This window comes from Cupriavidus sp. UBA2010, assembly GCF_002335265.1.
GTDB lineage: Bacteria > Pseudomonadota > Gammaproteobacteria > Burkholderiales > Burkholderiaceae > Cupriavidus > Cupriavidus metallidurans.
Window position 1 is genome coordinate 1 of sequence record NZ_DDCI01000035.1, and the last position, 56,995, is coordinate 56,995.

General features: G+C 63.9%; 52 protein-coding genes. 29 read left to right on the forward strand and 23 right to left on the reverse strand.

Annotated features, from left to right (window positions below; genetic code table 11):
- Together B2246_RS26825 and bamE are read left to right on the forward strand one after the other, a co-directional pair.
- Nucleotides 1-1,263 (forward strand): YadA family autotransporter adhesin (locus B2246_RS26825; protein ID WP_286882697.1); only part of this gene is annotated, 1,263 nt, incomplete at its 5' end.
- Nucleotides 1,264-1,344: 81 nt separating this feature from the next.
- The gene (gene bamE / locus B2246_RS26830) at nt 1,345-2,199 is read left to right on the forward strand and encodes an outer membrane protein assembly factor BamE domain-containing protein (protein ID WP_035882829.1); all 855 of its coding nucleotides are present in this window, start codon (nt 1,345-1,347) and stop codon (nt 2,197-2,199) included.
- A gap of 162 nt (nt 2,200-2,361) precedes the next feature.
- On the opposite strand, the gene B2246_RS26835 is transcribed toward bamE, so the two are convergent.
- The 3 genes from B2246_RS26835 to aqpZ form a co-directional block, all read right to left on the reverse strand.
- Nucleotides 2,362-3,075, reverse strand: coding sequence for a response regulator transcription factor (locus tag B2246_RS26835; RefSeq protein WP_035882828.1), 714 nt, complete (start codon nt 3,073-3,075; stop codon nt 2,362-2,364).
- Nucleotides 3,076-3,473: 398 nt separating this feature from the next.
- Nucleotides 3,474-3,854 (reverse strand): hypothetical protein, encoded by a 381-nt coding sequence (locus tag B2246_RS26840; RefSeq protein WP_035882827.1) that lies wholly within the window; start codon nt 3,852-3,854, stop codon nt 3,474-3,476.
- 16 nt (nt 3,855-3,870) lie between these two features.
- Nucleotides 3,871-4,575, reverse strand: coding sequence for an aquaporin Z (aqpZ, locus tag B2246_RS26845; protein WP_035882826.1), 705 nt, complete (start codon nt 4,573-4,575; stop codon nt 3,871-3,873).
- An 821-nt stretch (nt 4,576-5,396) separates the two neighbouring features.
- Here aqpZ and B2246_RS26850 point away from each other — a divergent pair.
- From B2246_RS26850 to B2246_RS26870, 5 genes are all read left to right on the forward strand, one after another.
- Complete coding sequence (locus B2246_RS26850; RefSeq protein WP_035882825.1) at nt 5,397-6,173, forward strand: response regulator transcription factor; 777 nt, start codon at nt 5,397-5,399, stop codon at nt 6,171-6,173.
- A 141-nt stretch (nt 6,174-6,314) separates the two neighbouring features.
- Nucleotides 6,315-7,469, forward strand: coding sequence for a hypothetical protein (locus B2246_RS26855; RefSeq protein ID WP_286882693.1), 1,155 nt, complete (start codon nt 6,315-6,317; stop codon nt 7,467-7,469).
- The gene (locus tag B2246_RS26860; protein WP_186426132.1) at nt 7,460-8,533 is read left to right on the forward strand and encodes a hypothetical protein; all 1,074 of its coding nucleotides are present in this window, start codon (nt 7,460-7,462) and stop codon (nt 8,531-8,533) included. Before B2246_RS26855 ends, B2246_RS26860 begins: the two co-directional genes overlap by 10 nt.
- A gap of 73 nt (nt 8,534-8,606) precedes the next feature.
- Entirely contained in the window at nt 8,607-9,287 is a 681-nt protein-coding gene (locus tag B2246_RS26865; protein WP_035882821.1) for a hypothetical protein, read from the forward strand.
- Between the two features lie 21 nt (nt 9,288-9,308).
- Nucleotides 9,309-10,652, forward strand: a complete 1,344-nt coding sequence (locus tag B2246_RS26870) for a CsgG/HfaB family protein (protein ID WP_035882820.1) — start codon at nt 9,309-9,311, stop codon at nt 10,650-10,652.
- A gap of 121 nt (nt 10,653-10,773) precedes the next feature.
- On the opposite strand, the gene B2246_RS26875 is transcribed toward B2246_RS26870, so the two are convergent.
- Entirely contained in the window at nt 10,774-10,992 is a 219-nt protein-coding gene (locus B2246_RS26875) for a hypothetical protein (protein WP_035882818.1), read from the reverse strand.
- Between the two features lie 887 nt (nt 10,993-11,879).
- On the opposite strand from B2246_RS26875, the gene B2246_RS26880 reads away from it, so the two are divergent.
- Nucleotides 11,880-12,188 carry a DUF4148 domain-containing protein gene (locus B2246_RS26880; protein WP_008643995.1) on the forward strand — a complete coding sequence of 103 codons (309 nt, stop codon included), beginning with the start codon at nt 11,880-11,882 and terminating at the stop codon, nt 12,186-12,188.
- Nucleotides 12,189-12,293: 105 nt separating this feature from the next.
- Here B2246_RS26880 and B2246_RS26885 read toward each other — a convergent pair whose 3' ends face one another.
- Together B2246_RS26885 and B2246_RS26890 are read right to left on the reverse strand one after the other, a co-directional pair.
- On the reverse strand, nt 12,294-12,713 hold the full coding sequence (locus B2246_RS26885; RefSeq protein ID WP_286882691.1) for a DUF302 domain-containing protein: 420 nt from the start codon (nt 12,711-12,713) through the stop codon (nt 12,294-12,296).
- A 51-nt stretch (nt 12,714-12,764) separates the two neighbouring features.
- Nucleotides 12,765-13,640 (reverse strand): metal-dependent hydrolase, encoded by an 876-nt coding sequence (locus B2246_RS26890; protein ID WP_035882816.1) that lies wholly within the window; start codon nt 13,638-13,640, stop codon nt 12,765-12,767.
- Nucleotides 13,641-13,964: 324 nt separating this feature from the next.
- Between B2246_RS26890 and B2246_RS26895 the strand changes: the two genes are divergently transcribed.
- Nucleotides 13,965-14,324: a hypothetical protein gene (locus B2246_RS26895; RefSeq protein WP_029310240.1), complete on the forward strand. Its 360-nt coding sequence runs from the start codon at nt 13,965-13,967 to the stop codon at nt 14,322-14,324.
- 60 nt (nt 14,325-14,384) lie between these two features.
- Here the strand turns inward: B2246_RS26895 and B2246_RS26900 are convergent, their stop codons facing one another.
- Both B2246_RS26900 and B2246_RS26905 read right to left on the reverse strand, forming a co-directional pair.
- The gene (locus tag B2246_RS26900) at nt 14,385-15,023 is read right to left on the reverse strand and encodes a DUF5074 domain-containing protein (protein ID WP_008644003.1); all 639 of its coding nucleotides are present in this window, start codon (nt 15,021-15,023) and stop codon (nt 14,385-14,387) included.
- 29 nt (nt 15,024-15,052) lie between these two features.
- Nucleotides 15,053-16,273 (reverse strand): helix-turn-helix domain-containing protein, encoded by a 1,221-nt coding sequence (locus B2246_RS26905; protein WP_286882690.1) that lies wholly within the window; start codon nt 16,271-16,273, stop codon nt 15,053-15,055.
- 89 nt (nt 16,274-16,362) lie between these two features.
- Between B2246_RS26905 and B2246_RS26910 the strand changes: the two genes are divergently transcribed.
- The gene (locus tag B2246_RS26910; RefSeq protein WP_008644007.1) at nt 16,363-17,136 is read left to right on the forward strand and encodes a DUF899 domain-containing protein; all 774 of its coding nucleotides are present in this window, start codon (nt 16,363-16,365) and stop codon (nt 17,134-17,136) included.
- 138 nt (nt 17,137-17,274) lie between these two features.
- Here the strand turns inward: B2246_RS26910 and B2246_RS26915 are convergent, their stop codons facing one another.
- The 7 genes from B2246_RS26915 to B2246_RS26945 form a co-directional block, all read right to left on the reverse strand.
- Nucleotides 17,275-18,468: a DUF4382 domain-containing protein gene (locus tag B2246_RS26915; protein WP_008644009.1), complete on the reverse strand. Its 1,194-nt coding sequence runs from the start codon at nt 18,466-18,468 to the stop codon at nt 17,275-17,277.
- Between the two features lie 105 nt (nt 18,469-18,573).
- Nucleotides 18,574-21,906 carry a pilus assembly protein gene (locus B2246_RS26920; protein WP_186426125.1) on the reverse strand — a complete coding sequence of 1,111 codons (3,333 nt, stop codon included), beginning with the start codon at nt 21,904-21,906 and terminating at the stop codon, nt 18,574-18,576.
- 45 nt (nt 21,907-21,951) lie between these two features.
- On the reverse strand, nt 21,952-22,491 hold the full coding sequence (locus tag B2246_RS26925; protein WP_051705390.1) for a pilus assembly PilX family protein: 540 nt from the start codon (nt 22,489-22,491) through the stop codon (nt 21,952-21,954).
- Nucleotides 22,492-22,493: 2 nt separating this feature from the next.
- Entirely contained in the window at nt 22,494-23,537 is a 1,044-nt protein-coding gene (locus tag B2246_RS26930; protein WP_286882689.1) for a PilW family protein, read from the reverse strand.
- Nucleotides 23,534-24,145, reverse strand: a complete 612-nt coding sequence (pilV, locus tag B2246_RS26935; RefSeq protein ID WP_008644015.1) for a type IV pilus modification protein PilV — start codon at nt 24,143-24,145, stop codon at nt 23,534-23,536. The genes B2246_RS26930 and pilV overlap by 4 nt, the downstream gene beginning before the upstream one ends.
- A complete protein-coding gene (locus B2246_RS26940; RefSeq protein ID WP_008644016.1) occupies nt 24,142-24,636 on the reverse strand; it encodes a pilus assembly FimT family protein in 495 nt (164 codons plus the stop codon). The genes pilV and B2246_RS26940 overlap by 4 nt, the downstream gene beginning before the upstream one ends.
- Nucleotides 24,637-24,639: 3 nt before the next feature.
- Complete coding sequence (locus B2246_RS26945; RefSeq protein ID WP_286882688.1) at nt 24,640-25,143, reverse strand: type IV pilin protein; 504 nt, start codon at nt 25,141-25,143, stop codon at nt 24,640-24,642.
- Nucleotides 25,144-25,439: 296 nt separating this feature from the next.
- Here B2246_RS26945 and B2246_RS26950 point away from each other — a divergent pair, with 296 nt between their 5' ends.
- From B2246_RS26950 to B2246_RS26980, 7 genes are all read left to right on the forward strand, one after another.
- Nucleotides 25,440-25,889: a hypothetical protein gene (locus tag B2246_RS26950; RefSeq protein WP_008644019.1), complete on the forward strand. Its 450-nt coding sequence runs from the start codon at nt 25,440-25,442 to the stop codon at nt 25,887-25,889.
- A gap of 87 nt (nt 25,890-25,976) precedes the next feature.
- Nucleotides 25,977-27,077, forward strand: a complete 1,101-nt coding sequence (locus B2246_RS26955) for an efflux RND transporter periplasmic adaptor subunit (protein WP_286882687.1) — start codon at nt 25,977-25,979, stop codon at nt 27,075-27,077.
- Nucleotides 27,077-30,184, forward strand: coding sequence for an efflux RND transporter permease subunit (locus B2246_RS26960; RefSeq protein WP_008644024.1), 3,108 nt, complete (start codon nt 27,077-27,079; stop codon nt 30,182-30,184). The genes B2246_RS26955 and B2246_RS26960 overlap by 1 nt, the downstream gene beginning before the upstream one ends.
- On the forward strand, nt 30,181-31,440 hold the full coding sequence (locus B2246_RS26965; protein ID WP_035882802.1) for a TolC family protein: 1,260 nt from the start codon (nt 30,181-30,183) through the stop codon (nt 31,438-31,440). The genes B2246_RS26960 and B2246_RS26965 overlap by 4 nt, the downstream gene beginning before the upstream one ends.
- A gap of 138 nt (nt 31,441-31,578) precedes the next feature.
- Entirely contained in the window at nt 31,579-31,899 is a 321-nt protein-coding gene (locus B2246_RS26970; RefSeq protein WP_008647678.1) for an ArsR/SmtB family transcription factor, read from the forward strand.
- A 12-nt stretch (nt 31,900-31,911) separates the two neighbouring features.
- The gene (locus B2246_RS26975) at nt 31,912-32,346 is read left to right on the forward strand and encodes a YeeE/YedE family protein (protein WP_286882702.1); all 435 of its coding nucleotides are present in this window, start codon (nt 31,912-31,914) and stop codon (nt 32,344-32,346) included.
- 1 nt (nt 32,347) lies between these two features.
- Complete coding sequence (locus tag B2246_RS26980; protein WP_286882686.1) at nt 32,348-32,779, forward strand: DUF6691 family protein; 432 nt, start codon at nt 32,348-32,350, stop codon at nt 32,777-32,779.
- On the opposite strand, the gene B2246_RS26985 is transcribed toward B2246_RS26980, so the two are convergent.
- Together B2246_RS26985 and B2246_RS26990 are read right to left on the reverse strand one after the other, a co-directional pair.
- Nucleotides 32,780-34,168: a heavy metal sensor histidine kinase gene (locus B2246_RS26985; RefSeq protein ID WP_286882685.1), complete on the reverse strand. Its 1,389-nt coding sequence runs from the start codon at nt 34,166-34,168 to the stop codon at nt 32,780-32,782.
- Nucleotides 34,168-34,854 carry a heavy metal response regulator transcription factor gene (locus B2246_RS26990; RefSeq protein ID WP_008647673.1) on the reverse strand — a complete coding sequence of 229 codons (687 nt, stop codon included), beginning with the start codon at nt 34,852-34,854 and terminating at the stop codon, nt 34,168-34,170. The genes B2246_RS26985 and B2246_RS26990 overlap by 1 nt, the downstream gene beginning before the upstream one ends.
- Before the next feature lie 195 nt (nt 34,855-35,049).
- Here B2246_RS26990 and B2246_RS26995 point away from each other — a divergent pair, with 195 nt between their 5' ends.
- Genes B2246_RS26995 through copD form a run of 4 tightly spaced genes read left to right on the forward strand, consistent with a single transcriptional unit; the run spans nt 35,050 to nt 39,259 of the window.
- Complete coding sequence (locus B2246_RS26995; RefSeq protein WP_286882684.1) at nt 35,050-36,882, forward strand: copper resistance system multicopper oxidase; 1,833 nt, start codon at nt 35,050-35,052, stop codon at nt 36,880-36,882.
- Nucleotides 36,879-37,916 carry a copper resistance protein B gene (locus B2246_RS27000; RefSeq protein WP_286882683.1) on the forward strand — a complete coding sequence of 346 codons (1,038 nt, stop codon included), beginning with the start codon at nt 36,879-36,881 and terminating at the stop codon, nt 37,914-37,916. The genes B2246_RS26995 and B2246_RS27000 overlap by 4 nt, the downstream gene beginning before the upstream one ends.
- Nucleotides 37,917-37,954: 38 nt before the next feature.
- On the forward strand, nt 37,955-38,341 hold the full coding sequence (gene copC / locus B2246_RS27005; protein ID WP_286882682.1) for a copper homeostasis periplasmic binding protein CopC: 387 nt from the start codon (nt 37,955-37,957) through the stop codon (nt 38,339-38,341).
- An 18-nt stretch (nt 38,342-38,359) separates the two neighbouring features.
- Nucleotides 38,360-39,259 carry a copper homeostasis membrane protein CopD gene (copD, locus tag B2246_RS27010; protein WP_286882681.1) on the forward strand — a complete coding sequence of 300 codons (900 nt, stop codon included), beginning with the start codon at nt 38,360-38,362 and terminating at the stop codon, nt 39,257-39,259.
- Nucleotides 39,260-39,286: 27 nt separating this feature from the next.
- Here the strand turns inward: copD and B2246_RS27015 are convergent, their stop codons facing one another.
- Together B2246_RS27015 and B2246_RS27020 are read right to left on the reverse strand one after the other, a co-directional pair.
- Nucleotides 39,287-39,667: an SHOCT domain-containing protein gene (locus tag B2246_RS27015; protein WP_008647667.1), complete on the reverse strand. Its 381-nt coding sequence runs from the start codon at nt 39,665-39,667 to the stop codon at nt 39,287-39,289.
- Nucleotides 39,668-39,928: 261 nt separating this feature from the next.
- The gene (locus B2246_RS27020) at nt 39,929-40,840 is read right to left on the reverse strand and encodes a LysR family transcriptional regulator (RefSeq protein WP_286882680.1); all 912 of its coding nucleotides are present in this window, start codon (nt 40,838-40,840) and stop codon (nt 39,929-39,931) included.
- Nucleotides 40,841-40,965: 125 nt separating this feature from the next.
- On the opposite strand from B2246_RS27020, the gene B2246_RS27025 reads away from it, so the two are divergent.
- The 3 genes from B2246_RS27025 (at nt 40,966) to pstS (ending at nt 43,845) form a co-directional block, all read left to right on the forward strand.
- Nucleotides 40,966-41,940: an NAD-dependent epimerase/dehydratase family protein gene (locus tag B2246_RS27025; RefSeq protein ID WP_286882679.1), complete on the forward strand. Its 975-nt coding sequence runs from the start codon at nt 40,966-40,968 to the stop codon at nt 41,938-41,940.
- Nucleotides 41,941-42,108: 168 nt separating this feature from the next.
- Nucleotides 42,109-42,591, forward strand: a complete 483-nt coding sequence (locus B2246_RS27030; RefSeq protein ID WP_286882678.1) for a DUF3761 domain-containing protein — start codon at nt 42,109-42,111, stop codon at nt 42,589-42,591.
- Nucleotides 42,592-42,777: 186 nt separating this feature from the next.
- On the forward strand, nt 42,778-43,845 hold the full coding sequence (gene pstS / locus B2246_RS27035) for a phosphate ABC transporter substrate-binding protein PstS (RefSeq protein WP_286882677.1): 1,068 nt from the start codon (nt 42,778-42,780) through the stop codon (nt 43,843-43,845).
- Nucleotides 43,846-43,894: 49 nt separating this feature from the next.
- Here pstS and B2246_RS27040 read toward each other — a convergent pair whose 3' ends face one another.
- Nucleotides 43,895-44,236 (reverse strand): DHCW motif cupin fold protein, encoded by a 342-nt coding sequence (locus B2246_RS27040; protein WP_008641490.1) that lies wholly within the window; start codon nt 44,234-44,236, stop codon nt 43,895-43,897.
- 72 nt (nt 44,237-44,308) lie between these two features.
- Here B2246_RS27040 and B2246_RS27045 point away from each other — a divergent pair, with 72 nt between their 5' ends.
- The 5 genes from B2246_RS27045 to B2246_RS27065 all read left to right on the forward strand — a co-directional run bounded on the left by B2246_RS27045 (nt 44,309) and on the right by B2246_RS27065 (nt 51,007).
- Nucleotides 44,309-44,674 (forward strand): hypothetical protein, encoded by a 366-nt coding sequence (locus tag B2246_RS27045; protein WP_008641491.1) that lies wholly within the window; start codon nt 44,309-44,311, stop codon nt 44,672-44,674.
- A 173-nt stretch (nt 44,675-44,847) separates the two neighbouring features.
- Entirely contained in the window at nt 44,848-47,367 is a 2,520-nt protein-coding gene (locus tag B2246_RS27050) for an EAL domain-containing protein (protein WP_286882676.1), read from the forward strand.
- A 170-nt stretch (nt 47,368-47,537) separates the two neighbouring features.
- Nucleotides 47,538-48,071 carry a cysteine hydrolase family protein gene (locus tag B2246_RS27055; protein WP_035882791.1) on the forward strand — a complete coding sequence of 178 codons (534 nt, stop codon included), beginning with the start codon at nt 47,538-47,540 and terminating at the stop codon, nt 48,069-48,071.
- 48 nt (nt 48,072-48,119) lie between these two features.
- Nucleotides 48,120-49,307, forward strand: a complete 1,188-nt coding sequence (locus B2246_RS27060) for a GGDEF domain-containing protein (RefSeq protein WP_008641494.1) — start codon at nt 48,120-48,122, stop codon at nt 49,305-49,307.
- A gap of 272 nt (nt 49,308-49,579) precedes the next feature.
- Entirely contained in the window at nt 49,580-51,007 is a 1,428-nt protein-coding gene (locus B2246_RS27065; protein WP_008641495.1) for a sensor histidine kinase, read from the forward strand.
- A 26-nt stretch (nt 51,008-51,033) separates the two neighbouring features.
- On the opposite strand, the gene B2246_RS27070 is transcribed toward B2246_RS27065, so the two are convergent.
- From B2246_RS27070 to B2246_RS27080, 3 genes are all read right to left on the reverse strand, one after another.
- Nucleotides 51,034-51,531 (reverse strand): acyl-CoA thioesterase, encoded by a 498-nt coding sequence (locus tag B2246_RS27070; RefSeq protein ID WP_008641496.1) that lies wholly within the window; start codon nt 51,529-51,531, stop codon nt 51,034-51,036.
- Between the two features lie 484 nt (nt 51,532-52,015).
- On the reverse strand, nt 52,016-55,153 hold the full coding sequence (locus B2246_RS27075; protein WP_008641497.1) for an autotransporter outer membrane beta-barrel domain-containing protein: 3,138 nt from the start codon (nt 55,151-55,153) through the stop codon (nt 52,016-52,018).
- A 468-nt stretch (nt 55,154-55,621) separates the two neighbouring features.
- Nucleotides 55,622-56,875, reverse strand: a complete 1,254-nt coding sequence (locus B2246_RS27080; protein WP_008641498.1) for an Hsp70 family protein — start codon at nt 56,873-56,875, stop codon at nt 55,622-55,624.
- Nucleotides 56,876-56,995 lie beyond the last annotated feature (120 nt).

Sequence of the window (56,995 nt, forward strand, 5' to 3'; positions counted from 1 at the left end):
ACGCACTACTACAGCGTGAACGACGGTGGTGTACAAGGTGCCAACTACGCCAACGACGGTGCAACCGGTCTGAACGCGATGGCCATGGGTGTGGGCGCCTCGGCGTCGACTGCCGGTGGCGTGGCGCTGGGCTCTGGCTCGGTGGCAAGCACCGCCGGTGGCATCGCAGGCTGGGTGCCGACCGGTGCGGATACCGCGCTGGCTAACGCGGTGATGGGCACCATGGGTACGGCCGGCGCAGTATCGGTCGGTAACCCAGCAGCCGGCATCTATCGCCAGATCACCGGCGTGGCAGCGGGTACCGCGTCCAGCGACGCGGTGAACGTGGCGCAGTTGCAGGCAGCCATCAGCTCGGTGGACGGCAAGATCACGCCGGACGACGGTCGCAACGTGAAGTATGACGGTACCGGTAATGCCCCGAAGGATCACGTGACGCTGGCTGGTACCACGTCGACCGACGGTGGCCAGACCGGCGGCACCACGATCAGTAACCTGCACCAGGGCGATGTGTCGGCCAACAGCACGGATGCGGTCAATGGCGCGCAGTTGTACCAGACCAATACCCGTGTCACGAACCTGGAGGATACGGTCAACAACTGGGGCGACACGATCAACAAGACGGAGGCCAACACGCGTTACTTCCAGGCCGATGGTACCAACACGGATACTGACAAGGCGTACGTGAAGGCAGGCACGAAGGGTGTGGCATCGGGCGCCAACGCCAGCGTCACCGGCAACAACGGTGTGGCGATGGGTAACACGGCGTCGGCATCGGGCAACAACTCGACGGCCATCGGTGCGAACTCGACGGCAACCCACGACAACAGCGTGGCGCTGGGCGCGGGCTCGACCACTGATCGTGCCAACTCGGTGTCCGTGGGCTCCGCTGGCAACGAGCGTCAGATCACGAACGTGGCAGCGGGTACCGCCGCCACCGATGCGGTCAACGTCTCGCAGCTGCAGTCGGGGTTGAGCGATGTGCAGAACGCCGCGATCAACTACACGAACCAGCAGGTAACCAATGTCCGACGTGATGCCTACGCCGGCACGGCATCGGCGATGGCGATGGCGGCACTGCCGCAAGCCACGCTGCCAGGCCGCGGCATGGTGGCGATGGGTGGTGGTACCTACGGTGGTCAGTCGGCAATCGCGCTGGGCCTCTCGCAGATGTCCGAGAGCGGTCGCTGGGTCTTCAAGGCCCAGGCCACGAGCAACACCCGTGGCAACGTGGGTGTGGCGGCCGGCGCGGGCTTCCACTGGTAATTGATCGCGACGATGGTGTACCGCGGCGGCGTCAGGCACGCCGCCGCGTGTCCCGAACCTAACAGAATCCGAACCCAAGAAATGAAAGCCAAATCTACCTGGATCGCTGTCGCGACCGTACTGGTCGCCGCTGCAGCACTGCAGGGGTGCTCGACCACATCGAGCCGCCTCTCGGATGACGGCAAGTCCGACCAAATTGCATTTCCGGACCCGGCGTCGTCGTGGCCGAAGGACGGTACGTTCCCGAATATCGACAACCTGCGCATGCTGGCGCCCGGCATGACGAAGTCCCAGCTCTATCCGCTGCTCGACCGGCCGCATTTCAATGAAGGCTTCTTTGGCGTGCGCGAATGGGACTACCTGTTCAATTTCCGCACGGGCCGCGCTGCGCCGGACGATATCGTCCAGTGCCAGATGAAGGTCGTTTTCGATAAGAACGAGAAGACCCGTGCGTACTACTGGAAGCCGGAATCCTGTGCCAGCTTCCTGAACAAGCCGGCTCCCGAAGTGCAGCGAGTGGTTATGCCGCCGGTTGTCGCCGCCGTGCCAACGGTGCTGCGTAACGCGACGCTGTCAGGCGACACGCTCTTCCGGTTCAACGGCTCGGGCCCGGGTGATCTGACCAACGACGGCCGCAGGCAGATCGCGACGCTCGGTGCGGAGCTGGCGCAACTGAAGTCTGTCACGCGAGTGGAAGTTCAGGCGTTCACCGACCGTATCGGGTCGGCAAGCGCCAACAGGGTGCTGTCACAGAAGCGCGCGGAAACGGTCAAGAAGCTGCTGGTGGACAACGGCGTGGACGGGCGCGTTGTCGTGGCGGAAGGTCGCGGCAAGTCCGAGCCGGGTACGCAATGCGGTACCCTGCCGCGCGCGAAGCTGATCGAATGCCTGGCCCCGGACCGTCGTGTAGAGATCCGTGTACTGGGTATGAAGTAAGAGGGGCGACCGCCGTCTGTCTTCTTCTGATGGAGGGGACGGGCGGTCATGCATCCAACGAGTCGGACAAACTAAAAGGCCGTTGCCCATATCGGGTAACGGCCTTTTGCATGGGCGCTCGCGAGCATGCCAGCGAGGCGGGCACGGCTTTCCAATGACCTTCTAGATGCCGGAGTCAGGGGCGGCGATATCGAGCCGGTAGCCCATCGAATGCACGCCCCGCAGCGTCACGCCGTGCTCCGGGCGGAGCCGAAGCACGCGTCTAAGCCGGGCTACCATGGCAGCCAGCGCGCGCGATAGCGGTGGCAGGGTGCTGCCCCAGACCACGATCTCGATGTGATCACGTGGCAAGGTCACGGCGGGGGAAGAGAACATCAGCTTGGCCAGCGCAAATTCCTTGGGCGTCAGACGGATGGTCTCCGCGCGGAACCTCACGCAGCAGGCATCGAGGTCAAGCGTGTAGTCGCCCGCACTGAGCTGCCTGCCGCCCGATCCTTCGCGCCTGCGGGCGCGCCGATGGTGGCCGATGATACGTGGCAGTAGGCTGCTCGGATCGCTGGTGAACACGACATAGTCGTCCGCACCGGCGTCGAAAGCGTCGATCAGATTCACCTGGGACGCATTGTGAGCGATCACCAGGATCGGCATCTGGAGTGTGGTGGCGCGCCGGAGTGCCTGGACCACATCGGTGGCCGGGTCGTCGGGCAGGTTGTCAGACACCAGTACCACATCGAATACAGAGCGCCGGAGTTCCCGAAACAACCTTGCGGAACTGGCGAAGCGGGACGATACGACACCGCCGGTTTCCAGCACTTTGCTGATGCCGGTTGCGGACGAGGGCTCCGCGTCAAGCAGTGCGATCTTGATCGAGTTCACTTTCAACTTCCGAAAGCAGGCGCCCGGCTATGGGAGCGCATTTATGATGACTCGATTGAGAGTAGCAAAGCCATTCAGCAGGGCGATTCGGAAATTTCCGATGAAAGGAGTGATCCATCGGAATGGGTTGAGTAGCTGGGAGCAAGTGATGCGCACGTAATTTGCGGGTGCTCGGCAGGTGTCGGACCAGGCTCTCAGCGCGGCAGCGCGAGCCCGAGGAACTCTGCTGTGGGCGGGAATGGCGCCCACGGATGGCCTTGCCCGAAGGCGCAGCCCAGTTCACGCAATGGGTTGAACTGGGCGATGGTCTTGACTAGCGCGCAGCGGGGTGTCGGATGCCAAAGGAAGCGCCTACCGGACCAATGGCCGGATTCCGCCGCGGTGAAGGCTGTCGTGGTTCAACGGCCCGCACGCGCGCCGCGGCGGGTCTCTGCGCGATATTCGAGGTATGCCAGGCAACCGTCAGTGAACGCGCCGGTATATCGGCGGCAGGAAAGGGGCAGGCGGATGTCGTTGAGCTGAGCCCACTGATAGCCTTCCAGCATCTCGGCGCAGTGGTTACCGCAATGCTGACCGACGATTCGCGGCAGTGCGTCCGAGTAGCCCGGCGTGACTTTCACGGAAACAGCCTGTCCGGCTGCCGGGCCAGACAGGATCGAGGAGATGGTGGCGCTGGCGACGATCACGGCGACCAGGGCCACCGTTACCAGGATCAGGAACCGATTGCGCCCCGGTCTGGCCGCCAGCGGGGCGGGCACGGATTGAGACAGGATCTGCATTGCGGAGAACAGCCTCTCAGTCCGCTTCGTTGACGAACAGCAGACGACCGAGCAGGCCGGCCAGGATCGCGCCGCAGATCGGTGCGACCCAGAAAACCCACAGTTGCTGAATCGCTACCCCACCAACGATGATCGCCGGACCCGTCGAGCGTGCGGGATTGACCGACGTGTTTGAGATTGGGATCGAGATCAGGTGAATCAGCGTCAGCGCCAGGCCGATCGCCAGCGGTGCCGCCGCGCGCGTGCGTCTGTAGCTGGTGGCGCCAATGATGATGATCAGGAAGAACGCGGTCATCAGCGTCTCTGTCGTTATCACCGCTCTCAGCCCATAACCGCCCGGCGACGCCGCACCGTAGCCGTTGGTCGCCAGGCCATTGGTCATCAGGTCGAAGCCGGGATTGGCGCTTGCCAGGTATAGCAGCGTGCCTGCGGCGCAAACGGCACCGAGCAACTGGGCCACAATGTACAGCGGCGCTTCGGCGACCGGGAAGCGTCCAGCGACGGCAAGGCCAACGGTAACGGCCGGGTTGAGGTGGCAGCCGGAGACCGGGCCGATGGCATAGGCCATGGTGACGACCGTCAGACCGAAAGCGAGCGATACACCGAGCAGACCGATACCAACGTTAGGGAAGGCTGCTGCGAATACTGCGGCGCCGCATCCGCCAAGGACCAGCCAGAAAGTGCCCAGCCATTCGGCCGTGAATCGTTTGCCAATATTCATGTTGTTACGTATGCCGTCGAGTATCGAAAGGGCGGCGTGCGCGGTGCGACCACCGCTCGCCGGTCGTCATTTTCGATATGCCGATGTACGACGGGGCTAAGACTCTTCCTGCGCTGCCACAGGCGAATTCCCGTTTCGATGCGAACGTTCCACTAGAAGCGCATGCCTGTGGCACAGCCTCCGGCGGCGTGGCCATTCCCGCCTCCTGCCGCGCAACCAAAGATCCCGCAGCCGCCAAGCAAGGTAACGACGGCAAGCACAGTTGCCGCACGGATGGCGCGGCTTCTTACAAAGTCAGCAAACGACGGAAAAGAGGTGCGGATCATGATTGCCATGGCCGATAGATGAAATGTACGCCGGTCCCACCGTGGCTCCTGGTCGCATTGGCCGAGTCGCGAACCATAAGGTATGCGTAGAAGACTAGCGCAAGCTTGGCCTGCGAGTAACGGTCACGCGCGGGCAAGAGTGGTTTGATCGTTGCCCAGTCCTTGAACAGTGGACTTGGCAAGATACCCCCCAGACCACAGAAGCCTGTGCCACGAGACCTAAGCTCCCACAGTTCGCGGTGGAATCCTGTCAGGTGGATCTTGCTGTTCATAGGCGCTTCGGGTGACAGTGGTTGATGTTGGCGACACGGCACCAATGTTCGAGGACCGGCTCGGCAAGTCGTTACGGCAAGCGTAATGGCCGACTGGAATGCGCGGATTCGGAAGCTTCCTGATTGTCTTCAGAACCCTCCGCATTTGCGCGCCACGAGATGCAATACCCTTGGCGGGTCAACCCGGCACCTAGCCGGGGAGAACGATTTTCATCACCGCCTCATGAATACCCTCGCCATACCCAGGCCGCTTGCAGTTGGCATTCTGGTGCCCGACGGCATCGATGCGACGATCGATCTGCTTCCGGCTTCCAGAGACTTCCATTACTCGATCTTTGTGTCGCTGGTTGACCTTGCGGAGGTTGGCCAGAGTATTCTGTTCGACCTCGTTGTCCTGATGCTGCCGGCTGTCAGTGGGCCGGGTCTGGCGTTCGTCGACCAGGTGAGAAAGCTCGGTTTCGATACGCCGCTGGTTGTCATTGTCACGACGCCAGATGCAAATGGCAGTGCGCATGCCTTCCATGACAGGATCGATGGATTCATTTCCGATCCACGATCGTCGGAGATCGTCGCCGCCGGGCTGATCGCGGCGCACCAGTGCCATTCACTGTCCCGCGAGGATAGAGGCGCTACTTTTCGGTTGGGCGACTATGTACTGGACATGCGCCAGCATTGCGTGTTGCTGCGCGGGGTAGCCGTGAAGCTGTCGGATCGGCAGTTTCGGCTTGCGCTCATGCTGTTCCGGAGCGCGGGCAAGACGCTGACCCGTGCCAGCATCGAACTGGAGATCTGGGGTGCGAGGCTGCCGACCTCATCCAGGGCATTGTCGACGCTGATCTCCACCCTGCGCATGCAATTGGGCATGCGTTCACGCGGCCCGATTTCGATCCATGCCGTGTCGGGCTTCGGCTATCGACTCGAGGTGGGTGCGCCGGCAGGCAAGATGTCTCAGTCGGCAGTCGAGGATGAAGACGTTTCCCACGCCCGGCAAGCGGCGTGAATCGGGCGCGCTGGATCAGCACGGAGAGGTTCTCCGCGCCGCAAGCTGCTTCGGTATTGAAATTCAGAGGTTTCCTAAGCTCAGGCGGTGGTGCTGACGGCAGAATTCCCGGCCATTGATTGACTCTCTGCTGCTCGTTCCATGCTGGTCGCCCGCCTGACACTCTGCGTACTGGCATTGATTGCCACCGTTGCACACGCTGCCGACAAGGTAGCCTTCGCCGGCTTCGCCTATGCCGGCGAAGCCCGACAGATTGATTCGCGCTTTCCATTAATGCGCAAGGTCGAAGCCGAACTGGCCTCCAATGGCCGCAGCCCGTCGAAGGTGATCGCGCAATCGCTAGCGGCAAATCCGCCAGCGAACTTTGCCATTACCACCGATGGCATGGCCAGCCTCAAGGACAGCGATCAGGCACTGGCCACTGCGCTTGTGGTGACCAGCGAATCGGTGTCCAGCGAGCGCTTCGGGTCGATCTACAAGGTCATGACGAATCTGCGTGGCCAGGCGCTGGTATTCGACTTCAAGGCCATGACGGTGGTGCGCGCGTATCCGCTGAATATCAGCCATCTGGATGTGCTCGACCACATGCCGGGCGATGCCGAGAAGCGCGACCGGATCAAACGGCTGCTGGCCGGCGGCGAACGTCCCGGTTTGCTCGATCGCTATGTGCGTGCGTTGTCATCGGCGCAGTTGCCATCTTCGGGCACGCGCTACCTGCAGATCGAACGTGTGGAACTGACGCCGGGTGCCAGGGCGCAATTGCCGGAGGCGTTGCGCGGCGACGGTGTGGCCGAGGGCTGGGTGGCCGATATGTTCGGCGAAGCGCTGCTCGACAAGGCCCAGGTGCCGATCCTGCCATTCACCAAGGGCTATGCCATCGGCAATGCGATGTCGATGCGTTTCAGCGATGGCGAGGTCTTCAATCTCCAGTTGCCGAAACCCGACTATACGATCGACCTGTCCGTGAAGGACTTCAAACGGGTCGAGTACGGCAGTTCTGCGGCTGGCACGAGCTACATCTACGCATCGTACAGCCACGTCTCGATGGCCGAACCCATGTCGGGCCGCCGCTATCTGGATGCGGACTTCAAGAACGGCGAGGTCAAGGCGGTACCGGTGACGCAGTCCCGCACCGACGACTTCCCGGCATTCGGGGAATCCCTGCGAGGGCTGTTTACCAAGCTGGCCGATGTGGTCGGCGGCAAGGACAGTGACTGGTTGGCTGCTGCCGCGAGCGGCGACAACGTGAAGAGCCAGATCGAAAGTACACGAGGAGTGATCAAATCATGCAGGTAATTCGTAATCTATGGTGGCTGCTGGTACTGGCCAGCAGTCTCGCGTCCGCGCAAGTGGTGACATCCAAGGGGATGGCGACCGTCAAGTACGACGGCTCGCTGTTCTCGAGCAAGGCATCCGCCGAAGACAAGCAGCGCGCATTCCAGACCGCAGAGGTCAATGCCATCGAGCGCTACTACGCAGAGAGCGGTGAATCCCAGGCCGAGAACTTCGACAGCATCCGCGACAAGGTGGCGGCCAACCTGGACAAGTTCGTGCTGGGCGCCACGCTGATCAGCGACGAGGACAAGAAGGACGCGCAGCAGTACTCGGTGGTGGTTCGTGTCGATATCAACGTGGCCAAGCTGCGCAACGCCGTCAAGGGTGGCGCGCCGGTCGCCATGGCCGCCGATGGCCAGAAGTCCCCACTGACGTTTGTGTTCGTCGCACGCCAGCAGGACAGTGTGAAGTCCTACGATCCTCGCGTGTACAAGCGCGCCGACATCAAGGAAAGCGCCACGGAGAAATCGAGCCGCAGCGGCTATGCCGCGAACACCTCGGTGTCGATGGAGACGGGCGGCAGCCGCACCCGCAAGGCCGATGAGATCAAGTGGAAGCTGGTGCCGTCCGGTAACCTGAACTCGATCTTCACGGGCGTGTTCGCGCAGTCGGGCTTCCAGGTGGTGGAGGCGGGGTATGTGGAGCCGACTTCGGGCGGTCATCTGCGGATCTCGGCGCTCGAGAACGATTTCCAGACCGGCAACGACCTGCAGCCGGCCACGATGCGCGAAGCGGTGCTCGGACTGCAGACTGCCCAGGTGCCTTACCTCGCGCTGGGCACCCTCGATATCGGCATGCAGGACACCGACCCGGTAACGGGCCTGACCCGGATCTACGTGACGGTGACGGCGAAGCTGATCGATGTGACGACGCGCTTCCCGCGCACGGTGTCATCGGTGGGCCCGGTGCAGTTCTCGGGCACGGGCCCGGACGCCAGCGTCGCCCAGACGAACGCCCTGAAACGGGCGGCGGATTCGGCGGCACGTGAGCTGGCCGCGCAACTGAATAACGCCAAGGTGCGCTGACACCGTTGGCCGGCCAGGTGATGGCGGTTTGCCACCGCCTGGCTGCATCCTTTCACATTCTCCAATTGACATCATGATCAAGAAGCACCTCGCCATCATCGCGCTCTCGTCGCTAGCCGCCGCGCACGCGCACGCCCTTCCTTCGCTTGGCGCCATTGCCAATGCCGTGACACCGTCCAGCAGTGCATCGGGCGGTGGTGCCGATGCGGGGGCCATGCAGGACCAGCTTTCCGCCGCGTATGGCGCGGCCGGCAAGGAAGTGCTGCTGGCACAAGTCAATCTGGCGCAGGCCGTCGGTCTCAAGGAAGTGGCCGCACAGGCGCAGGCCACGGCCGACGCGCTGACCTCGGGTGCCACCAAGGACAGCCTGCAGGAATCGGACAAGGTCCAGAGCGAGGCATCGAAGGCCATCGAGGCCGCGCTCAAGGACGGCAACACGCGCATGGATTCCGCTGGCAAGGCCGCCTATGCAGAGGGCATGAAGCATCTGGGGCTCGGTATGTTGCGTTACGTCGGTCTGCGATCCAACGTCATGGCGTTCAAGGATGCGGCCCAGTCACAACTGACGAGCGCGTCGATCATGGACAAGATGTCGCTGGGCAGCAAGCTCTCGACCGGCACGTATATCGCCACCGAACTGCCCGGACATGTGTCGCGTCTGAGCGGCACGCTACAGGCCGCCACGGCCTATGCCAAGTCGCACGACATTCCGGTGCCGAAGGATGCGACGGCCGCGCTGTCGTCGAAGTTCTAAGCGCTTCTGGCGGTGACAATCATGATTTCGCAAGCAAGGGCCACGTTGGCCGCAACCTGCGCCGTGGCCCTGCTTGTTGCCTGCGGACAGCAGACTCCGGACGACAAGCCCGTTGCCGCGCCCCCTCAGAGCGGGGCCGCGTCCAGTCCGGCAGCGCAAGCCGGCAAGCCCGATGTTGGCGCTGTGGAGCGGGTTCACGTCTCCGCTTCGGGCGTGGGGGCGTCAGCCGCGGAGGCCGTGGATCAGGCGCTGCGGCAGGCCATCATGCAGGTCACCGGGACCACGATCGACTTGTCCAGCACGCAGTTCAAGACCGCGCTTGGCGCGGCGGTGGGTCGCGATGCCATCACGCTATCCTCGGCGGGCTTCGCGGAGCTGGTCAGCCAGACGACTCGTGGCGCGGTGACCAATTTCAAGGTGGTCAGTCTGGATGCGCCGGGGCTGATGGAGCGGGTTTACAAGGCGTCGATCGAAGCTGACGTGGCCAAATTCAAGGCGCCGGCGGACACGGGCAAGCTACGGATTGCCATCGCACCGCTGCGGATCGGACACGCGGGTGGCAACAACGCCGAGCGGATCGCCGCCGAACTGCGTCAGCGCATTACCGATGCCCTTACCCAAAGCGGGCGCTTCACGGTGCTCGAGCGCGGTGATGCCCCCGAGTTGTATGGCGAGATCGAACGGATTGCCAGCGGCGAGGTTTCGAACGACCAGTTCTCGAAAATCGGGCAGGGCCTGGGCGCCGATTTGATCTGGTTCGGCAGTGTCAACGCCTTCGAAACGGGACGACCCGCCGACGCGGATCAGACCGGTCGTGCCGGTCGCTGGTCCGTGTCGCAGAAATTCGTGAACGTGACCACGCGTGAAGTGCTGTTCAGCAATACCGTGGATGGCGGTGCCGTCGAGCAGTCAGGGGATCGCGTCGATGCAATGGAATCGGCCATGGTCCGGAAGGTGGTGGCAGACATTCTGGTCCGGCTCTACCCGGTCAGCATCGCCTCACGCGATGGCTATAACGTGGTGCTGAGTCAGGGGGGGCAATCGGTGCGCCAGGGCGCGATCTATCAGGTGGTGCGTCTCGGCAAGGAGCTGACCGATCCGCAGACCGGTCGTTCGCTGGGCTTCACCGAGCAGGAATGTTGCACGGTGGTGGTGGACCGCGTGACGGCTTCGATGTCGTACGGTCATCTGGAGTCGGTCAAGATCAACCTTGACGAAGTGAAACCCGGCGAGCTTCAGTTGCGGGCCGAAGCGGTATCGCGCAATGAGCCGGCCGGGGCCAGTTCCGCTGCCGCCAAGGTGGTCCGGAAGGTGGTGAAGAAGAGTGCGCCGCTTGGGCCACCGGCTTCGGACGCGAACTGGTAATCAGACTGTGTGGTGAGACGAATCAGGTCCTGCCTGATGGGCGCCGCGAGATCCTTGGGGGTTTCGCGGCGTTTTGCATGGCGCGCCGGCAACAGCGCTGCCGTGGCTTGCCCAAATGTCGTCAGGCGGCCCTGGACGCAAGCAGCATCGCCTGGATCTGATTGATGAGTTGAAGGCGCTCCGTCCGGTACTGCGCAATGGCCGCAGGCGTTGCTTTCAGGAGACCTGACTTGATGAAGCGAAGCACATCCTCAAGGTCGCTGAGCCGATACGACAGGCAGGCAAAGCGCGCGCTCCTGGCCCTGAGTTGCAGGATTTCATCTTGAAGTTCGGGATGCATGGTTGGAACTCCGGGAGGTGTCATGCAGTGACCGATGCGTGGATGGTCGACCGTTCTTCCTCATTGTGATTGCCCCGGGCAATCGCGTTGCTCGGATGTTGCCCATTCAGCGGGACGACGGCTCCGAATTTTCTCACTAGCGTCGCAAGCGCCACACCGCGTGGTGGTTTCGCGGCGGGAATTTCCCGCTGGATTTTGGGAAATTTCGGATGGTCGCGCGTAGTCGCGGTGGCCTATAACGAAGGCAGGGAACGGGTGGCACATCGCTGCCGGTTCAGGCAAATAGGACTACCTTCGGAGCTTGATCATGTCAGTCAAACCAGCAAGATTCACAGACGAAAGCGTGACGCGCCGCGCGTCGGAACTGCTTCGGACACCACGCACACTTGTCGCCCTGGGCATGGTAGCCGTGCTTTGCTCGGCGCTGTTGGCGCCGTCCGCAGCATATGCTGCAGCCGATCCACCGTGCATGGTGTGCGACGCGAGCGCAACCGTCATTACCTGAGTCGCGCGTCCGCGCTGCATGGACACGTGATCAAACCTCAGTCGCCCTGTGCCGATTTCGGGAAGCTTCTGAAGCCGCGCATTGAATCCTCGAATCGATGGTCTCTCGAGTCTGCAGTGTCCGGAATGTACCGTCGCCTGCGCCCGCGACTGCCATGTGTGACTGCCAGGTGTGGATGCCAGGCGCACGGCCAGATTGGCATGTTTTGCGCGGATGACGCTTCCGGTGGACTTGCCCGCAAAATGGTCTATCAAGAAACTGTCCACGGATGGGCCGGGCCGACCCGGCATGCCGATGTGCGGACGCCTATGCTCTTTTTTCTTGGGCCGTCGAGTACGCGAGTACCCCTGTTCGACCCCAACTCCAGGATCAGGAGTGCGCTATGGAATCCGGATCTTTCGCCACGATGTGCCGTGTATGTGCCATCGCCCTGCCGATGATCGCCGTCTGCGGCTACGCCCGTGCGCAAACGACGACGGGAACCGCTACGCCGCCCATCACTCGCGCGAGCATTCTTCGCGAGTTGCAGGCGCTGAAGTCGGTAGGCTTCGATATCAACGACGAGAACTACCCCAACTCGCTGCAGCAATCGCTGCGCAAGCTTGAGGCGATGGAGGCAATGCACCAGGCCGAAGCGGGGGCGGCAGTGCAGGGCAGTGATAAGCCTGCGTTGCCCAGCGCGCCCCAGTAGGTGCCTCAGCAGGTGCCGCAGTAGGTACCTCTTTGGCATCCCGGGCTGCAGCCCACGCCCGAGTATTCCGCGAGTGGAGTGACATCCGCCTCGCGGTGGCAGGTGTTACGCGTTGCCAGCCACGCCTTCGAGCAACGTGCGTATCGTGGCCAACGGTGCCACGAGGGCCGGCTGCAAGCCATACTCGCCGCTGAGGACACCTGCGGCATCCTGATAATCGATATGCGTGGCGCCACGGTCGTCTTCCCAGACCACCGCTCGTAACGGTAGCTCTATCGCGGCATGGGGGTTGGCCTGCATCGCCGGCGTGCCGCCCTTCGGATTGCCGAAGAGAAACAGCCGCGTCGGTCTGAGCGATGTGCCGGCCTGTTCCGCGGCGGCGCTCTGATCGATATCCGCGAATAGTGTGAGCCCGCGCGACGCAAGCGCGTCCTTGAGGCGCGCCACCGTCGTTGCGAAGTCGTGGCGGCTCGGCAGCGATTGCGTGCGCGCGGGGTGCGGTGTGTTCTGGGCTTGTGCTGTCATGATTTCTCGATCTGAAAGCGGGAGCGATGCCACGGACTGTGGCATCGCTCCTCAGAACGCGACCTGCTGGCCCGGATCGGGGACGATTACCGCCGTGGTGACCCCGGCCCCGAGCGCTGCCTTGAACTCGTCAGGCGTGCCGCGCAGCATCGGCGACGTGCCGTAGTGCATCGGAATGGCATACCTTGGCTTGATGAAATCGCGCACGGCAATCGCCGCGTCCTGCGGGCCCATCGTGTAATGCCCGCCGATCGGGATCATGACCAGATCTGGCTTGTAGCGTTCGGCGATCAGCTTCATGTCGCTGAACAGTCCGGTATCGCCCATGTGCCAGATCTTGAAGCCATTCTCCATCTCGATGATGTAGCCGACCGGCTCGCCGCCGTAGTGGCTTTCGGTCTTGTTCGTGGCTGGATTCTTCCAGACCAGTTCGGACGAATGCTCGGCGTGGACGGCGGTGATCTTCGGACCGTCAGGTCCGAATGGCATGACAGTGCCGCTCTTGCCAAAGGGTTGCACCAGATCCGAGGTCACCAGACCAAGGCTGACCAGTTGCGGGCCCATGCCGCCGCCATTCCAGATCGGCACGTGCTGCGTCGTGGCGATTGCCGGCGCATCCCCGAGATGGTCGCCGTGGGCGTGGGTGAGCAGGATCATGTCGACCTTGCCCAGCGCGGAGAGTTGCTTGAACGCGGGCGGCGTCTTCGGATTGCCGGTCAGCCAGGGGTCGATGACGATGACCTTGCCGCCGGGCGTGGTGATACGCGTGGCGGCCTGGCCGAGCCAGAGCACTTCGGTCTTGCCAGCGGCATGGCTGCCGGTGGTAGCGGGCTGCGGCACCGGGGCGGGGGCGTTCGAGATGCCTGAGGCGCAGGCGGCGAGCGCAGTCGCGGCTGCGGCGGCAATGATAAGGCGGCGTCTGATCATGGTCGTCCCTGATTGGGCCCTGTTGGGCAATGAGTAGGGGAAATGAACTGCGACGATTCGAACTGCCTGCACCGTCTCGGGGGTATCGGGGCTGAGGCGCTGCGTGCCGGCAGTATTTGCAGTGCGGCCCCGGCTGTCAACTGGCGCCTGGTGGCGGGGCAAGGTGTTGCTGTATTTGCAGCAATTGCAACGGCGGATTTCATCCGCCCCAGATATGCACCGCCATTAACATCTGCTCACGATCCCGTAACCCAATGTAATGGTTCCCCGCCCATGATGGAGTCGTACAAGCGAGGCCAATCGTTGGCCGTCAAGGAGTCTGAAATGCGCAAGTCGATTCGTTATACCGGTATTGCCGTCCTGAGCGCCGCCATGCTGGTCGCGGGCTCGGCTTCGGCGCATGATCGTTACTATCGTGGCGGCTACCACGGTGGCGGCGGAAGTTCGGCAGGCGCGGCGCTGGCCGTGGCGGCCGTCGCGGGATTGGCGATTGGCGCGCTGGTGGCCAGCAGCCAGCCAGTGATGGCTGCGCCGGCACCGGTCTATGCGCCGCCGCAGCCCGTGGCCTACGCAGCGCCGCAAGTACCCCCGGGCTACTGCTATCGCAGCTATGACGGCGCGTATGTGCCGTGCCGTGGCGCAGCCCCGGTCAACTACGCACCGCAGCCGTACTACGGCTACTGATCCTGCATCGGGCTGGAGCCCTTGCGTGGGCTCCAGCCCCTCACTCCGCCAAACCTCACGTCAATCGCGGGCAGGGCGACGCACCACGCGCAGCTTGCCGCTGGTGCCGCCGCCGCAGAAGAACTGCTCCTTCCCATCGGACTCGAGCCCCGACACCATCACGCCGGGTGGCATGTCGATCTGTTCCAGCACCTCACCGGTTGCCGCGTCGATACGACGCAGCGCGCCCTGATCGCCCTCACCAGCGCCGTGCCAGAGCGTGCCGTCTACCCAGCTGACCCCCGTGACGAAACGATCAGAGGTGATGGTGCGCAGGATGGCGCCGGTCTCCGGGTCAATCTGATGGATCTTGCGTTCGCGATACTCGCCGACCCACAGCGTGCCTTCGGCCCAGGCGAGCCCTGAGTCGCCACCGCCGCCGGGCGCTGGAATCGTGGCCAGCACGCGGCCCGTCACCGGGTCGATTTTCCGGATGCGGTCATCGCCGATCTGGAAGATATGCCGGCCATCGAATGCCGTGCCGGCGTGTGCCGCGATGTCGATCGTCTGCAGGGTCTTGCCGGTGGCCGGGTCGAGCGCGACCAGACTATTGCCAACTGCCATCCAGACCTGCTTGCCGTCATAGGTCACGCCATTCACTTGCTCGACGCCGGGGAAGGGGCCGAATTCGCGGAGGATTGTTGCGTTGGTTCGTTTCATGATGGTTATCCGTTGAGCGGGATTTCATGCTAATCGCCTGGCAGCGGCACGTGGAGTAACAAGGTTGTCGTGAAACCTGGCATCGGCGCGGTGATCCAGCGCTGGGCGCGGCCGCGCCCGATCGACTGGACTTTGCCGGCGGCTGCCAGTGTATCGAGCGCTCGTTGAATCGAGCGCTGGCTGGCGCCAAGCGCTAGCGCCAGCGAGGAACTCGACCAGGCCTCGCCGTCCGCAAGGCTGGCCAGCAGCATGGCATGCGCATCCTCGACCGGCTGCGCCAGCACCGCGACTTCGGTCGCTTGGCACGGCGCCAATGCGAAGCCGCGCTTCGTTGCATGGATGCCGGCCATCGGGCTCAGCACCGCACGCAATCGGCCGATTTCCACTCGCAGTCGCGCGCGCAGCGTTTCGTCGGCATGACGGGTGCGGAAGGCGTGCGCGATCAGCGTGTCGCGCGCGACATCGTCGGGCCATGCCTCCGCCAGCGTGCGAGCCAGCGCGAACAGCACCGGGCGCGACGCCAGCGAGACCACCGTGCCAGCCTCGCTCACGGCCAGGCGGCACGCGTCGACCACGAGCGTGGGAGAAGCCAGCAGCGACGCCACCTCATCGAGCCCAATGGATCGGGTGTCACCACGGGCGATCAGGCGGGCCGCCGGCGCATCGAGTTGCGCTGCGGCACTCTGGACCTCGGCGAGTAGCGCGGGGATGCCGGCATCGCGCGCGAAGGCCTCGGCGCGGACCAATCCCATGCGGGCCTCCTGTGTGCGCAGCCGCCGCATGGCAACACCGGTGACAACCAGTTCGTGGGCTGCCCGCAGTGCCGGTGGCAAGACCGTGGGATCGATGGCGTCCAGCGCTTGCTCGGCCACGTCGAGCTGTCCGGTCAGCAACTGACGGCGAAGCTCCAGATAGCGTGCGCAGGCGGCATTGGCGTGGTCGCCATGCGCCTCCAGCGTGACGCGCGCCGCATCGAGCCATTTGGTCCGCCAGCCCAGGTCACGCGAGGCCAGTGCGACTTCCGCCTCGGCAACGATACATCGCGCCCGGGAGACCGCCTCCTTCGCGCCGAAGGCGCGTGCGGCGCTTCGTAGCAGTGCCTTGGCGCGGGCGAATTCGCCAAGCTGCGCCATGGCGATGCCGCGCAGCGCGAGTGCAGGGGGATCGTCGCGCAGGGCCACGCGATTGAGCGCGCCAAGCGGATCGCCGGCCGAAAGCGCCAACGCTGCGGCCGTGATCAGCGAGTCCATCCGAATCCCGACATATTTGTCACTCCCGCAGTGGCGATGGAGGCGCCTAATCTAGCACAGGGATACCTACTGCATTGGAGGGAGCGACGATGACCACACATTCCACCGGGACGCGCGAACAATGGCTGGCCGCGCGGCTCGATCTGCTCAAGGCGGAGAAAGAACTGACGCGCCGCAGCGACGAACTGGCGCGCCTGCGTCAGGCACTGCCATGGGTGCGCGTGGACAAGGCATACCGGTTCGATACCGAGCAGGGCAGCGCATCGCTGTCGGACCTGTTCCGGGGGCGATCGCAACTGCTGGTCTACCACTTCATGTTCGGCCCCGACTACAGGGCCGGGTGCCCATCCTGCTCGTCGATTGCCGATAGCTTCAACGGCTTTGCGATCCACCTGGCCAATCACGACGTGATGCTCTGGGCGGCTTCGCGCGCGCCGCTCGACAAGCTGCTGGCATACCAGCGCCGGATGGGCTGGACGTTCCCCTGGGCGTCATCGTCCAGCAGCGATTTCAACTTCGACTTCAATGTCTCGATGACCGAGGCGCAGCAGCGTACCGGCGATACCGAATACAACTACGAGCGCGGGCGGCGCAAGCTGGACACGGCCGAGCCGCCCGAACCGCTCAAGAAGTTCGCAGCGACCTGCGGCACGGACGCCGCCACGTTCTCGCGAGACTTGCCAGGCCTGAGCGCATTCGTGATCGAAGACGACGTCATCTATCACACCTACTCGACGTACGCGCGCGGGCTGGATGGCTTGTGGGGGATGTACCAGTGGCTCGACCGCGCGCCGAGAGGGCGCAACGAGGCGGGTCCATGGTGGAAGCGGCACGACGAGTACGCGGATCCGGCACCGGCGTGATCGTCTGGCGGCCTGATGTCATGTCACGGCATGATATTTCTTGTCTATCGCACCGGGGCCTTGTTACGAATGGTTGCAATGAACCGGGCCCTTCTCGTTTGCGGGCCCGGCCGAGCGACTGGCGACTATCCAGATCGACTAGAAGCTGAAGTCGATGCCCGATTGATTGCCCGAGGAGACATTCACCGGGGTGCTCTGCGTGGCGCCCGCCGCGGAGGTGGCCTGAATCGAGTACTTGCCTGCCACGGCGGTGATGCTCTGCAGTGTGATCGGCAGAGGGGTGCCATACGTGCCCACCAGCGGGGCCGCTGCGGGAAGTGCCAGCGAATAGGCGCCGGTGTCCAGGTTCGCGTTCGTGGAGGTGATCTCGTAGGATGCCGATCCGATCGTCTGCAAGGCTCGCAGCGACGCCTGCGCGGCCGGGGTGGTCGTGCCGGCAGCCGTGTTGGTGGCCGAGGTCGGTAGCGTGAACGGTGCCCCGGCAGTGGAGATCGTCGTGGTCTGCGTGGCCGTCACCGGCACGGAGCGAATGATGCCGGTGGCATGGCCCGTGGGTACCTGGTTATCCACGATCACCACGTCGTAGGTGCCATTGGTCGAACTCTGCACCAGCGGCGACAGCACGAATTGCCCGTTGCCGTCGGCCACCGTGCCGCGGACGACTTGTCCATTCTGTTCCGCGAAGACTTGTGCGCCGGCCTGCGCCATCGCGACGTTACCCGTGATCGAGCCGCTGACGACCATCGGGATCGCGGTGACCACCGGCTTGAGACTGTACGTGCCGTTGCCGCGCTGGACGATCGATTTGCACGCGTTGAAGTCGAGCACCAGGTCCGCCAGCGTGTTCGGCTGCACGGTGAACGGCTGGATGATCTTGAACCCGCTTTGCGTGGCGCTTGGCGTGTCCAGCGGCTGCTCGGTGGTGGTGCCGCTGACCACCACGGAGTTGGCGGGTGTGTTGCCCTGGTTGGCTGCAAGCACCAGTCGGATCTGCTGATACTGGCCCGCGGGAAGCGGGGCGCGGCCCAGGTCGGCCAGCACGCCGTTGGTCAGCGTGAGCAGGTCGATCTTCTGGGGGGAGGCCATCGTGATGTCGGTCCAGCCGGCATCATTGTCACCGGCGGAACTGCTGGTGTTCACCCGGACCTTGTTGACCGTGACGAAGACATGGTCGAAGCCGCAGGCGGGGGCATCGGTCATCGAGACCTGCAAGGTACCGTTGCCGGTAGTGCCGCTATTGCTGCCGCTGCTGCCATCTCCGCCACCGCCGCACGCGGTCAGCATCGAGACGAACGGTACGGCAATCAGTGTTGCGCGGGCGACTGCTTTCATGGCGGCTCTCCCTCGGGGCTTGTTGCCCGAATCTTAGGCTCGGCGGTAGATTGACCGAGTCCGGGGATTGCAACCATTCGTAACAGCCGCCGCGCCTCGACAAGGCTACTTCTTGTCGACCTCGCCGTACCAGTAGATACGCTTGCGCTTGCCAAGGCCGGTGGGCTTCACTTTCTGCACGCCGAGCCCCGATTTCGCATCGCCGCCACCGGTGGCGGTCTGATTGCCGCCGCCCAGCAGCACTGGCGTGACGACGGAGTTGCCGCCCGTGCTGACAGTGATCAGGCCGAACACCGACGACGGTGGGAAGCCGCCGCCGTCCAGCACGATGTAGCGGTTCGTGTTCTGGCCGATGCTGGTCAGGAAGTTGTAGGAATAGCTACGCGCGGTGCCAAGGTTCGGATAGCAAGCGCCGGCGACCGGCACGGAAGGCGTGTTGGTGCCTACGTTCGTATAGCCCGCGACGGTCAGCGGTGCGTTCACCGCCTTTTCGCCCGGGTTGATCAGTGTGATGAAGAAGCCCGACTTGCTGCCATCGTAGGTCGTGGCCGTGGCATCGAACAGGTTGCTTTCCGTGATCGGGCTCCACGACGTCGACATGCCAGTGGTGTTGGTGTCCTTCAGCATGTAGAGGCGGTTGACCACGTTGTATGCGGTGCCGGGTGCGGTGGACGCCGAGTAGAGAGGATGCTCGCGGTCGCCGGAGCCAAGCGAGATCGCATCGTATCCATTCGTCGAGACGACATCAGGCGGATAGAAGAACTTGCGAGCATTGTTCGTACCTGCGCCGCCGCCCAGGGCCGCAAGCTTCGTGACCGTCCAGGCGGTGGGCGCATTGCCGGCAGCGGTTTCGAAATCGGCGCGCCAGACATTGCCGCCTACATCGCCCACGTACACGCGCTCCACATAGCCATCGCCGTTGCGATCGAGCGGCGTGACGTCGGAAGGAATCGCGCGGGTCATGCCGGATACGGCCAGGCATGGCGTTGTGACGCCAGCACAGGACGGCTGCGCGGACCAGACGATGTTGCCCTTGTAGGCGTCCACCATGATCAGGCCGCGCCCCATCGTATTGACGCCCGGGGACGGGTCGCTATCCTCGGCAGGGTCGTAGCCCGCGCCCATGACGATGACGGGGTTCGCATTGCCGCGCACGCGCATCACCTTGGGCTGCGACCAGGTCTGGCCCATCTCGGCGAGGTCAGTGTTGCTGAGCCGCCAGACAAACTGCGGGTTGGTCGGATCGGTCACGTCGAGTGCGTAGACCAGGCTACCGCCACGTCGTGCGGTCAGGAAGATCATGACGTGCGGGTTGTTCGGATCGCGGAGATCCTGCATGACCGTCGTGCTGCCATCGAAGAAGTAGTCGCGCGGCAGCGGCGTCGGCGTGATGCCAGCCGGCGTGGTCGAGAGCTTGATTTCCGGCGTGTTCTGGTAGAGACGATTGAGCTTGCCGAAGAACTCGGGCGCGATGAAGCCCCAGATTTCGCCCCCGGCACGCGTGGCGCCAATGCCCTGGGTGCGATTGCCGTTGACGGCGTGGAAGACACCATCGTTCGTGCCGTAGTAGACCACGACACCAATGGAGCCGCCATAGTTGACCACAGCGGGGCGCGAGTGCAGCACGTCGGCGTGGATCGACGAGCGGACGGTTACCGGTGCCCCCGGTCCGAGTTCCGCTTCCGCGCCTGCCATGGTCGTTGTCGTGGTGGTCGTGGTGCCGGAACCGCTGCTGCCGTTGTTCTTGCCATTCCCGTTTCCGTTTCCATTCCCGCTGCTGCCACTGCTGCCGCTGGTGCTAGTGCTGGTGCTGGCAGGGGTCATGTCCTGGCCGCGCACCCAGGCAATCAGGTTAGGCACCTCGGTGGACGGGAGGGCCTGGATCACGTTCGTGTTGGTGGTATCCGTCGTGGCGTTGACGTTAAGGGCTGCCAGCCCACTCGTGCCAGTCAACCACTTGTTGTTGGCATCGAAGCTCGTCAGGGCGCTAACGCCACCCGATGCGGAACACGTGCCCACGCCATTGCATGTCAGCAGCCTGCGGGAAGTCTGATCGCCCAGCCATTGCGCGCGCATCATTTCCGCCACGCCGCCTTTTTCCACGATTTCGCCGTCTGGCGAATCGAACTGCCAGCCAGTGCCAGACGGACTGTTCTGCCAGTAGCCACCGGACGGCCAGGTCGTCATGTTGGGACCGTATCCAGCACTGGAATAGGACTGGGGTGGCTCCGCCGTCCAGAAGCTGACGGAGTTGGGCGAGATGAAGCCGGTCTGGGCGTTGCTGATGGCGCTGGCACCCTTGGCATCCTGCAGGACCAGGTTGCCGTTGGTGTCATAGCCCACCTGATACTGCTTCAGGTTCCCCATCCAGCGCGGCGCGGCGGTCGCGTCGGGGCGGAACATCCCGACGTAGACCTGGTTCAGGAACTGGCCCTGCGCATTGACCGAAGCCGGAAGACTGACCGAGGCGAACACGCTGTTGACCGCCTGCACTTCGTTGAAGATGGCCATCAGGGCGTCGGCCAGCCCGTTTGGATCCCCGAGCTTGACTTCGGAGTACTTGCCCCCGCCGTTGCTGGCCATGCTCTTGGTCAGTTGCAGGTAGTCGGGGTTGCTCCCGTCGGTCACGCCGATCGTATAGGTGACGATGTTCTGATGGTCGGTCGAGCTGGCCGACAGATTGGTCTGGTAGTTGAACCGTGCCCACTCGTCAGCCCAGTTGGCCTGGTACTTGTTGGTGGCCGATGGCAGCACGATCTGCTGCAGTTGCGCGGCGCTCGCCTTGGCCTGGTTCGTCAGGCTGTTGATGGCATTCTGTCCGGTGTCACCGGGTTTGCCGTTGTTGACCGCGTTGGCGATGTAGATGACGAAGTTGCGCTGGCATGGGTTGTCGATCGGCGACTTATAGGTGATGCCGGACAGGCCCTGCTGGCCGGCATAGTACGCCCAGGCTTCCTGCATCGCCCCGGCGACCTGCGAGTTGCCGGCGCTGTCGCCAGTTCGGTCGATTGTCTTGACGTACGTGAGGAAGTTATTGACGCCGGTGGCGTCCATCAGCGGCAGCTTGTACGGCGCCGTGGACGGGAACTTCATGATGCCGCCGAAGTTCTTGCTGTCGCCGAACATCATGATGCCGAGGTTGATGTTGCCGAGTAGCGTTTGGCTATTCAGAATCGAGTAGACGGCGTTGTACAGCGCGCACTGCTCGGCACCCGCATCGGTGTTCGCGTTATTGCTCGACACCACGCCTGACGTGGAACATGTGAAATTCGCCGAGGCATTCCAGGCTGACGCATTGTCGAGCACGATCAGGACGTTGGGCTTGCCAGCCTCCGGCTGGAGACCCGTGTACAGGTCGATGTCCTCGGCCGAGGCCGGCAGCGAGATGGCCATCGCGAGGCAGCCAGCGAGCGCGAGATGAGGGGCGGATTTGCGCATGAGCGGTTCCTGGAGCGGCGAATTGAAAGGCAGCTGCGTTGTTGATCAGGGACAGGCGGTACCGTAGGGCACTCGTACCGCGATGCCCTGATGGAGCGTTGCATTGGCGTTGGTGGAGCCTGTGTCGTTCACGGTGGCGCTGACATCCCATTGCGTGGTGTTGCAGAGCGAGTTGCCTCCGCTACCGCCGGTGGCATCGATGATGCCGGTGTTGTTGTTACCGTTGCCGACGAAGCACGCCACGTCATCTGGATTGGTGACGTCGAGTTGCGTGTTCGTGATCGTGGTGCTCGATTGGCAAACCGGCGTCGCCACTTGCGCGGTGTAGTCCGCCTTGCCATCGCCATTCACATCCACGGGGACGGTGGTGGCGACCGGCGCGGACGTGAAGTCCTGGCTGATGACCTGCTCGATGCCTTGCTGCGCCGCGCTGACCGCTTCGACGTTGTGCTGCTGGTTGGCCGTCACTTTGGTATTGACGATGCCGGTGCTCACCAGGGAGATGACCAGCAGCAGGAAGATCACGACGAAGATCATCGTGATCAGGAGCGTTGCGCCGGATTGTCGGCGTCGTGTCCGGTGCATCTTCATTCCCTGTTCCCCGCGACGTTGATCAGGCGGGCCGTCTGCGCGTAGATGTGACGCTTGTAGCTGTCGTTGAAAGGGCCAGCCGCTTGCGCGCGACCGAGGTCGTAGGTACGCGTGTCCGTCCAGCCGTTCGTCGTGCGCGAGGTACGGGCCAGCACGCCGATCCGGACGGCGGTCACGTTCTTCCAGTTGGTCAGTGGCGTGCTCCAGTCGTAAGTCGTCACTGTCGTGCACTGCGCGGCATTGTTGCTACCGGGGTCTGCCACGTAGCAGTCGGGCGCGCCGTTGTTATCCAGATCGACCCCGTAGATCAGATGCATGTCCTGGATGCCGACGGCCACCGACTGGATCTGGAATGCGCCGTTACTTAGCTCGGCCATTTTCAGCGTCGGCACGCCGTCTCCGCTGCCGCTGCACTGGTCGCATCCGGCAAGGTAATAGATGCGGACCGTCGCCTGGCGCAGCTCAGACGGCACGGTGTTGTCGCAGGTCTTGGTGCGCAAGGTGAACTGCGCGGCGCTGGCGCCGAAGACCATCTGCGACGTGTCGCTCGCGCAATAGGACGCCTGCAGATACGGTGTGCCGGTTACCGCGGCGCTGACCGGCGTGGTCGACACGCGCCGAACCACCAGGATCTCGGAGCTTGCCAGCAGATTCGACAGGCACGGCGCGACGGTGCCGGGCGCGAAGCCCTGCACGCCAAGCGGCATCGTGACAGGCGACCCCGAGAAGCCGAGCGCGCTGGGATCGGTGGCGCAGACATCAGGGCTCGAAACCTGCGCCTTGGTGGAGAGGTTGGTCGGGCCGAAGAAACCCGCAAGCTCGAGCTCGCGGGTCATCGTGTCGAGCACGTACCGGCCGTTCTCCATCTGGTCCGCGCTGTTGGCGAACTCGTTGCGTGTCGTGCTGGTATTGAGAAAGAGCGCCGAAAGTGCGGTCAGGATGATCAGGGTGAGCGTGATGGCCACCATCAGCTCGACCAGCGAGAAACCGCGTTGCCGGCCCCTCAGGCGCAGCGCGGCTGCATGATGCGCCCGCGTCATGACAGGACTCCGATGCGGACCGTTACGCTGATGGCGCGGCGGTTCGCGTCGTTGCCGAACGAGCCCGCACCGCATGGCAACGAGGAGGTCACGGTTTGCGCCAGCCCCTGCCATGCCACCGTGACGCGGTAGATCTGGTTGGTGGCATCGATCGATTCGATACAGCCAAGCGCGCCGATCATGGCGCCGACCGCCGTGCCGCTGCTGCTGCTCTCGGCGCTACCCTGCAGCGCGGTGTTCCATGCGGCGAGATCGGCCGTGGCCGTGCCCAGTTGGGCATTGCTCACGCCCGTGCACACCGGTGGCGCGACGGTGGCGTTGCCCATCACGGTCATGGTGCTGCCGCTGGCATAGCAGGGGGCAGCCTGACGATTGGCGTTAATGCGCGCCACCATGTCTTTCAGCAGCGTGAGTGCCTGCGCGCGCTGGTAAGACTCCATCTCGGTCTGTCCCGAGCGCGCAATCAGCCCGGCCGTGCCGAGCAGCGCGATCAGCAGGATCACGACGGAGACCAGCACCTCGATCATGGTGGCGCCACGCTGTGATGCCAGGCCGATTCCCGGGCGCTGGCGGCGCGGCCTTTGTGTGCGGTGCATGCGATTCATCATGTGCAAGTTCCGTTCACGGTGGTCACGCGCCCGGTGCCGCCCAACTGGACGCAGAGAGTCGTGGCGCTGGTCGCATTGGTGGATGGCGCCACCTGGAATGTCTGGGTGCCAGCAATGGGGCGGCCATCATTGCCGATGGCCAGCGAGCTTCCGCTGCTTGCGGTAATGGTGATGCCGTCGTACGGGCCATAGCCGCGAATCCGGGCGGTGCCGGCCGCCACGGCCCAGCCACCGGTCCATGACCCGCCGGTGCCGGATGCCGTCATCGTCGTGGTGGCACTGCGATTGACGGCTTCGCTGCGCGTCAGGGTCAAGGCGGAGGCCAGGTCGGCAGCGGCGTTACGGGTGCGTTGCGACGAGATCAACTGGCTCATGGACGGCGCGGCCATGGAGACGACGATCACCAGCACGATGACGGTGACCATCAGCTCGATCAACGTGAAGCCGGCCGCGCGCTGCGTCGCCGGCAAGGTTGGCGAGAGGTTCGGCATGGCCTATTTCCAGCAGGAGGTGGGTGCCACGCCGGCGGCCGTCTTGTCGCCGGTATTGTTCAGCGTCAGCACGCCGCAGTCGGTGTCCAGGGCAAGCTGGGTATTGATCGGGGTAGCGGTGAAAACGTAGGCCGGAGGCGCGGCCGTCACGGTGAGAGTGACCTGATAGTTGGGCGAGATCGAACCAGGCAAGGCAGCGAGGCCAAGCGCGGAAAGGGTCGTGGCGTAGGCGCGATTGTCGACCAGGTAGCGTTCCTGCAGGCTCGCGGCCTCGAGGACGAATGCCTCGGCCGCGGCGCGGTTGCCCCTGACGACGTAACGTTGGTAGCTGGGAAACGCGATGGCGGCGAGGATGCCGATAATGGCGACCGTGATCATGACTTCGATCAGCGTGAAGCCACGCGACGACCCGCGCGTGCGCGCGTCCTCCCCAGTGAACCCGATATCCCGAAACAGTCCGCGTGTACGCACGTGACCATGTTGCACCGTGGGGCAGGGTTGTCCCATGTGTGCTCCTTTTTCTATATATGTTCGGCTGACCCGGTGCCGATAAATTTCTGTCGGCGAGTGTATGACTCGTCATGGGAAGGGTCAACCGTTTCTAGGATTCTTCCTATGTCTGTGGTGGAAACACCATCGACAGCAAGGACCTTGGTCGCGCGAAGAACCAAGCCAGTCTTAAGCCAGCGTTAAGACAAGCACTACGAGTCGATCGACCCGTATCTCTGCTAACCTGGTTGAGTTAAAAACGCACCGCCTTCCACCGATGTGGATGCAAGCCGCATCGGCTACAATCCACCGTCATGACACGTGCGACCGCGAGCATCCCGCTCCGGGGCGCGCTGCTGCTGATCATCGTATTGGCGCAGTTGCTGACCCCGCTCCTGCACGGCCATATCGGTACTCCCAACCAGACTGGCCTGCACGTGCATACGTCGCCGTCCAGATCAGTCGATTCTCATTCGCGTTTCGAGGATTTGAGCAGGCATGGCGACCACCATCACCACGCCTTTGGCTCTCATCGCGAGCCCTTCGAGGTCGATGTCGAAACCGCCATCGGGCCGCTTTCCTTTTCCCTGTTGCTCCAGGCCGCTGCCGTGCTTGGCGCGTCTGTTCTGACGTTTGTCCTGCTGGCCGCGCTCGCGGTCTACGTCACGCCGCGCCGTGCCTGGCGGCCAGCATCACCGCGTGGCCGATGGTCCAGTCGTGTTGGATGGCCACCACCAGCCCAAGCTCCCCCCATCTTCTCCTGATGTCACCGGCCGGCAGTCCGCCGGCATGTTCGCGCGCGCCCTGATTCGAGAGCGGGCCCGCGCGGGTTTCGCATTCTGGAGTCATGTATGGTCTTTTCCCGGTTCCCCAGGATCGGCGCGGCTATCGCGTCGGCCGTGTTTCTTGTCGGGCAGTCGTTTGCCCAGTCCACCAACCCGCCGGCGATGCAGCCGGTGCCACTGTCCGCCGACCAGGCGCGGGCGCTGGGCGTGCGGTTCAGTCCTGTCCAGGCGTCGGCAAACCTGGAGGTTGGCACGCACGCGCGGGTCGTTTTCCGGCCCGACGCCCAGTACGTCGTGGCAGCGCCCTACGCGGGGATCGTGCCGCGCGTGATCGTGGCGGTCGGTCAGACCGTGCGGCGTGGGGAGGCTCTGGCGACGTTCGCCAGTCCGCAGCTTTTCGAAGCCAGCCGCGCGCTGACGGAAGCCAACTCGCAGGTCAACCTCGCCCAGAAATCGCTGGCCCGTGACAAGCTGCTGTTCGACGACGGCATCATCGCGAACAGCCGTCTGCAGGCCACCGAGGCCCGCGCGACCGAGGCGGCGGCGATGGTCAAGGCACGGCGTGCCGAGCTGGCCTCGGCGGGCATCGCTTTCACGGGCGCGGGCGGCGAGGCGCAACTGGTAGCCAATCGTTCCGGCGTGGTGTCCGAGGTCAATGCTGTTCCCGGCGCGCGCGTGGACGCCGCCGCGCCGCTGTTCCGGATCGTCGATCCCGACGCGGTGGAACTGGACCTGCTGGTTGGCCGCGACATTCCCGTGCCGTCGCTGGGCGATACCGTGGACATCAAGCCGCGCGGCGCCAGCGGCAAGGTGATCGGTATTGCGCCGACAGGCGATGGCACCGCCGGCGTGCGCGTGCGGGCGTCGCTGGAGCGGCGCGGCAACCTTCGCGCGGGCGAGAACATCAACGTCACGCTGGTGCTGCGCGGCGCCACGGATGGGTCCGGCGCGCCCGGCCGCGTGCGGATTCCGGCCGCTGCGCTGGTGTACTGGCAGGGGGTGCCCGGCGTATTCCTGGCCACTGACAAGGGCTTTACGTTCCACCGCGTCGAGATCGACAGCACCGACGACGCCACTGCCGTCGTCCGGACCAGGCTACCTGTCGGCGCTCGCGTGGCGGTCACCGGCATTGGGGCGCTCAAGGGCATCCTGACGGGAGACCAGTGATGGTAGGCCGTCTGATTGATTTTTCCCTGCGGCAGCGCCCGCTGGTGCTGATCGCCGCCTGCGTGCTGGCGGCGGCCGGGGCGTGGGCCTATCTGAACCTGCCTATCGACGCGTTTCCTGATATCTCGCCCACGCAGGTCAAGGTGGTGCTGAAGGTGCCGGGCATGACGCCCGAGGAGGTAGAGCAGCGCGTCTCCACGCCGATCGAGCAGGAGTTGTTGGGCATTCCGCACAAGACGATCGTCCGCTCGGTGTCGAAGTACGGCATCAGCGATGTCACGGTCGACTTCGAGGAAGGGGTGGACGTCTACTGGGCACGCCAGCAGGTGTCGGAGCGCATGGCAGGTATCGCGCGCGATTTGCCGTCATCGGCAGTCGGGGGGCTCGCGCCCGTCACCACGCCGCTGGGCGAGATGTTCATGTTCACCGTCGATGGCGATGGCTACAGCCTGGCGGACCGGCGGCGCGTGCTCGACTGGGTGATCCGCCCCGCGCTGCGTACTGTGCCGGGCGTGGCCGATGTCAACTCGCTCGGTGGCGAGGTCCGCAGCTACGAAGTGATTCCCGATCCCGCGCGGCTGCGCGCCCGGGGCGTGACGCTGCAACAGCTGCGCGACGCGCTCGACACCAATAACCGCAACGACGGCGCGGGCCGGCTGGAGCAGGGCGACGAGCACTGGGTCGTGCGGGTGGAAGGCGGGGTGCGTGGTGTCGACGATCTGCGCACGATCGTGGTCGAGTCCGGGCAGGGCATGGCGGATGCTGCGGCGGTGACCGTCGGAGATGTCGCCACGGTCAAGCTCGGTGAAGCCACGCGTAACGGCGCGGTGACGCAGGACGGGCGCGGCGAAGTGGTCGAGGGCCTCGTGCTCGGCCTGCGCGGTACCGATGCCCGCAAGCTGGTGGATGCCGTGCAGGCGCGACTCGATGCGCTGGCGCCCGACTTGCCCAAGGGTATGACGACCCACGTGTTCTACAACCGTGGCGAGCTGGTATCGCGTGCGGCCAACACGGTGGTGCGCGCGTTGATCGAAGCCAGCGTGCTGGTGGTGCTGCTGCTGTACCTGTTTCTCGGAGGCGTGCGCGCTGCGCTGGTGGTGGCGGCCACGCTGCCACTGTCGATCCTGGCGACCTTCCTGCTGATGCGCTACGTCGGGCTCACCGCCAACCTGATGAGCCTGGGTGGCCTGGCCATCGCGCTGGGCATGCTGGTGGACGCTGCCGTGGTGGTGGTGGAGAACATCGAGACGGCGCTGGCTCGCGAGGAGAAGCATGGAGCGCGTAGTGATCTGCGCGGCGCCGCTATCCGGCACGCCGTGACATCGGTGGCGACGCCGATGCTGGCCGGGGTGTCGATCATCGCCATCGTGTTCCTGCCATTGCTGTCGCTGCAGGGGCTGGAAGGCAAGCTGTTCTCGCCGGTGGCGCTGACCATCGTGCTGGCGCTGGCGTCGTCGATCGTGATTGCCTTCACGGTGGTGCCGGCGCTGGCGTCGCTGGTGCTGAAGGCCCACGCGGACGAGATGCCGTGGATGATGCGCAAGGTGGCTGCGGGGTTTGCGCGGCTGCAGCAGTGGTGTTTTGCGCATCGCCGCGCCGTATTCGGGGTGGCCGGCGCGGCGTTGTTGCTGGCGGTCGGGCTGTATGTGTCCGTTGGCAAGACGTTTATGCCGAGCATGGATGAGGGCGACCTGATCGTGCAGTTGCAGAAGGCGCCATCCGTATCGCTGGCGGCATCGCTCGAGCTGGATCAGCGTGTCCAGCGGGCGCTGCTCAAGGAAGTGCCTGAAATCCGCTCGGTGGTGGCGCGTACCGGGTCGGACGATCTGGGACTGGACCCGATGGGGCTGAACGAGACCGACACTTTCCTGGTGCTCAAGCCGAAGGACGAGTGGCGCGGAACCAAGGACGATATCGCGGAATCGATCCGCAAGGTGATGGAGCGCTTCCCGGGCGTGGTCTACGGTTTCACGCAGCCAATCGAGATGCGCGTCTCCGAGATGCTGACCGGCACGCGGGGCGATGTGGCCATCAAGATATTCGGCAACGACCTTGCGTCCATCGACAACGCCGCTACCGCCATCGCCGCAACGGTACGCAAGATCAACGGCGTGGCCGAGGTGATCGCACCGAGCAACAGCGGCGTGCAGTACATGAACGTAGTGATCGACAGGGCCGCGGCCGGGCAGGCCGGATTCAGCGGCGACGCATTGCAGGCGCAACTGCGCGCGTTGGTGGAAGGCGACCGCATCGGCGTGGTGCCGGAAGGCATCGTCCGCACGCCCCTGATCCTGCGCGGCGGGCCGGGGCTGCGGCAGGTGCCGGATGCCTTCACGGGTCTGCTGGTGACGGCGCCCGATGGCAAGGTATGGCCACTGACGTCGCTCGCGCGTATCGACCGCATCGACGGACCGGTCCGCATCAACCATGAGGACGGGGCGCGCTTTGCCGTGGTCCAGGTCAACGTGAGTGGGCGCGATCTGGCTGGCTTCGTGCAGGAAGCGCAAACCGCGGTGAATCAGCTTGCGTCGCTCAAGGGTCTGCGCATCGTATGGGGTGGCCAGTTCGAGAACCAGCAACGCGCGGCGGCCCGTCTCGCGCTGGTGGTGCCGCTGGCGCTGGGCGCGATCTTCCTGCTGCTGATGCTGACGTTCCGGTCGGTGCGTCAGGCGGTGCTGATCATCGCCAATATTCCGTTCGCGCTGGTCGGTGGCATTGCCGCATTGCGGATCTCGGGCGAGTACCTGTCCGTGCCGGCGTCGGTGGGCTTTATCGCGCTGCTCGGCATCGCGGTGCTCAACGGCGTGGTGCTGGTGTCGCACTTCAATGCGTTGCTGGACGAAGGGCACGATATGGCCACCACCGTGCGCGTCGGCGTGCGCGATCGCTTGCGGCCCGTGTTGATGACCGCGTGCATTGCGGCACTCGGCATGATTCCGCTGCTGCTGGCCTCCGGCCCGGGTTCTGAAATCCAGCGGCCGCTGGCGATTGTCGTGTCCGGCGGACTGGTGACATCCACCGCGCTGACGCTGCTCCTGCTGCCGCTGTTGTTCGAACGTTTCGGCGTGCCTGGCCTTCGTCCGTCTGCCAAGGGAGAGATGCAATGAAGCCGGCAATGCGAAACATCACGTTGGCGATGATAGGAGCCGCGTTGCTCTCGAATGGTGCCGTCTTCGCGCAGGACGCGCAGTCGTACCTGCCTGCAGAGGCGGCAGTGCGCGAGGCCGTTGCGCGAGCGCCTGACGTGCTCACGGCTGAAGCGCGGCGGGATGCCACGACGGCACGCGCCGCAGGCACGCGCGCGGGCACGGCGGAAACGGTTGTCCGGGTGATCGGCCAGGGCCGGCAGGTACGCGAGCCCTCAGAGCGCTATCCCGAAGGCCAGATTGCAATCGAGCGTCCGCTGCGTCTCTGGGGCAAGGCGGAGGCCGACGGCGCCCTGGCCGATCTCGCGACCGAGGCCGGCAACCTCTCGGTCAAGGACGCCAAGCACGAAACATCGCGTCAGATCCTGAGCCTCTGGATCGCCGCAATTCGGGCTGGGCAGGCCCGCGTGGCCGCCGAGGACAATGCGCGCGCGGCGGCGGACCTCGCAGCCATGACGACGCGGCGCGTGCAGGTGGGTGACGCCGCGCGTCTCGACGCGGAACTGGCAGCGGCAGAACTGGCGCGCACACGTGCAACGGTGGCCACCGCCCAGGCCACCGAGTCGGCATCGCTCGCCGAGTTGCGCGCGCGTTTCCCGATGCTGGGTCAACCGGCGCCGGCACCCGTTCGCATCGCGCTGCCGCAGCCTCCGCAGGAGCCGGCCGAGCAGTTACGCGGCATCTACGTGCAGGACAGCCATGAATACCTGCTGGCGATGGCGGAAGAAGCCCATGCATTGCAGCAGGCCAAACGATCGGATCTGGACCGCAAGCCGGACCCGACCGTCGGCATGTTCGTCACGGTGGAACGCGGCGGCGCAGAGCGGATTCTCGGGGTCAGCGTGTCGATGCCGCTTGGCTCGGCGTATCGCCGCTCTAACGCAGTGGCGGCTGCGGCGGATGCCGAGGCGGCCGCGCGGAAGCGGCTGGGTGTCGAGCAACGCCTGGGTGCGGAGTTCGACGTCTTGTACCGGAACCTGTCCGGCAAGCGCGCGGCGGCAGCGGCCCAGACCGAGGCTGCGACGCTGCAACGGACGGCGTCGGATCGCGCAACGCGCGCGTATCGCGCCGGCGAATCTGGCTTGCAGGAGCTGATCGTCGTGCGTCGAAACCTGGCCGACGCCATGCTGGCGGAGCGCCTGGCCACTGTCGACGTGCTCGAGTCGGATACCCGTCTGAAGCTCGATCTCCATCGCATGTGGGACTTTGACGACTGAGCGGTAACGCCCCGGCAGACGCTGCAAGTCTGCCGGGTACCCGTTAACAATCTATATTTTTATAGACTATAATTCCCGCAATTGATGCCCGGCCCGGCCCGTACCGGGGCCTATATCGGCGCATACCGGCACCGGCCCATGAACCAGACCCATTCCTCCATCGACCTCGTCAGCCTGCAAAGTGCAGCCGCGGACGCCTGCGCGCTGCTCAAGGTGCTGGCCAATCCTGACCGCCTGCTGCTGATGTGCCAGCTTTCACAGGGCGAACTGTCGGTGGGCGAACTGGAGGCGCGGCTCGGCATTCACCAGCCCACGTTGTCCCAACAGCTTGCCGTGCTGCGTGAAAACGGTCTGGTAGCCACGCGCCGCGAGGGCAAGAACATCATCTATGCCGTGGCCAGCGAGCAGGCACTCGCTGTCATGGCCGTGCTGTACGAACAGTTCTGCGCGAATTCCTGAGGAGCGAACATGCTGCTGATCGATCTTGGCAATTTCACCCCGGGCCTGTCCCTGGCCGGGGGCATCGTCATTGGCGTGGCTGCAGCCGTGCTGGTGCTGTTCAATGGGCGGATCGCGGGCATCAGCGGCATCCTGGGCGGGCTGCTGAGCCTGCCGCGCCGCGACATGACGTGGCGGGTGGCCTTCCTGATAGGGCTGATCGGCGCCCCGGTACTTGCCGCGCTGTTCGGGATGCCGGCCAAGGCCGATATCCAGGCAAGCTGGGGCGAGGTGCTCGTCGCGGGCTTTCTGGTCGGGATCGGCACGCGCTACGCGGGCGGATGCACGAGTGGCCACGGCGTCTGCGGCATCTCGCGTGGGTCCATCCGTTCGCTGGTGGCCACGCTGACCTTCATGGCGGCAGGCTTTCTGACCGTTTTCGTCACCCATCACCTGATCGGAGCCTGATATGAGCGCCATCACCGCACTGCTTGCGGGCCTGCTGTTCGGCATCGGCCTGATGGTTTCCGGCATGGCCAATCCGGTCAAGGTGCTGGGTTTTCTCGACCTGGCGGGGCGTTGGGACCCCTCGCTCGCTTTCGTGATGGTCGGCGCCATTGCGATTGGCTCGGTGGCGTTCCTGCTGGCCAAGCGCCGCCAGCACTCGCTGCTCGGGTTGCCCATGCAGCTGCCGACGAATACGGTCATCACGCCGAGGCTCGTCATCGGCAGCGCGCTGTTCGGTATCGGTTGGGGCACGGCGGGCTTCTGCCCGGGCCCCGCGCTGGTGGCGTTGGGCGCAGGCTATCCGAAGGCCATCGGCTTCGTGCTGGCCATGGCGGCCGGGATGCTGGTCTTCGAAGTGCTGGAACGCAGCAAGGCGCGCGTCGCGCGCGCCTGATCAGGCTTCCGCGCTCCGCGGCGGGAATCGCAGCACGAAACGGGTCTTTCCGTTCGCCGACTGGACCGAGATGCCGCCGCCGTGCGCGGTCATGATCGCGCGCGTGATGGAGAGCCCGAGCCCGACGCTGTCCGACTCGGGCCGCCGCCTCGACTTGTCACCGCGGAAGAACCGATCGAACAGCGAAGGCAACAACTCGGCCGGAATCTCGGGCCCATCGTTCTCCACCGCCACCACCACGCTGGCGCCTTCCGCGTGCGCCTCGACAACCACCGCGCCGGCCTGCGGTGTGTGGCGCAGCGCGTTGGAGAGCAGATTGCTCAGCGCGCGCCGCAGCATCAGGCGGTCGCCCTCGACGATGCCGTCGCCCTGCAGGCGCAGTGCCACCTGTTTGTCCTCGGCCAGCGCCTCATAGAACTCGAACAGCGCCCCCGCTTCCTGCGCGATGGAAATGGTTTCCTTGTGCGGCAGGTCGAGCCCGTGTTCCATCTTGGCCAGATACAGCATGTCCGAAACCATTCGCGACAGCCGTTGCAGCTCTTCCGCGTTGGAGGCCAGGATTTCCCGATACTTCTCGGCGTCCCTGGGTTGTGACAAGGCCACCTGCGTCTGCGTCATCAGATTCGTCAGCGGCGTGCGCAGTTCGTGCGCGAGATCGGACGAGAATTCGGACAGGCGGCGGAAATCATCTTGCAGGCGTTCCAGCATCGCATTGAGGTTGGCGGCGAGATTGGCCACTTCCTCGGGAACGGCTTCCACCGGCATCCGTTCATGGAGCTTGTCTCCCGTGACGACCTTTGCCCGCGTGGCCATGGCGCGTAACGGCGCCAGACCCCGGCGCGCGGCCCACCAGCCGAAAATGCCGCTGGCCAGCACAGCCAGCGCGACATACGAGACCAGCGATCGGCGGAAGGCGTGGACGAAATGCTCGTGGATCTCCGTGTCCATCCCCAGCAGCACGTCGGTACGCTCTCCCGCCGCGTTCACCGTGGCACGCATGCCGCGATAGGTCTTGCCGTCCTGCGTCCATTGGAAGATGTCGTCATCGCCGACATGCTTGCGCGATGCCTCATTCGACGTCTTCAGCGCTGCAGCAAAGTCGAAATCCGGCGTGGCGTAGTGCACCTGACCGTTGGCACCGCGCGTATAGACCAGGAGTCCGCTGTGATGCTGGTAGGCGTCCGCCAGGCGCGTGGGCAGCGTGCTACCGGTGTTGTCGGCGATGGTCTTCTCGACCAGGCGCATGTTGTCGCGCAGCAGCGCGTAGTCCTCCACCGCGAAGTGCCGGTCCATGGCCGTGAAGATCAGCACGCCAAGCCCCAGCAGCACGCAGGCCGAGGTCAGCGAGAACAGCGCGGTCAGCCGCGTGGTCAACGAATAGCCGCGCATCAGGCCAGATCCTCGGGCGCTTCCAGCACGTATCCCATGCCACGCACGGTCTGGATCAGCTTGTCGTCGAAGTCGTCGTCGATCTTCGCGCGCAGGCGGCGGATCGCCACGTCGATCACATTGCTGTCGCTGTCGAAGTTCATGTCCCAGACCTGCGAGGCGATCAGCGAACGCGGCAGTACCTCGCCACGGCGGCGGGCCAGTAGTTCCAGCAGCGCGAACTCCTTGCCAGTCAGCACGATCCTGCGCCCGGCGCGCGTGGCTCTGCGTCGGGCCAGATCCAGCACGAGATCGGCGATCTGAATACGATCGACCGGTGCCTGCGCGGCACCCCGGCGCAACAGCGTGCGCACGCGGGCCAGCAGTTCGGAGAACGCGAACGGCTTGACGAGGTAGTCGTCCGCGCCGAGTTCCAGCCCTTTCACGCGGTCGGCGACGCTGTCACGCGCCGTCAGGAACAGCACCGGCACGGGATTGCCGGCGGCCCGGATGTTCTGCAGGATGCGCCAGCCATCGATATCGGGCAGCATCACATCGAGGATCAGCAGGTCGTAGGACTCGTTCAGCGCCATGTGCTGGCCGTCCTGCCCGTTATGCACGAGGTCCACGATGAAGCCGGCCTCGGTCAGGCCCTGCCTCAGGTATTCGCCAGTCTTGGTTTCGTCCTCGACCACCAGGAGCTTCATACGTGTCCTCGTCAAACCAATGCACCCGGGCCCCGTGCCCGGAAAACGCCGCAAGTGTACGCCGCGGTCCGAACATGACGCGGACATTACCGGAATGTAATTTTTGGGTCATTAGGTGGTTACCGCGCCCTGACTACTCTGTGCTCGCTGCGCCATTTTGCTGGCGCGATTTCACGATGAGAAGGAATTGACAGCATGCGAGCCAACGTTCCGGCCGATCTGATTTTGCCTGTGCGGGCGGGGTTGTCCCGGCGTCGCTTCGTCCAGGGTCTTGCCGCCGGGGGTGTGCTCGGCGCGCTCGGGGGATTGTCGTCCGGAGGCTGGGCCAGTTCCGGGGGCGGGCAGGCTGCAACGGGCAATGGCACCGCCCCGGTCCTGCGTGGCACGGAGTTCGATCTCGTGATCGGCGAGTCGGCGGTCAACTTCACGGGCAAGCCCGGCATGGCCACCACCATCAACGGCATGCTTCCCGGCCCCACGTTGCGCTGGCGCAAGGGCGACACGGTGACGATCCGCGTCACCAATCGCCTGAACGAGCCCACCTCGATTCACTGGCACGGCATCATCCTGCCGTATCAGATGGACGGCGTGCCCGGTATCAGCTTCCCGGGCATTCCGCCCGGCGAGACGTTCACCTACCGCTTCAAGGTGGATCAGACCGGCAGCTATTGGTACCACTCGCACTCGGGCTTCCAGGAGATGACCGGCGTCTACGGCAGCCTGATTATCGACGGCGACGAAGATCCAGTGCGTGCCGACCGCGACTACGCGGTGCTGCTGTCCGACTGGACGGACGAGGATCCGATGCGGGTCATGTCCAAGCTCAAGATCCAGAGCGACTACTACAACTACAACCAGCCCACCGTAGTGGACTTCTTCCGCGACGTCTCCAACGACGGGCTTGGCGCCGCGCTGGAGAAGCGAAAGATGTGGAACCAGATGCGGATGAGCCCGACCGATCTGGCCGACCTGTCGGGCGCCACGCTGACGTACCTGATGAATGGCGTCACCCCTGCCGGCAACTGGACGGGGCTGTTCCGTCCCGGCGAGCGCGTGCGCCTGCGCTTCGTCAACGGCGCAGGCAACACGTTCTACGACGTGCGCATTCCGGACCTGAAGCTCAAGGTGATACAGGTCGACGGCCAGAACATCGAGCCCGTGACGGTCGACGAATTCCGCTTCGGCCCGGGGGAAACCTGCGACGTGCTGGTGGAACCGTCCGACGACGCGCACACGATCTTCGCCCAGTCGATGGACCGCACCGGCTTCGCGCGCGGCACGCTGGCCGTGCGCGAGGGCCTGCAGCCGCCGGTACCGGCGCTCGACAAGGCGGAGTGGCTCACCATGGGTGACATGATGGGCAGCATGAACCACGGAGCGATGGATCATGGCGCGATGAACCACGGCGCGATGCCCATGGATCATAGCCAGCACGATATGTCCGGCATGTCCGGCATGGCTGGGATGAGTGGCATGTCACATGGCGACTCGCTCAAGTTACCCAGCACGCGGGCACGTCATGCGCGCACCGAGTACGGTCCGAGCACCGACATGCGCGTGGACATGGCGCGCACCAACCTCGATGACCCAGGTATCGGGCTGCGCAACAACGGGCGCCGGGTGCTGACACTGGCGGACATGCATACGGTCGGTGGACCGATGGACCACCGTGGCCCGGGCCGCGAGGTGGAATTGCACCTGACCGGCAATATGGAGCGCTACACGTGGTCGTTCGACGGCGTGGAGTACGGCAAGTCGACCCCGGTGTTCTTCAAGCATGGCGAGCGCCTGCGGGTGATTCTCCACAACGACACGATGATGACCCACCCGATGCACATGCATGGCATGTGGAGCGAACTGGAGGCGCCCGACGGCACGTTCCAGGCCCGTCGTCATACGATTCCCGTGCAGCCCGCGCAACGCATCAGCTTCCTCGTGACCGCCGATGCACTCGGACGCTGGGCATGGCACTGCCACTTGATGATGCATATGGACATGGGCATGTTCCGTGAAGTGGTGGTGGCATGATGAAAGCACGCAACCCACTCACACTGACGCTGCTCGCGGCGGCGCTTCTCTCCGTCAGCATGGGCGCCGCATGGGCGCAGCATTCGCACGCGGACCACGCGTCGCACGCTGCCTCATCTGCCAACGTGGCCAGCGCGACCACTTCGGATTCGATGTCATCGATGCAGGGCATGGATGGCGGCGAGATCCAGACCATGGACAGCGGCGAAAGCGGCGACATTCAGACCATGGACGGCGGTAACGCCGGAAGCGCGCCGCCCGCCATGGATCATGGCGACATGAAGATGCAGGGAGGCAGTGCGCCGCCGGATGCGCGCGATCCGAATGCCTATTCGGGCGGCTACTTGCTCGGCGTCGGCAAGTACGCGCTGGGCGAGCATCGCCAGCTTCACATGGCCGACGAACACCTGTTTGCCTCGGTGCTGGTGGACCGCCTGGAGTGGACGCACGGCAACGGTAGCAATGCAACCTCGTACGAAGCCCAGGCATGGATCGGCAGCGCCTATAACAAACTTGTGATCAAGGCCGAAGGCGAAGCCGAGAAAGGCCGGGTGCATGAGGCCCGCACCGAGCTGTTGTGGGGCCATGCGATTTCCACGTTCTGGGATACGCAGGTCGGCTTGCGCAACGATGCCGGCTATGGCCGGCCCGCGCGGAACTGGCTGGCCTTCGGCGTGCAGGGTTTGGCGCCGTACTGGTTCGAGGTCGATGCCACGGCTTACGTCGGCAACGAGGGGCGTACCGCGCTGCGCCTGTCCGCCGAGTATGAGCTGCTGATTACTCAGCGGCTGATTCTCCAGCCGCGCATCGAAGCGAACCTGTACGGCAAGAATGACCCGGCGACCGGCACCGGCAGCGGGCTGTCGAACGGCGCGGTGGGATTGCGTCTGCGTTACGAGTTCAGTCGCCAGTTCGCGCCGTACATCGGCGTCGAGCGCTACCAGACGTTCGGCAATACCGCCGATATGGTTCGCACATCAGGCGGCCGTAGCGGCGAGACGCGTTTCGTTGCCGGCGTGCGTGCCTGGTTCTGATCGCGTCCGGCTCCAATCGTTTTACCCAGGGAGATCTCATGACTTATATCCACACCGCGGCCAAGGCGCTGATTGCCGCCGCCGCACTTCTGGCCAGTGCCGCCGCCCTCGCGCACCCCAAGCTTGTCAGCACCACACCTGCCGACAAGTCCGAAGGGCCCGCGCCCACGCGGATCGAACTGCTGTTCTCCGAGAACCTGGTCAAGCAGGTCTCCGGCGCGAATCTGGTCATGACGGGGATGCCCGGCATGGCCGATCATCCGCCGATGAAAATTGCGACCAGTGTGTCGGGGAGCGACGATCCCAAGGCGATGATCATCACGCCGAAGAGCCCGCTGGTACCGGGCACCTATCGCGTGGACTGGCGGGCGGTGTCATCGGACACCCATCCGGTCAACGGCAGCATCACCTTCACGACGAAGTAACGCGGGCAGGGCTATCCAATGGAGGTCGACTGGCTCAACGTGTGGGTGCGGTTCGCGCTCTATCTGGATCTGATGCTGCTGTTTGGCTTGCCGCTGTTTGCCCTGTATGCGCTGCGAAAGGACGAACGCGGAGCCGCCAGCGCCCGGTGCTATAGCGGCTACGCCACGATGGCCGCGCTCATCGGCCTGGTGCTTTCCGTCGTGGACATGGCCGTGGTTGCCAAGGCCATGACCGGAGTGGAAGGGTACGCCGATCGGGGGGGCGATACGGTGGCGATGATCGCGACCGAGACAGCCTTCGGTATCGCCTGCTTCATTCGCATGAGCGCGCTTCTCGGTGGACTGCTCGCGAGCTTCGCGCTCGCGCATCGGCCAACGCTGCGCTATCGGGTCCTCGTTGTCTGTGGCGCCATCGCGCTGGCAACGCTCGCATGGGGAGGCCACGGCGCGATGAACGAGGGGCTGTCCGGCGTCGCGCATCTGCTGGTCGATATTGCGCATCTGCTCGCGGGCGGCGCATGGATCGGCGCGCTGGCTGGATTCCTGATGCTGGCCCGGATGGGCGTTCTCGCAGTGCTGGATCGCGCCGCGCGCGGGTTTGCGGGTATCGGTACCGTGATCGTCGGGACGCTGGTGACGACCGGGGCAGTCAACTACTGGTTCATCGCCGGCATGCCGACGCTGGAGCGACTGACGTCGCCCTACGGCCGGATTCTGCTGGTCAAGCTGGCCCTATTCGCCGCGATGCTGGTGATGGCAGCGCTGAACCGGTATCGCCTGGGCCCGGCGCTGGCGACGGCATCGGACAGTGGCGCGGCCGTGCGGGCGCTGCGCAGGAGCTTCGTTATCGAAGCCCTGCTAGGCGTGGCGGTGCTGGCGATCGTGGCCGTGCTGGGTGTGCAATCGCCTGAGCCTTGATGGACCTCCGCCTCTGGTCGCGACGCTTTACTCGACCAGTTTTGCCCGCAGCCGCTTGAATTCGTCCTCGGAGATGGAGCCGGACGCTTTCAGGCGGTCGAGCTTTTCCAGTTCGTCAGCGACGCTGAAGCCGACCACCTGGCGAAGTTCGTTGCGTGCCTCCCGCGCACGTTCCTGATTACGCTCTGCCATGCCGCGACCCTGGGTGAGGATGTAGGCGAAGACGCCGATGTAGGGCAGCACGATCAGGAAGATCACCCACAGCACCTTGGCGAAGCCCGACACGTCATGACGCCGGAACAGATCGCCGGAAATGGTGATGAGCAACCAGAACCACAGGATGAAAAGGAAGATGGAAAAAACGTCGATGATGAAATTTCCAAATGAAAAACCTTCCTGAATAACCATTGATGTTCTCCATTGAAAAGAAAATGGTCCCGATAAGGGAAAAGGCGATTGGCTGATCCGATTCGTGCGGCAGAACAATGCGCGCCGGGCGCGATGCAGGTGGCCAGTGGCGCGTCAACCTCATTAGGTATAGCAGGCGTGACGACAAGTAATCACTTTCACCGTTATGAAAGTTTCTTGTCGGGATGATTCCTGATTTTGCAGAATGCGACGGATGCCATCCGCTTCAGGCCGACGTCGGCGAATGTCCGCGCGTTGCGGTCAGGCCCCTTGCCCGGGAGCACTTTTGATATATGCGTCCAGCCCGTTGGCCAGCGCGGCGAAGGTCACGGCGCAGCGTGCGTTGTCACGCAGGTCTTCATGCATGGCTACCCAGGTGTCCAGCGTGACCGAGAACTGCTCGGGCAACACCCTCACCAGTTGGGGATCCCGTGCCGCCAGCGCGGCCTGGCACACGCCAATGCCGAATCCCGCACGGATGGCGCCGAGTTGGGCCAGGTCGCTGTCGCTGCGAAACGCCAGGCTATCCCGCCAGAAAGGTTTGAACTTGCTCTGCAACCGGCGGATGAAGTCGTTTTCCTGATCGAAGCCGATGAGCGCATGGCGCGACAGCTCGCTCGTCGAGCCAGGCACGCCGTGCGCCTGCAGATAGCGGGTGTGCGCGTGCAAGCCAATTTCGATACCGCCGACATGCCGGGCGATCAAGGCCCCCTGGACCGGTCGGAACATGCGGATGGCGATGTCCGCCTCGCGGCGCAGCAGGTCGTCAGGCTGATTCGACAGGACGAGTTCGACCACCAGCTCCTGATGCGCGTCGCGCAAGGCCGTCAGGATCGGAGGCAGTACCTCGGCACCAATGACTTCGCTCGCGGTCAGCCGTACCGTGCCCCGGACGCCCGCGCCGTGGCTGCTTGCAACCCGGCGCAGCGCGGCGGCGGTGGCGGCGATGCTCGCCGCGTATGGCTTCAGTTCATGAGCGGCCTCGGTGGGGGCGAAGCCGTCGAACGAGCGCGTGAACAGCTTCAACCCCAGGGCCGACTCGAGGCTGTCGATATGTCGCCCGACAGTGGGCTGCGTGATGCCGAGGGCCCGGCCGGCGGCGGAGAGCGAGCCGACCTCCAGCACCTGCAAGAATGTCCGGTACCACTCCCAGCTCGGTTCGTTTCGCGTCATGGTATGCATTTTTAAATAGTTGCCAGTCGATTCTAGGCAATTTTCTTTCGATTGCGGGTGCGCCACACTGCGGTTTCGCGAATTGCTCGCTGCCTTCCCAATCCGTTACCGAAAGGAAATCCGATATGTCCAAAGTTGCCTTGTTTGGCGCGGCAGGCGCCATTGGCCGGAGCATCGCGGCCGCCCTGCGCAGCAGGGGTGAGCCCTATCGGGTGGTGGGCCGGCACGAGGCCAGCCTGCGCCAGGCCTTCGGCGATGACCCGCTGGCGGAGATCCTGACCTGGAATCCGGACTCGCCGGACGCGATTCAGGCGGCCGCCACGGGTGTGGAGACCTTGATCTATCTGGTCGGCGTGAACTACTGGCAGTTCGAGCTGCACCCCGCGCTGATGCGCAGGACGCTCGACGCCGCCGTGGCGGCCGGCGTGAAGCACATCATCCTGATCGGCACGGTGTACCCATATGGCAGGGCAAGGACGACACCCGTGCGCGAGGACCATCCGCGCGAACCCCACACCTTCAAGGGGCGTATGCGCAAGTCGCAGGAGGACCTGCTGATGCAGGCACATGCCGATGGACGCATCCGTGCCACCGTGCTGCGTTTGCCGGACTTCTATGGTCCCGGCGTCGAGAACAGCCTGCTGCATCGCGCGGTGCTGGCGGCTGCGAACGGCGGCACGGCCGACCTGATCGGGCCGATCGACACGCCGCATGAGTTCATCTTCGTGCCGGACGTGGGCCCGGTGGTAGCCCGGCTGGTTGATACCCCGGCTGCCTTCGGCAAGATCTGGCACCTCGCCGGGGCCGGCGTCACCACGCAGCGCGAACTGGTGGAAGAGATGGAGCGCCAGACCGGCCGTGCGATCAAACTGCGCGTGGTGGGCAAGACGATGCTGCGTCTGCTGGGGCTGTTCAATCCGCTGATGCGCGAACTGGTCGAGATGCAGTATCTGCAGACCGACCCCGTGATCATGGACGACTCGGCGTTGCAGGCGCTGATTGGTCCGATTCGAAAGACGTCTTATCAAGACGGCATTCGCCAGACGCTGGCTGCCGCCATGTGCGCCAATGCACGCTTGACGCCCGCTTCGGCCAGCTGAAACGTGCCCGACTTGGAGGTGCTGTCAACGCAACGCTCCCGGCGACAGTTATTGGGGACGAGCGAGAGCGATGCGCGCGGCGCCAGCGTCGCGCTGCAACGTACCTGATCGCCCACTCGGCTCAAGCGTTTTTCTTCTCGTCGTTTCACCCCGATACGGGAGCAGCCAATGAAGAATTTGCTGAAGTCGATGGCCGTTGCGGCCGCGCTGGGTTTGTCGCTCGGCGCCCAGGCCCAGGCACCCGCCGGCGCGCCAGCGGGCACCACGGGCCTCTGCAAGGACGGAAGCTACTACTCCGGCGCCAGCAAGAAGGGCGCTTGCGCAGGGCACAAGGGCGTCAAGGAGTGGTATGGCGGCACCGCCGCAGCATCCGCACCGGCCGCGATGTCGCCTGCCGCGGCACCCGCGCCCAAGGCCGCCGCCCCGGCGACAACAGCCGCACCTGCGGCCCCCGCCACTGCCACCGAGAAAAAGACCACCGCCGCCGCCCCGGGCGGAGGCCCTGGCCAGGTCTGGGTCAACTCGTCGACCAAGGTCTACCACTGCCCGTCCGATCGCTACTACGGCAAGACCAAGAGCGGCGCGTACATGTCAGAGGCCGACGCCAAGGCCAAGGGCTACAAGCCCGATCACGGCAAGGCCTGTTCCTGAGCGGGAACTGACGCGGGACCCAGGGCTCCGTGCCCAGACAGTCCAGAGGCATCCCGGGCAACCGGGACGCCTCTGGAGATGTCATGCCCCGATCATTTGATCAATCCAGACAGCAAGCCGATCGGATACGAACCGTGCCGCTCGCGCGCCGATACAATGCCGGCTGCCCACTTTCCATGAACGATCATGCTCAAGCGCACTGCGTTGGCCATTCTTGGCTTGGCGCTCATCACGTCCACTGCCGTAGCCGCTGATATTCAGGGCGCGGGTTCGACGGCGGCCGCGCCGGTCTATCGCGTCTGGTCGAGCGGCTATGCCGCGGCCACCGGCACCCGGCTCAATTACGCGGCGGTTGGATCGGGCGAAGGTATTCGTCGTATCCGGGAAGGGCAGGTCGATTTCGGCGCGTCGGATGTGCCGCTGTCTCCCCAGGAAGCAAGCAAGTCCGGGCTGGTCTGTGTGCCGACCGTCGTTACCGCTGCGGTTCCGGTGGTCAACCTTCCTTCCGTCCCGAAGGGCCAGTTGAAGCTGACCGGCGATTTGCTGGCGAAGATTTTCCTGGGCAAGGTCGATAGCTGGGATGCGCCGGAGATCCGTGCCGTGAATCCGGGGCTCGCCCTGCCGAACCTGAAGATCCACCCCGTGGTGCGTGCCGACGGTTCGGGCACCACCTATCACTTCAGCGCCTATCTGAGCGAGGTGAGTGCCGATTGGAAGTCGACGTATGGCACCAAGTCCGCGTTCTCATGGCCGGCCGGCTACACCGGTGCCAAAGGCAGTGGCGAGGTCGTGAAGGCGGTCCAGAGCAACCGTGGCGCTATCGGCTACATCGACTACAACTACGTGCTGGATGAAGGTCTGAATCCGGTGCAACTGCGCAATGCAGATGGCAACTTCGTCAGCGCCACGGTGGGCGGATTCCGCGATGCGGTGGTGCACAGCAACTGGAACCGGAAGGGCGATTTCACGGCCAGCCTGGTCAATCAGGCGGGCGCCGACGCATGGCCGATCACCATGGGGACGTTCGTCGTCGTGCCGGCCGTCAGCCGCGCCGGTGAGCGCACGCTCGAGGCCATGAAGTTCGTCACCTGGGGCTATCTCCACGGCGACCAGCTCGCCCGCGAAGCGAAGTTCGTGCCGCTGCCCGGACAGGTGCAGGCGAACGCGTATCGGGAACTGGCGCGCGTGACGGATGCCAGCGGCAAGGCCATCGGCCTGCAAAGCATGGCATCGCCCGCAGGCAAGGCTCAGTAATGTCTCGCAATGGGGTACCCGGGCCGGATGGCAGGGCGTCCCCGCTGCTTCAATCGACGATGAACAACGTGGCACCCGTCGCGGTACGGGACTGATGGGCCTCGGCGTCGTCGCCGACCTGATAGCTCATGCCCGGCCGCAGCATGAATTGACGGCCGTCTGCGAGCGTCGTTTCCAGTTCGCCCTGCAGGCAGAACAGGACGTGCCCCTTCTTGCACCAGTGGTCCGCGAGGTATCCCGGCGAGTATTCGACCATGCGCACACGCACCCGGCGGTCGCCGTCGCCGAAGTACTGCGTGCGCCAGTAAGCCGCTCCGGTTTCTCCCTTGTGCTCGGTGCGTTCAATCTGCGACCAGTCGGTCGTGCCAAAGGGAAAGGCGTCCATCTTCATGCTAAGTTTCCAGGGGCGATTGAAGGCCGGGATTCTACACCTGCCAGCTTTCAGGCTTTCCCCGTATCGACTATGACCCGCACGTTTCGCACCATCCACCTCGCGCACATCCACTGCGTGTTCCGCTGCCTGGCCGTCACTGGTCTCCTGGCTTTCGGCAACGCGCATGCCACCGACATCGACTGCGATCCGTCCGTCGTGTCTGCCCGACCGGTGCCGGCGCATCGCATGATCTGCGAGTCCGCGCTGTTCTCGATGGGCTACCAGCGCATCTTTGCTGATCAGCAGCGGCAACTCAAGGCTGGATCCATCACCGAGTCGGAAATCGCGGCGTTCCGCAAGAAGCGGGACGCCTGTGATTCGGCGGCGTGCCTGGATACGGTCTTCCGGGAGTGGAAGGCGTTCGCAGCCCAGGCCACCACCCGTCGCAAGCCATAACGAAAATCCCCCAATATCGAATATCGGCTGGATGGCCGATTTCTTTACCGTACCTTGGTAGGGGACATGGCTCGGGCTCCGGGGCAGTTTGACCTTAATCAAGGTTTCGCAGCCCTCCCGTCGCTACGCTGCCGGCATTTTCATGCAAGGCAGAAGCGTTTTCGGGGAGAGAAATGCCACAACACACGCTGGATCTTGAAATCGATCACCTGATATCGAGATCCATCCTGGAGTGCGGCCCGCGCACCAGTGTCAGCGAAGTTGTCGCGATGATGGCGCAGCGCAGTTGCAGCTCGATCGTCGTGGTGGACCAGGGGCAGGTCGTCGGCATCTGGACCGAGCGGGACGCGCTGGCGCTCGGCGAGATGGGTGATGCGCTGTCGCGCCCCATCGCCGAGTTGATGAGTCATCCCGTACTGGCGCTGGACTGCCGCACCAGGCTCGGCGATGCCGCGCTGTACTTCAAGAGCAAGAGCATCCGCCATTGCCTGGTGGTGGATGACAGTGGGCGTCCGCTCGGCATGTTGTCGCAGACCGACCTCGTCATGAATCAGGGCGCCGAGTATTTTCTGCGCCTTCGCCCGATTCACTCGGTCAAGGTTCCGCCGCCGGTCATCGTCGACCCGGAAGAGAAACTGGCTGCAGTCATGCGTGTCATGCGTTTGGGCGGACTGAGCGCCGTAGTCGTCCGCTTTCCCGACGACGAGTACGGCATCCTGACGGAGCGCGACGTCGTGCGGCTGGCTGCCGCCAACGCGCTCGACGGCATCGTGTCGGATCATGCCAGTCGTCGCCTGCATTCGCTGGCGCATTCCAACAGCTTGTATTCGGCCCGGAAGTTTCTTTCGGACCATCGCTTGCGTCACGTTGGCGTGCTCGACGATCAAGGCGAGCTGACGGGTCTGCTAAGCCTGTCGGACATCCTGTGCGGTATCGAACACGAGTACGTGCATGAGCTACGGACGGCGCTGCACGAGCGCGACGAGGCACTGCGGCGATCCAACTACCATCTGCGGCTGGCCGATCGCGTATTCGAATCGACGCTCGACGGCGTGATGGTGACCGATCTGAACGGCGTGATCGAGCAGGTGAATCCAGCCTTCACGCAACTGACCGGCTACACGCTCGACGAGGCCATCGGCCGGACGCCGCGGATGCTGAGTTCGGGGCGCCAGGGTCCATCCTTTTACCAGGAAATGTGGAGCCAGTTGCGCGCGCAAGGTCACTGGAAGGGCGAGATCTGGAATCGCCGAAAGAACGGCGAGCTGTACCTCGAGCATCTGTCCGTCTCCAGCATCTGCAATCAGGCCGGCGAATGCACGCATTACGCGGCGATCTTCTCGGACATCACGCATCGCCGTATCGCGGAAGAGCGCCTGAACCATCTGGCCATGCACGATCCGCTGACGGACCTGCCGAACCGCACGCTGTTCAGCGAGCGGCTCAAGCAGGCCATCATTCGCGCCCGGCGCGCGTCCAGACGTGTGGCCGTGTTGTTCCTCGATCTCGATCGCTTCAAGATGATCAACGATACGATGGGGCACGGCACTGGAGACGACGCGCTCAGGATCATTGCCATGCGGCTCAAGCATGCCGTGCGCGAGAGCGACACGGTGGCCCGGCTTGGCGGGGACGAGTTCACGATCGTTGTCGAGGAGATCGAGGACATCCGTCATGTCGCGCATATCGCGCAGGTGCTGCTGGAGGTGGTTGGTCAGCCAATCGATGCGGCCGGGCGCAGCGTGTTCGTGACGCCGAGCATCGGAATCAGCATTTATCCGGACGACGGCACGGATCAGCAGCAACTGTTGATGCAGGCCGACCGCGCCATGTACGAAGCCAAGCAGGAAGGCAAGAACACCTTCCGCTTCTTCGCCACGCAGATGACTTCGTCCGCGAAGGAAAGCATGGCGCTCGAGAGCGAACTACGTCGCGCGCTGACGCGCCGCGAGTTTCGCCTCCACTATCAACCGATCTACGACCTGGGCTCGGGAAGGATCGTCAGCGTCGAAGCGCTGCTGCGCTGGCAGCATCCGACGCGCGGGCTGCTGTCACCCGGTGCCTTCATCGATGTGGCCGAGGAATCGGCCCTGGTCGTGCCGATTGGCGCCTGGGTGTTGCGCGAGGCGTGCCGGCAGGGTGCGGCCTGGCTCCGGTCGGGCTTCGAATTCGGCCGCATGTCGGTCAACCTGTCTGCCAGGCAGATCCGCCACGAGCATTTCCTGCATGACGTCTCCGATGTGCTGAGCGACGCCGGCATGCAGCCGGAGCATCTGCAGCTTGAACTGGTGGAGAGCATGGCCATGACCGGAAACGGCGTGACCGAGCTGGTGCTTGGCGAACTGGCGCGCCGCGGTGTCGGTCTGGCCATCGACGACTTCGGAACGGGCTATTCCTCGTTTACCTATCTGCAGACGCTGCCGGTCAATACCGTCAAGGTGGATCGCTCTTTCCTGACCGCTGTGATCGAGCGGGAGCGCGACGGTGCGATTCTTCGCGCGATCGTTGCCATGGCCCGTGCGCTTGGCCTGACCGTGGTGGCCGAGGGCGTGGAGAACATCGCCCAACTGCAGTTTCTGCGCGAGATCGGTTGCGACCGCGCGCAGGGTTTTCTGCTTGCCAGGCCCGGACCGGCCGAGGTCCTGACCGCCCTGGGCAATGCCGCGCATCCGTTGATCGCCTCGGGGGCCTGACTCGCAGCGCCGCCGCGTCGCCCGTCGATCTGCCGGGGACGCGCGGCCGAACGGAAGAACGGACGCACGCACTGGAGGCACCCACTAAGGTGGGGACCGGTCGTGCAGCACCGGTCCCGTTCGTTGTTTCATGGCATGATTGAGCGATCAAGGTCTCCGACTTATCTGCCATGACAGCGGCCCTACTCGTCATCGATGTCCAGCAAGGCCTGTGCGAAGGCGATGAGGCCCCGCTCGCCCACCGCGACGTCATCGACCGCATCAACGATGTTGCCAGCAAGGCGCGCACCGCGCGCGTGCCCGTCATATTTGTCCAGCATGAATCGGTGGACGACTACCTGCCGTATGGCTCCGCGCGCTGGCAGCTCGCAAATGGGCTGACTGCGCTGGAGAGCGACCTGCGCATCCGCAAGACCACGCCGGATTCTTTCTTCGGGACGACACTCGAGGCGACGCTGAAGGAGCACGGGGTGACGCACCTGGTAATCTGCGGCATGCATACCGAGTACTGCGTCGATACCACCACGCGGCGTGCGCTGGCGCTGGGCTATCCGGTGAGGCTGATCGAAGATGGTCACACCACTGTTTCGAATGCGGCCTTGTCTGCAGGGCAGATCATTCACCATCACAACCTCACGCTGACGGGTATCAGCAGTTTCGGCCCGCGCGTATGTGCGGTGCCGGCGGCGGACATCACGTTCTGATTCGTCAGAGCCATTGTCAGCCGCTCTCACAGAAGCCCTTGCGCCCCCGTGTCGTTCTGCAACCAACTATCCCTGATCAACCCTGCGGTCTCGCTGATCTTCGCTGGCTGCTTCCTGGTGGTCTGGCGGCAGCTCCGCAGCCAGCACCTGCTGGCGTTCGGGGTGTCCTTTGCGCTTTATGCCGTGGCGGTAGCCATTCAGGTCCTGTCTCCGCCGAGCGATTCCGTCTGGACGACGCTCGTCGCCGCGCCGTTCTACATCGGCAGCACGATGCTGATCGCGTGCGGATTGCTGTGGCGCGCTCATGTCGAATCCACCACCGCACTGGCCGCCTGTTCGGGGGTGGCCATCGTCGAGTTCTCGCTGCTCGCGTACTTCCATTTCGCGGTACCTGACCTGACGGCGCGGATATATGTACACAACGTTGGCGCCGCGCTGATCTTCGGCATTGCGCTGGCTCAGCTTGGCGGCTTGCGGCGGGGCAGCGTGGCGGATCGAGCGATCTACTGGGTTTTCGTCGCCTTTACGGTGAACCTCGGCGTGCGGCTGCTGCTGAGCACGAGCGCACCTCCGCACACCGACGAATGCGGCAGGGCATTTTCGAGCTATTGGACGTATTTCCAGGTAGGCCAGACGCTCTTCAATGTCTTCTTCAGCCTGGTGCTGCTGGGCTCCGAGATTCACGCGCTGATCGAACGGATCCAGCACGAGCGGGATACGGATGCGCTGACGCGGCTTCACAACCGGAGAAGCTTCGAGGAACTCGCGCGCGCGACGATTTCGCGGGCCAATGGTGGGGTGCCCGGCCTGATCCTGGTGGACCTTGATTTCTTCAAGCTCATCAACGACAACCACGGTCACGCCAGTGGCGACGCGATACTCGTGGAGTTCGCGCGGATCGTCAGGCGCGTGGTGGGCGCGCGGGGAATTGCCGGCCGGCTTGGGGGCGAGGAGTTCGCGGTGCTATTGCCGCGGACGACCGGGGAGGAAGCGATCCATATCGCCGAAGAGATTCGGGAGACCCTCGAGCGCGCGCGTTTCGAGACGCTGCCGGATAGCCCGCGTGTGACGGCCAGCTTTGGTGTGGCGGTGTGGCAACCGCTGGAATCGCTCGATGCGCTGATGTCTCGTGCCGACGGGCTGCTCTATACCGCAAAGCGCAGCGGTCGCAATCGCGTGCACCACGCGCACGAACAGACGCCGATGCAGGAAGTGGGCAGCGAACGGCTGCCCTGATACCAGTGCGCGGCGGCTGCGCGTTCAGCCGAACTTGCGCAGCGCGTCCAGCGCGAGTCCCGCGCCGATGCGCCGGCATCGGGCGAGTCGCTTATCCGGCGATCGCGATAACACCGGGCGTAAAGCCGTCGACCCGTACTTCCCCTTCGGTCTACGAGTTAACGATCCATTACAACAGAATGAAAACAAATTCAATTCGGACTTAGCAATCCCACCGTACCATCTTGCCTCGTCCAATTGAGTGGCACACCGTTTCCGACGGATGCCCCGACATGTACGCAATCCTGCCTTCTTTCGTTTCGGCGATTTTCCTTGGTTACGGCTTATATGTTCTATCGAGCCAGGGCGTGACGCGCGTGTCGACCTCATTCTTCTTGCTGTGCGCGATGACGTTCGCCTGGCAAGGCTCATGGGCGTTCCTGTTCGGGACCGAGACTCCAGACGGAGCCATGCAGGTGGCGCGGTTCGGCTATCTGTTTATCCTGTTCCTGCCCACGACGTTCTATCACTTTGTCTGCGAGGTGACAGAATCTCGCAAGGAATGGCCCCTTCTGATCGCCGCCTACGGCGTGAGTCTGGTGCTTTCGGTACTGTTGATGAGTAGCGATCTGGTCGTGTCGGGTTACTACACGCTCTACTTCGGCAAGTATCCGAAAGCAGGGTTACTGCATCCCATACACATCATGCAGACCGTGGCGCTGGCCCTGCGCTGCGCATGGCTGCTGCTCAAGGCGCGCGCAAACGCGACCGCCGAGCGCCGACGCCGCTTCGGCCTGTGCCTGCTTGCGTTGGGACTGTTCTCTCTCGCCGCGGTTGACTATGCCGTGAACTTCGGGGCCAGGTTCTATCCGCCGGGCGTGTTCTTCATTGTGCTGAGCCTCGGCGTTATCGCGTTCAGCGTTGTACGTTACGACCTCATGCGGCCGTACTCTCTCGCCGCGACCGTCGCGCATGAAGTGCGCACACCGTTAGCGACTATTCGCATGCAATTGCAGGAAGTCGAGAATGCGTGGCCGCACCTGCACCAGGGCTACATCGCCGCGGTGGAGAACGGCATCCTCGAAGACAGAATGCGCCCTGGGCAAATCGAGCGGACGAAGCAGTTGATCGGCGGGATGTCACGAGAGGTTGACGGCACCAGTGCCGTGATCGACATGACATTGGCATCGCTGACGCTCGAGCGACTCGACCGCAGCACCTTTGCGCCCCACGGGCTCGCCGAGTGCGTGGCTGCGGCTATTGAGCGCTATCCGCTCATGCCAGAGGAGCGTGCGCGTGTGCACATCCGCGGTTTCGCCGACGACTGGAAGTTCGTTGGCTCCGACACGCTTCTGATCTACGTATTGTTTAACCTGCTGAAGAACAGCCTGTATGCGATTCACTCGCATGGCAGCGGCAATATTGAAATCTCTGGCGAGATCGAGGGCAATTACTACCTGATGCGGTTTCACGATACTGGCCCAGGGATTCCAGCGAGTATTCTGCCTCGTCTCTTCGAGCCATTCTTCTCAACCAAGGCACATGGCCGCGGTCACGGGCTGGGATTGTCCTTCTGTCGCCGCGTCATGGAAGCGTTCGGCGGACGCATCGAATGCGCGTCTCAGCTTGGCGCGTACACGACCTTTACCCTGCGTCTGCCGCGCTTCAGGCCGTGCGACTCGGGCCTGGATCAACCACTCCAGACCCGAGTCGCGGGCTGACTTCAGACTGCGACTACGATGCCCACCTAGTTGGCAAATGGCGAAGCAATCAGTTCATATTCCTTGACCCGTTCGATGATCTCGCGCGGAAAGCGGGTGATCCGCTTGTCCTTGCCCGCGAATACGATCTGCTGGTAGCCCAGCGACACAGGACGGCCCTCGACGCTGAAACGAAACAGCAGATAAGCCGAGCACTGGCGAACCTGGAACGTGTTGAGGTGGCAATCGACACGCTGGAACGGAAACGTTTCTTCGACGTATTCCTGATGGGCGCGTTTGGTCACGAATGTGCCACCGGCCGCGAGCAGGTTGCCATGGATGCATTCATGGAACCAGCGCTCCCGGCAGATGCCCTGCCATTCGAAATAGCGCGCGAAGTACGTGTTCATGAAGGCATTTGAATCCTTCAGATAGATGTCGATGACATGATGGAACGTCTTTTGCGAACTGCCCTGCATGGCGCCCTGCTCGAACATGGCAGTGCCACGGGTCAGCATTTGGGGAATCACGTCACGCGTAATCATGAATTGCTCCTGAATGGTAGCTGCTAGGCGGCAGCCGGCGCGTGCCCCGCGAACGATATGGGACACGGCACATTCTGGCCCGATGTGCGGTTCACGCTCTACAGGCTTGCGTGCTGCGTTCACGCCGCAACACCTGTCGGCAGACCTTGATCCAACTCCGCCCCGCCTCGGAATAGAGGCGAATGATTTCAGACGTTTCGGAGATCTTTGCGGGGGTTTCGGTGCCAGGAAGCTGTTGGGGAATGCATCCGTGCCGCGTTTGCGCGGGCGCGGTCGGCGAGGTTCGGAACTGCAGTCCCGGGCTACCGTGGATGATTTGCGGCTTGCGCAGAGGACATCCACGCTTTCAGCGAATGACCAAACGGCACCATGGCGTACGAGCGTCCTTTGAGTCGTGCCGTATTGATCGGGTGCTCCGGATGGCCGGATGTCACCGCCGAGAACTATGCCGACGCGTTCCTGTTTGAGCTTCAGGAATCAGCACTCACCAGGCATATTTGATCCCGGCGCGCAGCGTGTACTGGTAGAAGCTCTGCGCCCCCCAGGCGCCCGACACGTTGGACCATGCTGTCCAGCGTTTGCCCAGATCCGCGTTCACACCGAGCTTCACCTCGTAGCGGTTGCTCGGATACATGCTGCCCAGCGGCAGGTCGTTGAACGAGATGCTGCTGGACACACTGGTGTGCCACCAGTTCAGCGTCAGGTATGGCTGAATCTTGCGGTCGTCAGCGCGCAAGAACGTACGATGAAAGCGCGCGCCAAGCCGGGTGATCCAGCCGTGCGAGTTGGCGCCGGTGACGTTGGTACCGTTGGGTTCGGTGATGTCGGATTCGTTGTAGCCGACATAGATCAACTGGCCTTGCGGCTCGATGACCCAGTCATTGCGCAGCGGCACCGCATAGCCGGTCTCGCCAGACGCGGCCCAGCCTTGCGCGTTGTAGCGCACCGATGGCAGGTACTGCCCATCGACGTGGTTGGTGAACCAGCCGTACTGCAGCCAGGTGTCGACGTAGGCCCCGAGTTTCTTCTCGTCGTTCTGATACCACGTGGCGTAGCCACCCACGCTCCAGCCCTCGACGGTGCCCTTGGCGCTGAACGGGTTGTTCTGTGCGTTGGCGTTGGTGTTGGCGTAGCCGTAGCTGCCCATCAGGCCGAGGTGGCCGCGGTCGGCGCCGTTGCCGAAGATCTTCCACTTGGCCAGTTCGGCGCCGCCCTGCATCATGAAGGTGTTGGTGCGGGCGGTGAAAATGCCGTTTGCGCTCTTGCTGCCCAGCCAGTTGCCCACCGCGCGCAGCCATCCCGAACGGGGCTTGTCCTGATCGGGATTGAAACCTTGGCCCTCGACGTACTGAGGCTCGCCCAAGCGGTCATGCAGGCTGTGTACGAACATCTCGCCCACCAGCCGCTGGTTGGCCAGATAGGCTGCGATTTCGGGGCGATAGAGCGGTTCGGGGGGAGAGGGGGGCGTCGGCGGTGCCGGTGGTACCGGGTTTGCCTCGGAGCGCAGGTACCAGGCGTCGGTATTGGTACCGTCGGCGTTGCCACGGAACAGGCGGTACTCGTAGGCACCAGCCACGGCGCGGCCGTCGAGTGAGAATGCGCCAGGCAGTGTGGTCGCGCCATTGACCGTGTCAACGACCAGGATGCCGTCCGCCTGGGTCAACTGCCCTGGTCCGCCGGCGTTGGCAATACGCAGCCGCGTTGTGCCTGTCGCCGAGCCGCCGTCGATCACGAGCCGGTCTGACGGCGATCCATCGGTACCTAGGTACGTATTCAGGCCAATCAAGCCGTTTGCCCCGGTGTAGCTGTTTGCAGTCAACGTCTTGAAGACGCCAGCCGTCGACGCTCCGAACAGGATTTGGCTCGCGTCGTTGGTGAGCGTGGTCACGTTGGAATTTGCGGTCAGATTCCAGACGGTCCCTTGGATCAGTGACACCTTAGACGTGGTGCCGGCCTCGGTCAGTGCTGCACCGTTCAGCACCGCGCCAGACGCGATGATATTGGCGGTGGTGACCGAACTGCTGATGGGTGCCACGGGGCTACTTAGCGTCTGCAGCACGCCGGCCCCAGGGATGGCGGTCGGCGATGTGTTCACGACGAGCGTGGGGTTATCCGGGGCGAGAAGCGAACCTGCGGAAAGGGTCGTCGTACCTAAAACATGCAGCCAGTTCGGAGCGCCGGTAACCGTCGTGCCATTCAGCGCGACCTGCGCGGTTCCGCCACTGACCGCAATGGCATCCGATTGGGCGCTGCTCAAGGTTCCGCCATTCCATGTGGCAGTTGCCGTGAAGCCGGTATCGCTGCTGAGGACAAGGCCCGCAGCGTCCGTACCCATTGCCTGTACAGTGGCGTTGGTAGCGTTTAGCGTACCGTTATTCACGCGGGCGGCAATGGCTGACGGTCCCGTAGTCGTGACTGACGTGCCGTCAATGTCGATGCGCGCCCCCGCGCCGCGCGCATACAAGCCGTATGAGCCATTGCCTTCGGTCTGCACGGAGCCGCCGGTCAGGCTGACACGCACGACGTCTGTGTTTGTCGTGCCCCACGCGGTAACGCCAGGCGCGTTGGTATTCGTCGACGTAACGATGACATTCTTGCCCGTGACGAGCGAGTTGGGGCCATAACTCAGCAGACTATAGCCGCTGGTTCCGGTCGTCTTGAAGCTCGAATCTTGCAAGGTGATGGTAGACCCAGAATTCGCATAGACTGCATACGCAGAGGGTCCTGTTGCCGTCACGGTCAGACCAGTGCCGGAGATCGTGGAGCCGGTAATCGCAAAGATACCGTAGGCGTTGCTGCCGCTGGTATTGACCGTGACGTTGGCCGCGGAAATGTCCGAGCCAATAGCAAACAAACCGTAGGCAGTACCGCCAGCGGTGAGAATGCTGCCCCCATTCATCGAGACCGATCCACGGATGCCGTTGAGCACGTTGGAGATGACTCCGTAAGCGCCGTAGGTGCCGGTTGCATCCGAATAGAGTCCGCCACGCGTTTCGATGGTGACGCTATTCAGCGTGATGCGACTGCCATACGCGTATGCGCCCGACGCACCCAAACCTTCGGTAAGAATCGAAGCATTTGTCAGCGAGATGCTGCTGTTATGGCTTGCCACTGCGCCGTAAGAGCCAACTGGTACGCCGCTCACATTGCCATATCCGCCGGTCGTATGGATACTCAGGCCCCCAGTTGAGGTTGCCGAAGTGTTGGTGTTCTGCGTCCACAACGCGGCGGACGCGCCGCCCGTCGTTGACAGTGATATGCCGCCCGTTCCGAGGTTGACGGTTCCGCCAGTCGCATAGATGGCAAACGCGTTGAACGCGGTGGCGGAGAGGACCACCGGGCCAGGAGAAGGCCCTGCGCTGGGATCCACAACGAGGGTCCCGCCAGTAACGCGCGCAGCCGTGCCACCGGGTGTCACCGATGTACCACCCACGATTGTGGTCGTACCGCTACCGACGTTGACCGTGGAGGTCACGGTCCCGGGGCCAATGGTTTGCGCCAGCGTCTGCGGAACGACGCCATAGAGGATGGATATCGCAGTACCCAGTGGCCAGAGCCGACGTGTGCGCGGTTGCCGCTGACGAATAGCGCATCGGGATAAGTGCAGCGTATTGTCCAGCATAGGAATACCTCCCAGCCCAAGGCGTAACCTTGCGGGTTTGTATCGCAACCGCGCATTGTGCTGGTATCCAGAGAATGGATGCCAGAATTCCTACACTAGTGCATCCGCCAGCTCTTGCGCTAGATGATTAAAGAAACATTAAGATCACCACATTAAATTATTCGTGGCATCTCAAGTCTTGAAGGACTTTATCGACCGGCACCGAGGGATACGCGGGGTCGAGCCAATATGCAGGTCTACCGTGCCGACAAGGTGTGGCGTCGACTCCAGTGCGGGGACGTCCCCGTGGATCGTTGTACCGTGGAGCGCCTGATGTGGCGCTACGGCTAGCGCGGAAAAGTGGTTTGCACCACGGTCGGCGATGCCAAGTAATCCAGCCTGCTGGACGTGGACACGCAAGTATCGAAAGCAATCGATCTCGCCCAATCCCGGCAGGCGTGTACTTCATCGTGTGCGGCGAACACGCGCTCAGCCGAACTTGCGCAGCGCGTCCAGCGCGAGTCCCGAACCGATACCGCCGAACAGGTCGCCTTCCACGCGGCGCGCGCCCGGCAGCAATTGCGCGAGTTGCTCGCGCAGCAGCGGCACGCTGCTGGAGCCCCCTGTGAACAGGATCGTGTCGACGGCCTCGGCCTTGACGCCAGCCGTCTTGAGCATGCCCTGCACCGTCGTGGCGGTCTTGTCGACCAGTTTGGCGATGGACTCGTCGAAGGTCTCGCGAGTGATGGCGAGCGTGGTGTCCGGCGCGATACGGGCCAAGTCGACCACGGTCTGCGCTTCCGCAGACAGCGCGATCTTGGCGGCTTCCACCTGGATTGCCAGCCAGTGGCCCGCGCGCTCGCGGATCAGCCGGATCAGGCGATCGAGCTTCACGGTGTCGGCGGCATCGCGGTAGTTGTCCATCACGATCGACCAGGCCTTGCGTGTGTAAACCAGGTTGATGGTGTGCCAGCTCGCCAGGTCAAAGTACTGGCCCGAAGGCATGGCCTTGCCGTTGCGAAGCTCACTGCCCAGGCCCAGCATCGGCATCACGCTGGCGAGGCTCAGAGCGCGGTCGAAATCGGTCCCCCCGATATGCACACCACCATTGGCGAGGATGTCGTCGCGGCGGTCAATGTGGCGGGCGCGCTCCGGAGACAGGCGAACGAGCGAGAAGTCGGACGTGCCGCCGCCGATGTCGGCCACCAGCACGAGTTCTTCACCGCCGATGCCGGCCTCGTAGTCGAAGGCTGCGGCAATCGGCTCGTACTGGAACGCGATATCGCGGAAGCCCGCGTCGCGGGCGATCTCGGCCAGCGTGTCCTCGGCAAGCTGGTCGGCGGCGGGATCCTCGTCGATGAAATGCACCGGTCGGCCCAGTACGGCCGAGGTGAACTCGCGGCCGGCGGCGCGTTCGGCGCGGCCCTTGAGTTCGCCGATGAAGTGCGCCAGCAGCTTGCGGAAAGGCATGGCCTGGCCCATCACTTCGGTGCTGTCATCCATCATCGACGTGCCCAGCAGGCTCTTGAGCGAACGCATCATGCGCCCCTCGTAGCCGGCCAGATAGTCGGCCAGTGCCGCGCGGCCATAGCTGACCAGCGGGTCTTCCGCATGGAAGAAGATCACGGAGGGCAGGGTCGCCTTGTCGTCCTCGAGCGACAGGAGCGTCGATGCGCCCGGGCGAACCCAGCCCACGGTCGAGTTGGACGTGCCGAAGTCGACACCACATGCGTTTGCGATCATGAAATTCCGGATGAGGGCAGAGGTGCAAGGAGAGGCGGAGCCAGGGGCGTCCGCCGCGCGGGGCGCTATTGTATTGGTTTTCCTTGCGGTGGGTATGAATGCGGGCGCGATGCGATTGCG

Coding starts and splice junctions, on each gene's coding strand:
- bamE (WP_035882829.1), top strand. CDS start 1,345: ATGAAAGCCAAATCTACCTGGATCGCTGTCGCGACCGTACTGGTCGCC.
- B2246_RS26840 (WP_035882827.1), bottom strand. CDS start 3,854: ATGCAGATCCTGTCTCAATCCGTGCCCGCCCCGCTGGCGGCCAGACCG.
- aqpZ (WP_035882826.1), bottom strand. CDS start 4,575: ATGAATATTGGCAAACGATTCACGGCCGAATGGCTGGGCACTTTCTGG.
- B2246_RS26850 (WP_035882825.1), top strand. CDS start 5,397: ATGAATACCCTCGCCATACCCAGGCCGCTTGCAGTTGGCATTCTGGTG.
- B2246_RS26855 (WP_286882693.1), top strand. CDS start 6,315: ATGCTGGTCGCCCGCCTGACACTCTGCGTACTGGCATTGATTGCCACC.
- B2246_RS26860 (WP_186426132.1), top strand. CDS start 7,460: ATGCAGGTAATTCGTAATCTATGGTGGCTGCTGGTACTGGCCAGCAGT.
- B2246_RS26865 (WP_035882821.1), top strand. CDS start 8,607: ATGATCAAGAAGCACCTCGCCATCATCGCGCTCTCGTCGCTAGCCGCC.
- B2246_RS26870 (WP_035882820.1), top strand. CDS start 9,309: ATGATTTCGCAAGCAAGGGCCACGTTGGCCGCAACCTGCGCCGTGGCC.
- B2246_RS26875 (WP_035882818.1), bottom strand. CDS start 10,992: ATGCATCCCGAACTTCAAGATGAAATCCTGCAACTCAGGGCCAGGAGC.
- B2246_RS26880 (WP_008643995.1), top strand. CDS start 11,880: ATGGAATCCGGATCTTTCGCCACGATGTGCCGTGTATGTGCCATCGCC.
- B2246_RS26885 (WP_286882691.1), bottom strand. CDS start 12,713: ATGACAGCACAAGCCCAGAACACACCGCACCCCGCGCGCACGCAATCG.
- B2246_RS26890 (WP_035882816.1), bottom strand. CDS start 13,640: ATGATCAGACGCCGCCTTATCATTGCCGCCGCAGCCGCGACTGCGCTC.
- B2246_RS26895 (WP_029310240.1), top strand. CDS start 13,965: ATGCGCAAGTCGATTCGTTATACCGGTATTGCCGTCCTGAGCGCCGCC.
- B2246_RS26900 (WP_008644003.1), bottom strand. CDS start 15,023: ATGAAACGAACCAACGCAACAATCCTCCGCGAATTCGGCCCCTTCCCC.
- B2246_RS26905 (WP_286882690.1), bottom strand. CDS start 16,273: ATGGACTCGCTGATCACGGCCGCAGCGTTGGCGCTTTCGGCCGGCGAT.
- B2246_RS26910 (WP_008644007.1), top strand. CDS start 16,363: ATGACCACACATTCCACCGGGACGCGCGAACAATGGCTGGCCGCGCGG.
- B2246_RS26915 (WP_008644009.1), bottom strand. CDS start 18,468: ATGAAAGCAGTCGCCCGCGCAACACTGATTGCCGTACCGTTCGTCTCG.
- B2246_RS26920 (WP_186426125.1), bottom strand. CDS start 21,906: ATGCGCAAATCCGCCCCTCATCTCGCGCTCGCTGGCTGCCTCGCGATG.
- B2246_RS26925 (WP_051705390.1), bottom strand. CDS start 22,491: ATGCACCGGACACGACGCCGACAATCCGGCGCAACGCTCCTGATCACG.
- B2246_RS26930 (WP_286882689.1), bottom strand. CDS start 23,537: ATGACGCGGGCGCATCATGCAGCCGCGCTGCGCCTGAGGGGCCGGCAA.
- pilV (WP_008644015.1), bottom strand. CDS start 24,145: ATGATGAATCGCATGCACCGCACACAAAGGCCGCGCCGCCAGCGCCCG.
- B2246_RS26940 (WP_008644016.1), bottom strand. CDS start 24,636: ATGCCGAACCTCTCGCCAACCTTGCCGGCGACGCAGCGCGCGGCCGGC.
- B2246_RS26945 (WP_286882688.1), bottom strand. CDS start 25,143: ATGGGACAACCCTGCCCCACGGTGCAACATGGTCACGTGCGTACACGC.
- B2246_RS26950 (WP_008644019.1), top strand. CDS start 25,440: ATGACACGTGCGACCGCGAGCATCCCGCTCCGGGGCGCGCTGCTGCTG.
- B2246_RS26955 (WP_286882687.1), top strand. CDS start 25,977: ATGGTCTTTTCCCGGTTCCCCAGGATCGGCGCGGCTATCGCGTCGGCC.
- B2246_RS26960 (WP_008644024.1), top strand. CDS start 27,077: ATGGTAGGCCGTCTGATTGATTTTTCCCTGCGGCAGCGCCCGCTGGTG.
- B2246_RS26965 (WP_035882802.1), top strand. CDS start 30,181: ATGAAGCCGGCAATGCGAAACATCACGTTGGCGATGATAGGAGCCGCG.
- B2246_RS26970 (WP_008647678.1), top strand. CDS start 31,579: ATGAACCAGACCCATTCCTCCATCGACCTCGTCAGCCTGCAAAGTGCA.
- B2246_RS26980 (WP_286882686.1), top strand. CDS start 32,348: ATGAGCGCCATCACCGCACTGCTTGCGGGCCTGCTGTTCGGCATCGGC.
- B2246_RS26985 (WP_286882685.1), bottom strand. CDS start 34,168: ATGCGCGGCTATTCGTTGACCACGCGGCTGACCGCGCTGTTCTCGCTG.
- B2246_RS26990 (WP_008647673.1), bottom strand. CDS start 34,854: ATGAAGCTCCTGGTGGTCGAGGACGAAACCAAGACTGGCGAATACCTG.
- B2246_RS26995 (WP_286882684.1), top strand. CDS start 35,050: ATGCGAGCCAACGTTCCGGCCGATCTGATTTTGCCTGTGCGGGCGGGG.
- B2246_RS27000 (WP_286882683.1), top strand. CDS start 36,879: ATGATGAAAGCACGCAACCCACTCACACTGACGCTGCTCGCGGCGGCG.
- copC (WP_286882682.1), top strand. CDS start 37,955: ATGACTTATATCCACACCGCGGCCAAGGCGCTGATTGCCGCCGCCGCA.
- copD (WP_286882681.1), top strand. CDS start 38,360: ATGGAGGTCGACTGGCTCAACGTGTGGGTGCGGTTCGCGCTCTATCTG.
- B2246_RS27015 (WP_008647667.1), bottom strand. CDS start 39,667: ATGGTTATTCAGGAAGGTTTTTCATTTGGAAATTTCATCATCGACGTT.
- B2246_RS27020 (WP_286882680.1), bottom strand. CDS start 40,840: ATGACGCGAAACGAACCGAGCTGGGAGTGGTACCGGACATTCTTGCAG.
- B2246_RS27025 (WP_286882679.1), top strand. CDS start 40,966: ATGTCCAAAGTTGCCTTGTTTGGCGCGGCAGGCGCCATTGGCCGGAGC.
- B2246_RS27030 (WP_286882678.1), top strand. CDS start 42,109: ATGAAGAATTTGCTGAAGTCGATGGCCGTTGCGGCCGCGCTGGGTTTG.
- pstS (WP_286882677.1), top strand. CDS start 42,778: ATGCTCAAGCGCACTGCGTTGGCCATTCTTGGCTTGGCGCTCATCACG.
- B2246_RS27040 (WP_008641490.1), bottom strand. CDS start 44,236: ATGAAGATGGACGCCTTTCCCTTTGGCACGACCGACTGGTCGCAGATT.
- B2246_RS27045 (WP_008641491.1), top strand. CDS start 44,309: ATGACCCGCACGTTTCGCACCATCCACCTCGCGCACATCCACTGCGTG.
- B2246_RS27050 (WP_286882676.1), top strand. CDS start 44,848: ATGCCACAACACACGCTGGATCTTGAAATCGATCACCTGATATCGAGA.
- B2246_RS27055 (WP_035882791.1), top strand. CDS start 47,538: ATGACAGCGGCCCTACTCGTCATCGATGTCCAGCAAGGCCTGTGCGAA.
- B2246_RS27065 (WP_008641495.1), top strand. CDS start 49,580: ATGTACGCAATCCTGCCTTCTTTCGTTTCGGCGATTTTCCTTGGTTAC.
- B2246_RS27070 (WP_008641496.1), bottom strand. CDS start 51,531: ATGATTACGCGTGACGTGATTCCCCAAATGCTGACCCGTGGCACTGCC.
- B2246_RS27075 (WP_008641497.1), bottom strand. CDS start 55,153: ATGCTGGACAATACGCTGCACTTATCCCGATGCGCTATTCGTCAGCGG.
- B2246_RS27080 (WP_008641498.1), bottom strand. CDS start 56,875: ATGATCGCAAACGCATGTGGTGTCGACTTCGGCACGTCCAACTCGACC.